This is a genomic window from Novipirellula herctigrandis, assembly GCA_007859835.1.
GTDB lineage: Bacteria > Planctomycetota > Planctomycetia > Pirellulales > Pirellulaceae > Novipirellula_A > Novipirellula_A herctigrandis.
The window spans coordinates 2,967,593-3,025,263 of the sequence record SJPJ01000001.1 but is presented as its reverse complement, the minus strand read 5'-3'; the positions used below and the strand labels follow the sequence as shown (position 1 = coordinate 3,025,263).

53 protein-coding genes (2 of these 53 running past the window's edge) are annotated in these 57,671 nt (G+C 52.8%); 21 read left to right on the top strand and 32 right to left on the bottom strand.

Annotated elements, in window-relative coordinates; genetic code table 11:
* Positions 1–172 carry the final stretch of an SseB family protein gene (locus tag CA13_RS11205; protein ID WP_146396451.1) on the top strand. 221 nt of this gene lie to the left of the window's left edge, so the window shows 172 of its 393 coding nt (coding positions 222–393); its start codon lies beyond the left edge, outside the window; it ends in the stop codon at positions 170–172.
* A gap of 125 nt (positions 173–297) precedes the next feature.
* Here the strand turns inward: CA13_RS11205 and CA13_RS11200 are convergent, their stop codons facing one another.
* Positions 298–672 carry a hypothetical protein gene (locus CA13_RS11200; RefSeq protein WP_419194194.1) on the bottom strand — a complete coding sequence of 125 codons (375 nt, stop codon included), beginning with the start codon at positions 670–672 and terminating at the stop codon, positions 298–300.
* A 59-nt stretch (positions 673–731) separates the two neighbouring features.
* Positions 732–1,181 (bottom strand): pyridoxamine 5'-phosphate oxidase family protein, encoded by a 450-nt coding sequence (locus CA13_RS11195; protein WP_146396449.1) that lies wholly within the window; start codon positions 1,179–1,181, stop codon positions 732–734.
* A gap of 240 nt (positions 1,182–1,421) precedes the next feature.
* Here CA13_RS11195 and CA13_RS11190 point away from each other — a divergent pair, with 240 nt between their 5' ends.
* Both CA13_RS11190 and CA13_RS11185 read left to right on the top strand, forming a co-directional pair.
* The gene (locus tag CA13_RS11190) at positions 1,422–1,874 is read left to right on the top strand and encodes a YHS domain-containing protein (RefSeq protein ID WP_146396447.1); all 453 of its coding nucleotides are present in this window, start codon (positions 1,422–1,424) and stop codon (positions 1,872–1,874) included.
* Positions 1,875–2,105: 231 nt separating this feature from the next.
* A complete protein-coding gene (locus CA13_RS11185) occupies positions 2,106–2,609 on the top strand; it encodes a hemerythrin domain-containing protein (RefSeq protein WP_419194193.1) in 504 nt (167 codons plus the stop codon).
* A gap of 5 nt (positions 2,610–2,614) precedes the next feature.
* Here CA13_RS11185 and CA13_RS11180 read toward each other — a convergent pair whose 3' ends face one another.
* The 3 genes from CA13_RS11180 to CA13_RS11170 all read right to left on the bottom strand — a co-directional run bounded on the left by CA13_RS11180 (position 2,615) and on the right by CA13_RS11170 (position 6,167).
* Positions 2,615–3,358, bottom strand: a complete 744-nt coding sequence (locus CA13_RS11180) for a hypothetical protein (protein WP_146396444.1) — start codon at positions 3,356–3,358, stop codon at positions 2,615–2,617.
* Between the two features lie 349 nt (positions 3,359–3,707).
* On the bottom strand, positions 3,708–4,496 hold the full coding sequence (locus tag CA13_RS11175) for a 3-keto-disaccharide hydrolase (RefSeq protein WP_146396443.1): 789 nt from the start codon (positions 4,494–4,496) through the stop codon (positions 3,708–3,710).
* Between the two features lie 159 nt (positions 4,497–4,655).
* Entirely contained in the window at positions 4,656–6,167 is a 1,512-nt protein-coding gene (locus CA13_RS11170) for a hypothetical protein (protein ID WP_146396442.1), read from the bottom strand.
* Between CA13_RS11170 and CA13_RS11165 the strand changes: the two genes are divergently transcribed.
* The gene (locus CA13_RS11165; protein ID WP_419194192.1) at positions 6,166–8,520 is read left to right on the top strand and encodes an efflux RND transporter permease subunit; all 2,355 of its coding nucleotides are present in this window, start codon (positions 6,166–6,168) and stop codon (positions 8,518–8,520) included. The genes CA13_RS11170 and CA13_RS11165 overlap by 2 nt on opposite strands.
* On the opposite strand, the gene CA13_RS11160 is transcribed toward CA13_RS11165, so the two are convergent.
* The gene (locus tag CA13_RS11160; protein WP_419194191.1) at positions 8,517–9,497 is read right to left on the bottom strand and encodes an MJ0042-type zinc finger domain-containing protein; all 981 of its coding nucleotides are present in this window, start codon (positions 9,495–9,497) and stop codon (positions 8,517–8,519) included. The two genes, CA13_RS11165 and CA13_RS11160, sit on opposite strands and share 4 nt — an antisense overlap.
* Positions 9,498–9,835: 338 nt before the next feature.
* Between CA13_RS11160 and pepF the strand changes: the two genes are divergently transcribed.
* On the top strand, positions 9,836–11,635 hold the full coding sequence (gene pepF, locus CA13_RS11155) for an oligoendopeptidase F (RefSeq protein ID WP_419194190.1): 1,800 nt from the start codon (positions 9,836–9,838) through the stop codon (positions 11,633–11,635).
* Between the two features lie 140 nt (positions 11,636–11,775).
* On the opposite strand, the gene CA13_RS11150 is transcribed toward pepF, so the two are convergent.
* A complete protein-coding gene (locus CA13_RS11150; protein ID WP_146396435.1) occupies positions 11,776–12,684 on the bottom strand; it encodes a cation diffusion facilitator family transporter in 909 nt (302 codons plus the stop codon).
* A gap of 331 nt (positions 12,685–13,015) precedes the next feature.
* On the opposite strand from CA13_RS11150, the gene CA13_RS11145 reads away from it, so the two are divergent.
* The 4 genes from CA13_RS11145 to CA13_RS11130 are packed head-to-tail and all read left to right on the top strand — an operon-like array spanning position 13,016 to position 15,422.
* Positions 13,016–13,474, top strand: a complete 459-nt coding sequence (locus CA13_RS11145; RefSeq protein ID WP_146396422.1) for a hypothetical protein — start codon at positions 13,016–13,018, stop codon at positions 13,472–13,474.
* Positions 13,475–13,482: 8 nt separating this feature from the next.
* Positions 13,483–13,926, top strand: coding sequence for a TadE/TadG family type IV pilus assembly protein (locus CA13_RS11140; RefSeq protein ID WP_146396420.1), 444 nt, complete (start codon positions 13,483–13,485; stop codon positions 13,924–13,926).
* Positions 13,923–14,963, top strand: coding sequence for a vWA domain-containing protein (locus tag CA13_RS11135; protein ID WP_419194189.1), 1,041 nt, complete (start codon positions 13,923–13,925; stop codon positions 14,961–14,963). The genes CA13_RS11140 and CA13_RS11135 overlap by 4 nt, the downstream gene beginning before the upstream one ends.
* A 21-nt stretch (positions 14,964–14,984) precedes the next feature.
* Complete coding sequence (locus CA13_RS11130) at positions 14,985–15,422, top strand: TadE/TadG family type IV pilus assembly protein (RefSeq protein WP_146396419.1); 438 nt, start codon at positions 14,985–14,987, stop codon at positions 15,420–15,422.
* A 90-nt stretch (positions 15,423–15,512) separates the two neighbouring features.
* Here the strand turns inward: CA13_RS11130 and CA13_RS11125 are convergent, their stop codons facing one another.
* Positions 15,513–18,578, bottom strand: a complete 3,066-nt coding sequence (locus CA13_RS11125; protein WP_419195106.1) for a type II secretion system protein GspD — start codon at positions 18,576–18,578, stop codon at positions 15,513–15,515.
* Between the two features lie 658 nt (positions 18,579–19,236).
* Complete coding sequence (locus CA13_RS11120) at positions 19,237–19,521, bottom strand: hypothetical protein (RefSeq protein ID WP_146396417.1); 285 nt, start codon at positions 19,519–19,521, stop codon at positions 19,237–19,239.
* A 4-nt stretch (positions 19,522–19,525) separates the two neighbouring features.
* On the opposite strand from CA13_RS11120, the gene CA13_RS11115 reads away from it, so the two are divergent.
* The 6 genes from CA13_RS11115 (at position 19,526) to CA13_RS11090 (ending at position 26,215) form a co-directional block, all read left to right on the top strand.
* Positions 19,526–20,809 carry a Gfo/Idh/MocA family protein gene (locus CA13_RS11115; protein ID WP_146396413.1) on the top strand — a complete coding sequence of 428 codons (1,284 nt, stop codon included), beginning with the start codon at positions 19,526–19,528 and terminating at the stop codon, positions 20,807–20,809.
* A gap of 368 nt (positions 20,810–21,177) precedes the next feature.
* Positions 21,178–22,470 carry a DUF4013 domain-containing protein gene (locus tag CA13_RS11110; RefSeq protein ID WP_419194188.1) on the top strand — a complete coding sequence of 431 codons (1,293 nt, stop codon included), beginning with the start codon at positions 21,178–21,180 and terminating at the stop codon, positions 22,468–22,470.
* A gap of 100 nt (positions 22,471–22,570) precedes the next feature.
* A complete protein-coding gene (locus tag CA13_RS11105; protein ID WP_473087456.1) occupies positions 22,571–23,128 on the top strand; it encodes a methionine-R-sulfoxide reductase in 558 nt (185 codons plus the stop codon).
* Between the two features lie 132 nt (positions 23,129–23,260).
* Entirely contained in the window at positions 23,261–23,842 is a 582-nt protein-coding gene (locus tag CA13_RS11100; protein WP_146396408.1) for a pyroglutamyl-peptidase I, read from the top strand.
* A gap of 28 nt (positions 23,843–23,870) precedes the next feature.
* Positions 23,871–24,584 (top strand): 5'/3'-nucleotidase SurE, encoded by a 714-nt coding sequence (surE, locus tag CA13_RS11095; protein ID WP_146396403.1) that lies wholly within the window; start codon positions 23,871–23,873, stop codon positions 24,582–24,584.
* Positions 24,585–24,652: 68 nt separating this feature from the next.
* Positions 24,653–26,215 carry a sulfatase gene (locus tag CA13_RS11090; RefSeq protein WP_146396401.1) on the top strand — a complete coding sequence of 521 codons (1,563 nt, stop codon included), beginning with the start codon at positions 24,653–24,655 and terminating at the stop codon, positions 26,213–26,215.
* A 34-nt stretch (positions 26,216–26,249) separates the two neighbouring features.
* On the opposite strand, the gene CA13_RS11085 is transcribed toward CA13_RS11090, so the two are convergent.
* The 13 genes from CA13_RS11085 to CA13_RS11025 form a co-directional block, all read right to left on the bottom strand.
* Positions 26,250–26,645 (bottom strand): cytochrome C oxidase subunit IV family protein, encoded by a 396-nt coding sequence (locus tag CA13_RS11085; RefSeq protein WP_146396397.1) that lies wholly within the window; start codon positions 26,643–26,645, stop codon positions 26,250–26,252.
* 59 nt (positions 26,646–26,704) lie between these two features.
* Positions 26,705–27,883, bottom strand: coding sequence for a cytochrome c oxidase subunit 3 (locus CA13_RS11080; RefSeq protein WP_146396394.1), 1,179 nt, complete (start codon positions 27,881–27,883; stop codon positions 26,705–26,707).
* Between the two features lie 80 nt (positions 27,884–27,963).
* Positions 27,964–29,700 (bottom strand): cytochrome c oxidase subunit I, encoded by a 1,737-nt coding sequence (gene ctaD / locus CA13_RS11075; protein ID WP_146396391.1) that lies wholly within the window; start codon positions 29,698–29,700, stop codon positions 27,964–27,966.
* Between the two features lie 111 nt (positions 29,701–29,811).
* On the bottom strand, positions 29,812–30,900 hold the full coding sequence (locus tag CA13_RS11070) for a cytochrome c oxidase subunit II (RefSeq protein WP_146396388.1): 1,089 nt from the start codon (positions 30,898–30,900) through the stop codon (positions 29,812–29,814).
* A 43-nt stretch (positions 30,901–30,943) separates the two neighbouring features.
* On the bottom strand, positions 30,944–31,924 hold the full coding sequence (locus CA13_RS11065) for an SCO family protein (RefSeq protein ID WP_146396385.1): 981 nt from the start codon (positions 31,922–31,924) through the stop codon (positions 30,944–30,946).
* Positions 31,911–32,243 carry a hypothetical protein gene (locus tag CA13_RS11060; RefSeq protein WP_419194187.1) on the bottom strand — a complete coding sequence of 111 codons (333 nt, stop codon included), beginning with the start codon at positions 32,241–32,243 and terminating at the stop codon, positions 31,911–31,913. The genes CA13_RS11065 and CA13_RS11060 overlap by 14 nt, the downstream gene beginning before the upstream one ends.
* A 12-nt stretch (positions 32,244–32,255) precedes the next feature.
* Positions 32,256–33,524 carry a hypothetical protein gene (locus CA13_RS11055; RefSeq protein WP_146396382.1) on the bottom strand — a complete coding sequence of 423 codons (1,269 nt, stop codon included), beginning with the start codon at positions 33,522–33,524 and terminating at the stop codon, positions 32,256–32,258.
* Positions 33,525–33,664: 140 nt separating this feature from the next.
* Positions 33,665–35,113 carry a quinol:electron acceptor oxidoreductase subunit ActD gene (locus CA13_RS11050; RefSeq protein ID WP_146396379.1) on the bottom strand — a complete coding sequence of 483 codons (1,449 nt, stop codon included), beginning with the start codon at positions 35,111–35,113 and terminating at the stop codon, positions 33,665–33,667.
* Between the two features lie 2 nt (positions 35,114–35,115).
* Positions 35,116–36,522 carry an NrfD/PsrC family molybdoenzyme membrane anchor subunit gene (gene nrfD / locus CA13_RS11045; protein WP_146396376.1) on the bottom strand — a complete coding sequence of 469 codons (1,407 nt, stop codon included), beginning with the start codon at positions 36,520–36,522 and terminating at the stop codon, positions 35,116–35,118.
* Positions 36,523–36,585: 63 nt separating this feature from the next.
* The gene (locus CA13_RS11040) at positions 36,586–39,951 is read right to left on the bottom strand and encodes a TAT-variant-translocated molybdopterin oxidoreductase (RefSeq protein WP_146396373.1); all 3,366 of its coding nucleotides are present in this window, start codon (positions 39,949–39,951) and stop codon (positions 36,586–36,588) included.
* 72 nt (positions 39,952–40,023) lie between these two features.
* Complete coding sequence (locus CA13_RS11035; RefSeq protein ID WP_146396370.1) at positions 40,024–40,713, bottom strand: cytochrome c3 family protein; 690 nt, start codon at positions 40,711–40,713, stop codon at positions 40,024–40,026.
* A gap of 258 nt (positions 40,714–40,971) precedes the next feature.
* A complete protein-coding gene (folK, locus tag CA13_RS11030) occupies positions 40,972–41,853 on the bottom strand; it encodes a 2-amino-4-hydroxy-6-hydroxymethyldihydropteridine diphosphokinase (RefSeq protein WP_146396367.1) in 882 nt (293 codons plus the stop codon).
* Entirely contained in the window at positions 41,846–42,181 is a 336-nt protein-coding gene (locus tag CA13_RS11025; RefSeq protein ID WP_146396365.1) for an ArsR/SmtB family transcription factor, read from the bottom strand. The genes folK and CA13_RS11025 overlap by 8 nt, the downstream gene beginning before the upstream one ends.
* A 113-nt stretch (positions 42,182–42,294) precedes the next feature.
* Between CA13_RS11025 and CA13_RS11020 the strand changes: the two genes are divergently transcribed.
* Both CA13_RS11020 and nth read left to right on the top strand, forming a co-directional pair.
* Entirely contained in the window at positions 42,295–42,939 is a 645-nt protein-coding gene (locus CA13_RS11020) for a CPBP family intramembrane glutamic endopeptidase (protein WP_146396362.1), read from the top strand.
* A 283-nt stretch (positions 42,940–43,222) separates the two neighbouring features.
* Complete coding sequence (gene nth / locus CA13_RS11015; RefSeq protein ID WP_146396359.1) at positions 43,223–43,876, top strand: endonuclease III; 654 nt, start codon at positions 43,223–43,225, stop codon at positions 43,874–43,876.
* Here the strand turns inward: nth and CA13_RS11010 are convergent.
* The 4 genes from CA13_RS11010 to CA13_RS10995 all read right to left on the bottom strand — a co-directional run bounded on the left by CA13_RS11010 (position 43,873) and on the right by CA13_RS10995 (position 48,776).
* A complete protein-coding gene (locus CA13_RS11010) occupies positions 43,873–45,810 on the bottom strand; it encodes a M48 family metallopeptidase (protein ID WP_146396356.1) in 1,938 nt (645 codons plus the stop codon). The two genes, nth and CA13_RS11010, sit on opposite strands and share 4 nt — an antisense overlap.
* A 30-nt stretch (positions 45,811–45,840) precedes the next feature.
* Positions 45,841–46,446 (bottom strand): LemA family protein, encoded by a 606-nt coding sequence (locus CA13_RS11005; protein WP_146396353.1) that lies wholly within the window; start codon positions 46,444–46,446, stop codon positions 45,841–45,843.
* 164 nt (positions 46,447–46,610) lie between these two features.
* Complete coding sequence (locus tag CA13_RS11000; protein WP_146396350.1) at positions 46,611–47,642, bottom strand: alpha/beta hydrolase; 1,032 nt, start codon at positions 47,640–47,642, stop codon at positions 46,611–46,613.
* Between the two features lie 81 nt (positions 47,643–47,723).
* Positions 47,724–48,776 carry an exonuclease domain-containing protein gene (locus CA13_RS10995; protein ID WP_146396348.1) on the bottom strand — a complete coding sequence of 351 codons (1,053 nt, stop codon included), beginning with the start codon at positions 48,774–48,776 and terminating at the stop codon, positions 47,724–47,726.
* Positions 48,777–49,007: 231 nt separating this feature from the next.
* Between CA13_RS10995 and CA13_RS10990 the strand changes: the two genes are divergently transcribed.
* From CA13_RS10990 to trpC, 4 genes are all read left to right on the top strand, one after another.
* Complete coding sequence (locus CA13_RS10990) at positions 49,008–49,910, top strand: fructosamine kinase family protein (protein ID WP_419194186.1); 903 nt, start codon at positions 49,008–49,010, stop codon at positions 49,908–49,910.
* Between the two features lie 36 nt (positions 49,911–49,946).
* Positions 49,947–50,723 (top strand): imidazole glycerol phosphate synthase subunit HisF, encoded by a 777-nt coding sequence (gene hisF / locus CA13_RS10985; RefSeq protein WP_146396342.1) that lies wholly within the window; start codon positions 49,947–49,949, stop codon positions 50,721–50,723.
* Positions 50,724–50,813: 90 nt separating this feature from the next.
* Positions 50,814–52,385, top strand: coding sequence for a bifunctional phosphoribosylaminoimidazolecarboxamide formyltransferase/IMP cyclohydrolase (gene purH, locus CA13_RS10980; protein ID WP_146396339.1), 1,572 nt, complete (start codon positions 50,814–50,816; stop codon positions 52,383–52,385).
* Complete coding sequence (gene trpC / locus CA13_RS10975) at positions 52,385–53,170, top strand: indole-3-glycerol phosphate synthase TrpC (RefSeq protein ID WP_146396337.1); 786 nt, start codon at positions 52,385–52,387, stop codon at positions 53,168–53,170. Before purH ends, trpC begins: the two co-directional genes overlap by 1 nt.
* A 183-nt stretch (positions 53,171–53,353) precedes the next feature.
* Here trpC and infA read toward each other — a convergent pair whose 3' ends face one another.
* The 6 genes from infA to msrB all read right to left on the bottom strand — a co-directional run.
* Positions 53,354–53,575 (bottom strand): translation initiation factor IF-1, encoded by a 222-nt coding sequence (gene infA / locus CA13_RS10970; RefSeq protein WP_146396334.1) that lies wholly within the window; start codon positions 53,573–53,575, stop codon positions 53,354–53,356.
* A gap of 347 nt (positions 53,576–53,922) precedes the next feature.
* Positions 53,923–54,336 (bottom strand): 30S ribosomal protein S9, encoded by a 414-nt coding sequence (rpsI, locus tag CA13_RS10965; RefSeq protein ID WP_146396331.1) that lies wholly within the window; start codon positions 54,334–54,336, stop codon positions 53,923–53,925.
* A gap of 56 nt (positions 54,337–54,392) precedes the next feature.
* Entirely contained in the window at positions 54,393–54,836 is a 444-nt protein-coding gene (rplM, locus tag CA13_RS10960) for a 50S ribosomal protein L13 (protein ID WP_146403598.1), read from the bottom strand.
* Positions 54,837–55,104: 268 nt separating this feature from the next.
* Positions 55,105–55,644, bottom strand: a complete 540-nt coding sequence (locus CA13_RS10955) for a DUF6580 family putative transport protein (protein WP_146396328.1) — start codon at positions 55,642–55,644, stop codon at positions 55,105–55,107.
* Between the two features lie 284 nt (positions 55,645–55,928).
* The gene (locus tag CA13_RS10950; protein WP_146396325.1) at positions 55,929–56,921 is read right to left on the bottom strand and encodes a hypothetical protein; all 993 of its coding nucleotides are present in this window, start codon (positions 56,919–56,921) and stop codon (positions 55,929–55,931) included.
* A gap of 267 nt (positions 56,922–57,188) precedes the next feature.
* Positions 57,189–57,671: the 3' portion of a peptide-methionine (R)-S-oxide reductase MsrB gene (gene msrB, locus CA13_RS10945; RefSeq protein WP_146396323.1), read on the bottom strand. 87 nt of this gene lie beyond the right edge of the window; 483 of the gene's 570 nt are visible here — the last part of the coding sequence; the start codon falls outside the window, past its right edge; it ends in the stop codon at positions 57,189–57,191.

The window sequence follows — 57,671 nt, the reverse complement described above, 5'->3', positions numbered from 1 at the left end:
GATGGGGGATTTGTTTACTGAACTCGACGAGGTACAAGGTTTCATCGTCGACGGTGAAACGCTGCTCGACTATTTGCCTGAAGAATTCGGTTTGCTGCTGAATCCTGAAACCGATGAAAAGCAAATCATCGATGGTGGGCTTGTCAGCGAGATTATCAAGTTGGGTGAATAGCTAGATTGCTCATTGAATGGTGCGTTTCGCTAAGCGAATCGCATCGGCAATACGTACCTCGGCAATACGCATTTCGGCAATACGTACCTCGGCAATACGGATCGTATGGGTGCGAGTAGTATCCGCTATTGCTTCGGCTTGACCAAGCAATGAAAACCAACACACGGTTCTTCTTCCTCACGTTCTTCCGTTGCCGCGTTAAGAATCTCTTGGACCTGTTCCAACCGCTTGGGTTCGAGTGCTGCAGAGATGACTCGTTGTTGACCATCGGGGCCGATTGCAACGGTTGTGATTACCGCGACGGTATTGTCGTGCTGTAGCGCGGCGATGATGTGTTCGCCAACTTGTTGTTCAGCGTTCTTGATGGTTGTAACAAACTGAGCGATTTGTTTGGCATCTGATTTTAAGGGAACTGTCGCCGGACCAGCGAGTTCCTTTTCGGTCGTCGTTGCTTCTTGCTCGGGTGCGTCATCGGCTTCTGGTTGGGGCTCATTCGTCATCGTTTGGCTTCCTCGTATTTGCGATCGGCAAAGCGGTATTAAGTCCGAGCTATATCTTATCAGGTCAAAAGTTCGCTCGCGGCGAGCGTTTGGATTCTGCCGAACCCAGCAACCAAATGAGCTTGTTTGATCCGCAATTCAAAGAAGCCAAAATCACCAAAATCTGCATACATCGATGCATCGGGGTGCGTGCTCAAAAAAATCGCCCGCGCATCAGCGTCTTCCCCTCGTTTGATCCGTGCCATGTTTCCAGTCATTGTCACGCGAACCCCCGCGAGTGGATGCGCGGATTCGCTCGCCGATTCAGCAAGTAACAGAGAGCACTTTGAACAATAAGTCAGGTTTTGAGTATGTTTGGCAAGACTACTCAAAAGCAAAATCAAGGATTGGGGCTCCATCGATGCCACCGTCACTAGACTCACGAAGGGAACGTTGTCGTCGCCGACCGTACCGAGACTGCCGGTTTTGGCTGTCTTGAGAATGGATTGGATAGTGTCGCGGTTATTCACGGTTTATTCCTGAGAAGCTTGCGTCCCGAAATGATGTGATTTGCACCCGTTCATAGTGACACTTCACGCCGCATTTTGCAAATTTTCTGCGAACAGAACGCAGGAACTCCACGGGCGAGCCAGGTGGTCACCACCCAAATGGCTTGACTTGCCTCCGTCGTGCCACCTAAGATGGATCCAACTTTTCCAATTGGGACTTCTAGCCCCATCAAGACACAATCCAAAGCGGAGATATGAACGATGCAAATGAAAAAAATGATGGGTGGTCTTGCGATCGCTCTGATTGCAGGCGTGACGGTTTATGCAGCTGAAGTGAAACTCGACGACATCAAGTGTGTCGTGGCTCCAAAACCAGCCAAGGCAACTAAATCCGCTGACTACAAAGACGCGAAGGTCTATTTTTGTTGCGACGGATGTGCCGGAAAGTTTAGCAAAGCTCCCGAAAAGTTTGCCACAAAAGCAAACCATCAATTGGTTGCCACCAAGCAATTCAAACAAGAGGCTTGCCCGATGAGTGGCAATCCACTGAACGCAGAAACGGAAACCAAAGTCGCTGGGGTCGCCGTCCAATTTTGTTGTAATGGTTGTAAAGGCAAAGTCGATTCCGCCGAAGGCGATGAAAAAATCGCCTTGGTGTTCGCGGACAAACCGTTTGAAAAGGGCTTCAAAAAATTGGAGCAAGAGAAAGAGTAAGTCTCGCAAAAAGCGGGCTTAATGGTGTCGTTTGTGCCGGCCGCTGAAGCGTTGTCTTTGGCGGCCGGCTTTTGTTTGCGCGACACTTCGTCACAGATCGATTGGCGATTCGATTATGCATGTGCGATAGCGCCCCGGTGCTCCGATAGGATCACCACGGGAACGCGGGGTTTACCGGATCCTTTGATTGGACGGTTCCTTTGGTCCCGATGTTGCACACAAATTGATGGGATGCACGTCTCTTTTCTTTTTTTGCGTTCCGCACCTGCGGAGGTCGTGATGGGCAAACTTGATACGACAGACATTCGCTCGCTGTTTTCGAAATGGAAAGTGGAGCATCGTGACTTAAACGACCAAGTGGATCGTTTTCGCGACTGGGCCGACGCGGTTGCTCAATCCGGCGTTCCGAAATTCGGTGAAGCCGCTCGTCAGTTAAGCCGTCTGCGCGAGCGTTTGCTTTATCACTTTGCGCGTGAAAAAGAGATGGGGCATCAGTTAGCCGAAGCTTATCCCGAAGGTTCTAATGAAGTCGCCCAAAGTTGCAAGAAAGCCGAACAAGACCACAACCAATTGATGAAAGAACTAGAAGGTCTTATCGACAGGCTTTCGCAGCTTGATCCGCCATTTGATTCATGGGAAGCTGCGATTTCCGAAGTTGGCTTGTTTGCTCAGCGCTTGGACGAACATGAAGCGTATGAGTGCGAGCACATCGAATGGTTAGGGCCACTGATGTAGGCTCGCTAAAGGACGGCTTCTGCGACCAATTTTTTCATGTCTTGGCGACATTGTTCCACTAACCATTGCCCGTTTCCATCCGGGTCGATGTCGTATTTGAGCAAAACAATGATTTTTTTGGCTTCGGGATTATTGGAATCCTTTAAAAGGACCTCTGCTTTGTAGTTTCCGTAGTTGTAATAGACGCGAGTGGGTTTAGCGGGTACCCAGGCATCTACGTTGTCGGGGCCTCCGATTCCCAAATTAGCCGAATCGCCTCGCAGATCATCTAGGGCGTTTCTGCCCATTTCGTTTGACTCCATGTGCTGTTTAAGCGGCATATGGGTCGGTGCACGGTTGACATAGTCCTTTCGCAGTTCGGCGGCGATTGGGATTTGGTCGTTTGCGAGCAGTTCGATGTATTGTTTCGCAAAATATTCCGCCTGCGAGCCCAGCGTACGAGAACGCATTTGGTGCATCCAAGCTGCGCACGACCCGAAACCTAAGGCCAATACGAGCCCTATTTTTGCCAGGGCCACTCCCGATGGGCGAGGGCCATCCCACTTTCGGAGCGCAAAAAGGCCCAACGCGATCGCAATTAGAGGAAACGCGATCATGACGTAGGCAATCAGCGAGAAAATGCTCAAAACGCCGAATAACAGGCAAAACAAGCCGCTAATACGAAACGGAGCAATCTCCTCATCGGGAGCAAAGCCTCCTTCGGCTCCCATCATCGGAACGAGTGGTTTTGGGTCCGTGTCAGTTGCCATATTTCACAGAATACTTGATGTTTGCGGAAAGAAATGGCCGTCTTAGCCTTCGTCCCTATACGATCAAATAGGCTTGGCGGTTTGCTAGATTCAGCGAAAAAGTTGCGTTTATCGATTCGAATCTTCGCGACATGTGTTGAGCCAATACATGTGTTGAGCCAATGCGTGTCCGGAAAGAAATGCTTAACGAGCTACCGGTACTCACATGCCATCGGCTGACAACGACTACCGGAAGACTTGATTCAAGCGGGCCGGTCTTGACACGACCGCGTTTCCGGAACTGCCGGCCGTGCCGAAACGGTACCCAGGGCGTCAGCGTCTGGATACCAATTCTAGCGAAGAGTGCCGGTCACTTGATTGGTGTTTCTTTATTGCCATTGCGAATGAAGGGTTCGCGAACTTGCTTCCCTTTGACTGGCGTGAACTCGCGAATCCAAATGTTTCGGAACCGGACCGCGTTGCCATGCTCGAATAGCGTAAGCGGTGCTTTGGGTGGATGCGCTTTGTATTGTGGTGGACGACTATAGGGAGTGTCGCCGAGCAGTTCGAACTGGTTCTGAATCAGCACGCCGTTATGCAGCACCGTCACGTAGGCGGCAGATTCCAAGTTGCCTTGATCATCGAATCGCGGTGCGGTGAAGAAAATGTCGTACGTGTTCCATTGGCCTGGTGGGCGCATCGCATTGACCGCCGGAGGTTGCTGTTTGTAAATTGCCCCCGCTTGGCCGTCAAAGTAGGTTTTGTTTTCGTAGGAATCGAGAATTTGAACCTCGTACCGATCCATGATTAACACACCGTTGTTTCCGCGGCCCTGTCCTTCCCCGGTCGCGGGAGTAGGAGCTGCCCATTCGATATGAAGTTGGCAATCCCCAAAGGATTCTTTGGTTTGAATCCTGCCTTTTCCGGTAGTAGCCACGCCATCTTTGACGATCCAGTTTTCGCCATTGTTCCACAAGGATAAATCCTTGCCATCAAACAAGACGACCGCATCCGAGGGTGCGTCCGAATCGGTCTTTCCAGGCGTCACGACGGCCGGTTCTTGCCACTCGATACCGTTCAGGTATTCTGCCGCATTGACGGCACCGACTAGCGAGAGAGCGGCCACGGCCGATACCGAAAGGCATAATCGCTTCAACATGTTTGTATCCTTCAAGAGTCTTTTCTTTATTGGGGGAGGGGAATTTAGGAGGGGAGGAATGACTTATGGTCGTTCCGCATCGTGATTTCCAAACATCTTAGCTGAACGGAACTTGTTTTGCATCCGTTGGCAGAAATGGCAGATTTTTCCTTGTCCGACTTATTTCCCGCTGTCCTTGTCTGACTTATTCCCAGCGCGACGGACGATGGAACTCGCAGCGAGGACCGCTAATCCAATCGACGCGGGAGCACGCATGCGAAGGTTGCTCCAGTAAACCGCGTGAACAGCGGACAAAGTGACCACCAAGGCTAGAATCGCCCACCAATGTGGTTTGAATATTTCACGTCCTAGACGCAGAACGCCCACCAGTAGTGCGAGGTAGATGAGTGTGTAATAGGTGGTCACCGCCACCAGTGGCACGCGTGATCGTCCGGGTGTCAAATGAGGCATCGGGCTCCAAAGACGTCCAACGCGAACGAAACACGACCAAACGAACATCGCCGGATTTCGCCGAATCGTGGCTCTGGCTGCTTCGTAGGCCAATTGATCGTCATCCATCGAAACCTCGGTTTCTTGGCCCCCGATTTCAGTGAGCTCTGGGATTTCAGTGAGCTCTGGGATTTCAGCCTCGTTGGATATCTGGTGGGTGGTCTCGCTAGGTTGTGACCAATCTCGATGCCAGAATTTTGACGTGGTCGGATCGCCATCACGGCGATGGGAATAGGCGAGCAGGAAGGGTTCGGCGTCCCAAACTTCGCCAACCGATCGGTTTCGCAAGTAATCGTAGAATGAAGGATTGTTTGCCAACAGAAGCGTGTATCCGCCATGCGTTGTCGCCCAGATTGGATTGCCGATCGCACGGACATTTCGTGCCATCCAAAGCCCCATCGTACAAATGACGATCATCGTAGCGGCAGTGAAACAGGAGAGTCGTTTTGTCCACTTTCCGTCGATTCCTGCCAAAGTTGCCAATAGCATCAACACTGCCCAGACCAAAAATGTTGGGCGACACAGATACGCCAGGGAAAGTAAGCCGCCAAAGACCATTGCATTGACGAAGCTTGGCCGATGCGTCAACTTGCACGCCCAAAACCATACCACGATGCTGGCTAAGGCCGTGGCTAAGGTTTCGGTCATCACAAGACTGGATTGTTGAAGCAGGATCGGATCAAAGATCACCAATGCCGCAGCCAACAATGTGGCTGGGCCGATTTTCCCCCGGTCGATCAATCTTTGACTGACCGATAGAGTGCATAACACCGTGACCACACTGAGCAGCAAATGCAGCAGACCCACCAAATGCGGGGAAACCACGCCATCCACCGTCAGGAAAGACAAAACGTAAGGGTATAACGGAGGGCGAAACGCCGTCGCCTTTGCTGGTCGAATTCCTTCGGGGTTGTTACCATCCCGCAAACCAAACACGCCGGTTGCGGATAAGGTTTCAGCGATGGCCCGGTAGGCATCAGGGTCTTGATTGAATTGGTCGAGATGAGTTGCCAAGAAAGCACCTCGCACCAGGACCGTCACGAAAATGACGATCGCGATCGATGTTCTTGGCGACCATTTTGAATTCAGCAATTTTTGACAACCGCTAACGCGAATCGAAAAAAAGACGACGCAAGCATTAAAGGTTAACCTCGCAACGACTTCGATGCGAGTGAGCATCATGAACTCCCCCGACTCTTCCGCTTCTGCGTCTTCCTTTGGCCGTTGGACACGTCGTACTGCGTCGTTTTGGGTTCGTCATCGGATCGTGATGGCTGTGTTGGGATTGATGGTGTTTGCGGTGTCGTTCCCCGTTGCGCGTCATTTGTCGCTCGACCGCAGAATCGCCAGTATGTTTGCGCCGGACGATCCGACTCTTTTGGATTACCAATTACTTCAAGATTTGTTTGGTGGCAATGCCGTCGCGATGCTAGTTTATCGCGACGACAATCTAATGAGTCGCGAAGGGATTGACCGAAGCGAGGCGATTTCGCAACAGGTGCGGGTGATTCCAGGCGTCAGTGGTGTATTGTCGACGTCGGTTCTCGACGCAGCAGTGCAGCGAATCCGACCAGCCAATTTTTTTTCCCGCTCTTCCAAAAATCCACCGCTGACTCACCGCGATGACATTGTCGCTCGCGGAATCGATTTGATCTTTTCTGGCTACACCCATTCTCGCGACCACTCGCTGGCCGCCGTGGTGGCGACGTTGGACCCCAAACATCCTCCTGAAACGATCCGATCGCTACAGCAAGTCGCGGACGCCTTGCCGGATCAATTTGATGGAAAGATCGGAGCCGGTTTTTTGGTGGGTGAACCCGTTTTGATCAATGATGGTTTCGACTTGGTCGAAAGGGATGGTCGAAAACTTGCCACCGTGACCCTGGTGCTACTAAGCATTGTCGTGCTGATCACGTTGATGGATTTTCGATTTGTATTCTTAACGGCATTGGTTGTTGTTTGGTCCGTTGTCGTGACCGAAGCGTTCACCGTGTTGTTTGGCATACATCGATCGTTGGTTTCGACCATTATGACGGCGATCGTTACGGTGATTTCTGTAGCCGCAGTTTTGCATCTCGGTGTTAAGTTTCAGAACGCTCGCGCAAGGGGCCTTAGTCAAGTAGAAGCATCTGAGCGTGCGATTTCAACGTTGATCGTTCCCATCTTTTGGACCTGTGTGACCGATGCGGCAGGATTCGCTGCGCTTGGTTGGTCTCGGATTCTTCCGGTTCGTCAATTTGGCATCATGATCGCAATCGCTTCGATTGCCGTGTTTGTTTCGATCGCATTTTTTGCTGCGGTGACGATGATGATGCCCGATTTGCGATTCTTTGGATCACTTCATCGAGCCCAACGCAGGGCGACCATTCGTATTAGCCGTTACTGTATTGGATTAGCCGATTGGTCGGTCGGACATCGGAAATCGCTCATCGCAGTTTCGATTGTTGTGATGTTCGCATCGGTCTATCAAACGTGGCAAGCGACACCGGAAACGAGTTTTTTGAACAACTTTCGAAGCGATAGTCCGGTCGTGGTCGCCTACAATTCCGTCGAGCACGAATTTGGAGGCGCGGGCGTTTGGGATGTGATTTTGCCGGGGCCAAAGAAGTGGTCCAATGGCTATTTTCGGCAAGTAATTGAGCTGCAGAAAAAACTACGTGATGTCGATGCCGATGGTGCTAAATTGACAAAAGTACTTAGCATGGCCGACGTCAATTATGTGGTAAGTTTGGCACCGCTATTGCGAATGGCGCCGCCGTCGGTCCGGCTATCAGGAATGCGAATCACAATGCCAAGTTTCTTCGCTGCGTTGCTTGCCGGTAATGACGCATCCGATGAATCGTCGCAGGTTTCCTCACCGAAAATGCTGCGAATTATGTTGCGCAGCGAAGAGCAATTACCGGCGGAACAAAAGATCGCGTTGATTCGAGAAGTGGAACGAGTCGTCGCTGAGCACACGTCGGCTCAAGCATGGCGAGACACGATCGATTTACCGAATCAAATCAAGCCCAAAGTGACCGGTTATTACGTGATGATGTCACGTTTGGTGGCGCAGTTGGTTGGTGACCAATGGCGCTGTCTTGCGGTGGCCGGGATTTTGGTATGGCTACTGCTTTGGATAGCAACCGGTTCAATTCGGTTGTCACTGGCATCCTTGTTGCCCACCATTCTGCCTGCTTTTGTTGTGCTGGCGGTCGCAGGTTGGCTCGGCGGCAAAATCAACATGGGTGCGACGATGATCGCAGCGGTTTCGATTGGATTGACGATTGATGGTGCCGTGCATTTGCTTTTGGGCTACGGACGTTATCGAAACCGCGGCCATTCGATCCGCCGATCGGTTTCGCATGCGGCGGGCAACGTCGGAGTGCCAATTCTGCTGGCAACCGGTGCTTTGGTGGTCGGGTTTAGTGTGCTTTCGACAAGCGAATTCATACCGACGGCGACCTTCGGCATCTTAGTCGCAGCGACGTTGCTGCTTGGGACGCTCGTCAATTTGACGCTTCTACCAGCCTGCGTGGCCGCCCAACGTCATTAGAACCATCCGCCACCTGAATTCGAACCGATGGTGAACGAGTCGTAAAAGACTTCCTGTTCGGCTGCCTCGGCCCCACGGTCGATTGACATTTGTGTTTCGACGTCCGCGCCCATGCTGGCCGGTACACATCCAATGATCACGAATCGTCCATCGACATTGAAAACCTCGACTGGCATATTCATGCCCGAAAAATAGAAACTGGTTGCGAGCGTTCCCTTGATTCCCTTGTATCCGTTACGTGTCGTTTCAGACACACCCAACAAGTCACCTACGAGTTCCCGTTTGGTTCGATTGGTTAACTGCTTCACATCCAATTCCGCTTTACTGCCGGTGCTGGCCTTGAAAAAGTACATCGACCCTGTGGTCGAGCTTTGGACGATCACCGATTTTCCAACTCGCAATTGGGGGTCCGACTCGGAGCCATTGGGCATCGCAACAGCGACGCCTTCCATGTCCACGACATAAAAACCGGGTTTTAATTTTGCCGTCACAGCGGCAACCGCATCGACTTTCGATTCACCCGCGGAACCGCCTCCCTTTTTCGAAAGCATCATGCCGACGACGGCAAATACGGCCAACAAGCCGATCACGCCAATCGCGATTCCCCCGATGAGGAGAGGTGATTTTTTTGTTCTTTTTTTATCGCCACTGACTGCATCGTTTGCTGCGGCAACGGATTGCTCTTCGGCTGTGGCATCCGCTAAAGGATCCCCAGGGATTGGTCCCGCATAAACCGTGACGTCGTTCTTGACGGGAAATTGTGAGACCGTGGGGGCCGGCCCCGCACTGGGGAAATTAATCTGGGCAAAATCGAAACCTTCGTCATTCGGGTTCAAAGCAGCACTTGGACGTGACGATGGTTGAGAGCGACCGAGGCTAATCACCTTGGCGCAGCGAGGGCATTTGATCTTTCCGCCCGCAGGCATTTTTTGAACATTGATTTTCGCTTGGCAATGAGGGCAAGTGATCGCTGGCATTGAAAAAATTGTCTCGGTAAGCGAGCGGCGGATAAAACGCGGCGGATAAAGCATCTTAGCTACCGTTGCCCGACGGTGGAGCTAACGGCGGAAAACCACGCCCCGGGCGACCGTAGCGACAACGGCAGGTCGTTTCGTTCTGCCGCTCAACTTGTGGGCCCCGTTGGGTCAGGAAGCATTTTGCATTTTTCATAGTCTAGCCACTGTTGGGCCAATGTTGAAATCGGCTTGGGGCGTTTCTTTTTCAATTCGTTCGTTACAATGTTCGCGAAAATCGGATTTTTTGTGAAAACCGCTCGCACGCAAGTCTCTTCCCCCTAATTTGAATAGTCATTCCTATGTCGACCGCTACCCTGCTGACCCGCGAAGAAGTCAATCCTGACCATTGTTGGGACCTCTCAAGTCTTTGTGAAAGCGACCTGACGTGGGAGGCAGAGTTCAAGAAACTTGACGAACAGATTTCCACTTTTGAGACTTTTCGGGGGCGTTTGAGCCAATCCGCCGAGACGCTTGCCGAAGCATTGGCATTCGACAGCCAATTCGATCGATTGGCCGAACGTGTCGGTACTTACGCTTTTTTGCGGACAACGGAAGATCAAGGGGACAGTGCTAGCCAAGCAATGAAGATGCGATTTCAGAATTTGGCAGTCCGGGCGGGCCAAGCGGCTTCGTTCATTCGTCCCGAATTGCTAGCGATCCCCGAAGATCATATGACTGATTTGATGGCGGACGAGCTAATCGCCCCCTACCGTTTGCAATTGCAGCGACTGGTCCGCTATCGACCTCACACGCTAAGTGACAATGAAGAACGGTTGTTGGCGATGCAGGGCGAAATGGCTTCGGCAGCCGGCAATGCGTTTCGGCAATTAAATGACGCCGACTTGCGTTTTGGTGAAATCGAGGATCACACCGGTCGCAAAATCGAGTTGTCGCACGCAACGTTTGGCCAATTTTTGATCAGCCCCGATCGCGATGTCCGGGGAAAGGCATTCCACCAATACTACGAGCAATTTTCGCAACATGAAAACACGTTGGCAGCAACCCTCGGCGGCAGTATTCAACGCGATGTCTATTACGCTCGAGCCCGAAACTACAAAAGCAGTCTCGAGGCTTCGTTGTTTCCCGATAACGTGCCAACGGAAGTCTACGACAATCTAATCACCGCTGTCCGTGACTCGTTGCCCAACGTCCATCACTACCTTGATGTCCGGCGACGCAAAATGGGCATCGAAAAAATCCATCATTACGATACCTATGTCCCAATCCTTAGCGATGTCAAAAAGCAACATACGTGGGACCAAGCGGTCGCAGTGATCCTGAAATCACTCGCTCCGCTCGGCGATGAATACCTCGGCGTTTTAGAAGCGGGCCTTCGCGGTCGGTGGTCCGATCGCTATCCAAATCGAGGTAAACAGAGTGGTGCGTTTTCATGTGGCACGTTCGACGCCGATCCGTACATCTTGATGAATTTTAAAGAAGAAGTCCTCAATGATGTCTTCACGCTCACGCACGAAGCAGGGCATTCGATGCACAGTTGGCATTCGGCACGAGACCAACCGTTTGAGTACTACAACTACACGATTTTCGTTGCCGAAGTCGCCAGCACGTTCAATGAGCAATTGCTGACCGACTATTTACTGAAAAACGCTGGCGACGATAACGAACGCGCGTACCTGATCAACAACGAACTTGACGGGATTCGCGCCACCGTCGTGCGGCAAACGATGTTTGCGGAGTTCGAAAAGGTGACCCACGAGATGGCCGAGGCGGGCGAACCGTTAACCGTCAAAGCATTTCGTGAGGTGTATCGCAAATTGCTCAATGACTACTTCGGTCCCGACTTTGTCGTGGATCAGGAATTAGAGCTTGAGTGTTTCCGAATCCCGCATTTTTACCGTGCGTTCTATGTTTATAAGTACGCGACCGGGTTAAGCGCCGCAGTGGCCTTGTCTCGCCGCGTGCTCGAAGGAGGCAAGCAAGAACTCGATGATTACTTGCGGTTCCTTTCCAGCGGTTGCGGCAAAGACCCCCTCGATTTGCTCCGCGATGCAGGCGTTGACATGACTCAGCCCGAGCCGGTTGCCAAAACACTTGCTCGCTTCAAAACACTTACCGACGAGCTTGATTCGTTGATCTAAGTTCAGCAGTGAATGGAGACTTACCGTAGCAGCAGTCGATCCGCTGAAAAGCCATGTCGTGGCGTGAGCTGGTGGTGGCGTCGCTCGGTTGGATGCGTCGCTCGGTTAGATGCGTCGGCGCCGAGTGGGCGTTGACGAAACTAAAGCGTTCCCTCGTCGGCTTGATGGCAATTGGCCGCTTGCACAGATCGCTCAATTTGGATGGTTGTGTGGCCAATGTTGAAGTCGTGATGCAGGTCCTCGGCCAATTGGCTTAGCAATTCGTCGTCGTTAGCGAGTTCGGGCTTAACCAGGTGTGCGGTCAATGCAATTTCAGTCGTGCTCATCGCCCAAACGTGCAAATCATGGACTTCGGAAACGCCGGGCAATTCCACAAGGTATGTGGTCAGTTCGGTCATGTCGATTTCGGGTGGCACCGCCTGAAGGACTAAGTCAACCGATTCACGCAGTAGTCCGATGGTGGCAACGAAGATGACGGCGGCAATCACGAGGCTAGTGACGGGATCGATCCAATTCCACTGAGTCCATAGTATCAAGCCACCGGCGACTGCTACCCCTAGCGATAGCAGCGCGTCGGCAGCCATGTGCAGGTACGCGCCGCGAATGTTCAAATCGCCGTGGCGACCACGCATGAACAATAAAGCCGTGAGGGTATTAATGGCGACACCGATCAAGGCCACGATGATGATCGTTGGCGCGGCGACCATTGACGGTTCGCGAAGACGTTCGATTGCTTCCCAAGTGATGCCGCCGATCGCTACTAAAAGTAGCAACGCATTAAACAACGCTGCCAGGATCGTGGTGCTTCGCCATCCATAAGTCCGAGTACTGCTGGGGCGGACTTTCGAAAGGGCGAATCCGCCCCATGCCATCAGCAACCCGAGTACGTCGCTGAGGTTGTGCCCCGCATCGGCAAGCAGTGCGAGAGAATCCGTCCAAAACCCAAAGCCAGCTTCGATCAACACGAACGCAACATTTAATCCGACGCCAATCGCGAACGCGGGGCCGTAGTTTTGGACATCGTGATGGTGATGAGCACATTGATGCATCGAGCCATATCCAAAAGTCAGTCCGCTTGAAAACAAAGCGGTGGAAACGAACGCATACCTAAACGCTAGTGACGCGTAACGGGGCAAGCAAGGGCGGACAATTCACAAACTCAACTCGGCAAGCATAATACACGATTCCCGTGTATTTGGTATCACCCTTACAACCCGACAACTTCGCGTCATACGCTATGAAGTTCGGTTATTTAAGCGTGTCCTTTTGGCAGGTCTGTCTCTCCGCGCACTAGGCTCCATGTGAGATTCAGGTGGAGTCTCGATTGTTGAGAAACAATTCAAAAGTCGCTCGATCACCATCGTTATAGAACCCAATCACATGTCTGAAAGCAACACTCGCCGCAATCGTAAACTTGTCGACCGCGAAGTCCAAGGTGGATTGCTTCGAAAGATTACCCTTCACTGGATTGTCTTTTTCGTCTGCAATGCGATTGCCCTGACCATTTGGATCCGTTTGTTTGAACAACCTGATGCCAATTGGGAAACTACTTTTGGTGACACGATGCGACGGTTCTTTCCGTTCTTTATTGTCACTCTTGCTCTGATTCCTGCGTTTGTTTGGGACACCATCAAGTTGACCAATCGATTCGCAGGGCCGATTCTGCGACTTCGAGGGGCACTTGCCTCAGTAAGCCAAGGCCGCGAAGTGGCTCCTTTGTCTTTCCGGAACAACGACTTTTGGCAACAAATGGCGCGCGATTTTAATAGCGTCGTTGATCGCTGCGAGGGTTTAACAAAGACTCCACCGGAAACCACTGAAACGAAGCCGGAGGCATAGGCACCGTCATGATTCATCGTCTTTTTTTCAATATCACAGCCAAGACGCAAACCCACTCGATTGGTCGAAAGCGATCCCGACGTGGTGTCGCTGCGGTCGAATTCGCTGTTTGTTTGCCTGTTTTGGTGATTTTGGTGTTCGGATCGATCGAAGCAAGTAGCTTCATCTTTTTGAAACAATCCCTGGCGGTCGCGGCCTATGAAGGTGCACGCGAAGCGGCGCTGAGCGATTCGACACCGGATACGGCGAGAGACCGTGCTGTCAATATTCTCAACGCTCGTAATGTCGTTGATTTCGCAGTGAGTTTTCCAGAAAACTTGCCGGACAACGCAGTTCGGGGGGAGTTGGTGGCAGTGGAAGTTTCCGCGCCAACACAAACGAACAGCCCACTGGCGGGCCAGTTTATCGCTAATCGAAACCTTGTCGCTCGCGTAACCATGGTTAAAGAATGAAACCGATCTACACTTTTGAACGGCCAGCCAAAGCCAACAATCGCCGTGGTGCGATGTTGGTGTTAATCGTCTTTATGATGATCGGCTTTATGATCGCCGTGACGTTCTCGGTCGACATTGCACAAATGCACCTTTCGCGTACGGAACTACGAAGTGCCACCGATGCCGCGTCCAAAGCGGCGGCGCTCGAGCTTTCGATTACGCAAGATCGAGATTTGGCGGTTGTGCGTGGGCAAGAAATCGCGTTGATGAATACGGTCAACAGCGAGCCATTGATCATCGAGGCAGGTGAATTTGAATTCGGACGCAGCGAGGAATCGAGCTCAGGAAAGTTCGAGTTCGTTTCCAACCAAGTTCCGATGAATAGCGTCAAAGTGAATGGCAAACGGACAACGGATTCCAACGCCGGTGCGGTTCCCTTGTTCTTTGGCAACTTCGTCGGCGTCGAGTATTTTGAGCCGCAGACGCAAGCGACGGCAACCTACATAGAACGGGATATCGTGTTGGTGGTTGACCGTAGTGGTTCGATGGCTGGTTACAAAATCGGTGAATTGAGGGCTGCGATCGACATTTTCATCGCTACGTTGAACGACACTTCGGTTGAAGAGAAAGTGGGGCTTGCTTCCTACAATGACCAAGCCTCCGAAGACGTTCAATTGACCGATGATCTTGCTCAGGTTTCCTCCGCAATGTCAGCGATGGCAGTTGGCGGTTGGACAAGTATTTCACGCGGCATGGACGCAGGGCATGCGATCATGAGCAACAGTCGTGATTCACAATTCGTCGAGCGAACGATGATTGTGATGACCGATGGCCAACACAACCGCGGCCCCGAGCCAAGCACTTCGGCAGTCCGACTAGCGGCCGATGGAGTGACGATACATACGATTACGTTTGGAACTGGAGCCGACATCGCTCGAATGGGCGAGGTCGCGACGATTGGCGGCGGAAAACATTACCACGCCGCTAGCGGTGAGGAATTGCGAAGAATCTACCGTGAGATTGCTTTGACTTTGTCCACGATGTTGACTCAGTAGTTACGGAAAAAGGGATCTTCGATGATCAAGCCAACCAAACAACCGAATCGAATCAAACTTCAAGAGCGAAGCAGACCTCAGCGACGAAGGGGGGCGGCCATGGTGGAATTCGCCATCACGGTACCGATCCTGTTTTTGTTCTTCTTTGCATCGTTCGAGTTTTGCCGTGCCGCAATGATCCGGCACACTGTTGATAACGCGGTCTACGAAGCAACGCGAACCGCCATGATTCCTGGGGCGACTGCCGATGAAGCGGAAAATATCGCCGAATCAATCATGGCTTCGCTAGGCGTAACCAACGTCTCGGTGATCGTGACCCCTGGTACGATTGAGCGTGACACGGCTGAAGTCACTGTACGTGTTTCGGTACCAATGAGTGGAAACAGTTACCTGCCGGTTCAATATTTTCACGGTGATATTGTTCGCGAATTGACCATGCGGCGAGAAGGTGCGAGCTAGGCAAAACGTTCGCGCATTCAGTGACTCAAAACAAAAAAACGCCCCGCTTTCGCGGGGCGTTTGTCTTTTTCAACAGCTCGCTAATCCGAACTATCGTGTTGGATCGTAACCGGTTTGAGCGATTTCTTCTTCCTCTTGAATGATGATTCGTGGTGTGACCATCAACATCAAGCTTCGAGCGTCACGACCGGTTGCCACGTTGCGGAACAATCGGCTGACATAAGGGATCTTGCTCAGGAACGGGACGCCCCGTTCAACACGGCCTTCGGCAAGCCGCTTGATTCCGCCTAGCAGAATCGTGCCTCCGTCGGGAACACTAACGGTCGTGCTGACCGAAGTACTCGCCAATGTTGGCAATTGGACTGTCGTGCCCTCGGTGAAGTCTTCGGTTTCGTCAACCGCATCGTCTTCGTCGACGACTCCGTCACCGTTGGTGTCTTCCTCGCTTCGGCTACTCGTTGAACGGCGGCCTTCGAAGGTGAAGGTGTCGACGTCGCCGATTTGGCTGAAGTAAGGAACCAATGTCAAGCGTACGAATCGTTTGTCATCACTGACAATTCCCTGTACGTTCAACTGTGTGCCTTCGTTGAGCACCACGATCACAGGTTGTTGGGCAACCGCGAAGTCACCGACAACAGGTGTGATACTGGTCACGAACGGCCGCTGTGTGATGTCCGAGATCGTTGCGAATTGGCCATCAAAGAGCGTTACCTTCGGTGCTTGCATGACGTTGTTTCGGTTGTCACCTTGAGCGGCTTGCAAGAAGAAGTACGCTTCGATGTCACTTAGAATCGCAAATCCAATCGTGGAGATCGCACCAGGGTCAGGAGCACTGAATGGAGGCGTTGCACCGAAACTGTTGTTATTGAACGTGATGTCCAAGTCGGGTGTCGGCAATCCACTGATTCCGTTGAAACCAATCGTCACGGACTCGCCGGAGTCATCGTTCGGCAATTGTGGCGTGTTGTCATCGAATTGGACATCGAAGTCGACACCGATTTGCTCGAAGAATGTATCCGACAATGTGATGAAGCGAACTTCGATCGTGATTTGAAGGTTTTGAAGTCGACGGAGCGTCGCCAGCAATTCTTCGATTTCATCGTGAACTTCACTCGTTGTTCGAACCACAAGACTTAGGTTTTGTGGGTACGGAGCCATCGTGCTTGCACCACCGAGTGCTTCCCACATTTCGGGGGCAACCGTGGTTTGAATCAATTGCATCAGGGAATCAAAGTCCGCCATCGAACCGCCCCCTTGGCCACCAGCATTGGACATGCCCCCGGCACCCGCGAAACCGTTACCCATGCCCATCGGCGAATATTGGCCGAGGACGTCAGGGTTGGCATTGCCCGGTGACATGCTGCGTGCCATGCCAGTTCGCAAGTCGGTTGGCGAAACGGGAACCAATTGAACATCCGTTTGCGGATTGGTCATTTGATACGCGTTGCGAAGAGCACCGGCGAGACCATCGTCGGCACTGCTGGTAAAGTTCGGGATCGGCGTTACCAAGTCGGTTACACGATAGGTTCGAGCGTAGACCTTGGACCGAGTGGCTTCGACACTGGTGATGTTCAGAACATCGTTTTCGATCAAGTGGGTTAGCTCAAGCTCACCGAGAATAATGCTCAGTGCACTTTTGAGTGGGATGCTCTTTTGCAAGTCCAAGGTGACCGGCGTATCGGGAGTGACACGAACGGCCGACAACGATCGGTTATCCATCACGATTGGAATTCCTGTCACGTTGGACAAGTCTTCGAGTACTTCGCGAATCGGGCGATTCTTGTACTTGACGTTGACATCCGTCGATAGCAATCGCTTGATTTCTTGTTCGCGAACGGTCAACTTGTCGTCGATCGACGAACCCCTCATGCGGCGATTCGAAAGGTCTTCCCAGACCTTCGCATCGGGCATTTCGTAGTTCTTTTCAGGGTTAATCCCGATCGCAGCACGTTCGACGTCTAACATGTTTGTTAAGAAACTGTTTTCTTTTGCATCACGGATTTCTTGATCCATCAACCCGCGGACTTGCATCCGAGCGTTGTGGAACATCGTGATCGCAATGGGCGATTCCGGTTTTAATTCCATGACCTGTTTCGCAACCACTTCCGCTTCGTTGTAGCGTCGCTCGTCGATCAGTTCGTTAAAGTTTTGGACCAGCGATGCAATCTCATCATCGATCCTCGCTTCTAGCTGGGCCTCGGTGGCCAAGTCGGTTCGAACCGATTCGTTTTGCAAATCCAAATTAATTTGAGCGCGGTTGGCTTCGACGTATTGCTTTTGACCGCTGAGTGCACTGGTCACCATCGATGTCAGTGATCGTTTCGCTGCATCATCAACGTCGGATCCTTCCACACGGCGACGCAACTTCTCGAGTTGGTCGAGTGCGTCCAAAGGTGCAGATTCCTTCAGGCTGCTGGCGTTCGCTAATTCTGCTGTCACTTCGCGATACAAACGGCGAGTCTTCTCTTGGTTTTCCAGTGCCGCTTTGTCAATTGGCGTCATCGCTTGGTTAGCAGTCGTACCGGTCGCGGATCCCAAACGATTGGGTTGCAGCAAGGTGAGCTTGTCCTTGAGTTGTCGACGCGTGTCCAAATCCAAAGTCGATTCATACTTCCATGCTTCCAAGAACTTTTCGCGTGCAAGTGTTTGATCGCCACTGGTCAACGCATCGAGGCCTTCTTTGTAAACACTGGCCGCGTAGCTGGTGGAGCCGTTGGAGGCTGGCAGTGGAGCAAGAGCTTGATTTTGAACTTGTTGAATGGTGTTGGCGGCGTTTCCTGGGTTGAATACCGTTTGTACAACGCCGTTTGGTTCGTTCTCGCCGAACATTCCATTGGCGAGTTCAACGCCTCCGGATGATTCGGTACCACTGGTTAGTGCGATGCCGCTTCGACGTGCTGCTGATTCGGCATCAAGCAGGAGTTGCCACACGCGAGGTTCGCCAGAAGCGAATTCCTTCTCCGGGACATTGAGTGATTTTGCTTGCCTCGCAAGTGTTAGGGCCGTCGATGCGTCGCCGCGATCGAGTGCCGCTCGGCCAATCGCTACCAAACGTAATGCTTCACGTTTTCGGTTGGCGATTTCGGCTGGTCCACCGCTTGGCGTGGTACCCGAAGCGACTTGTTTTGCCCCCGCAACCGAAGGTAGACGCTGCATCCCAGTACTAGGCGATTTACCCGTTAATGGGGTGCCCGCAGTGAGTTTGCTTAGCGGAACACTTGGTGGCAGTGCCAGTAAGGTTCGGTCGAGTCCCGCCGTGATTAGCTCACCGCGAAGATTGTCGATCATCGTTGCTGTTTGAGGAGATTTTGCTCCCAACACAGCTGCGTGTCGAAATAATTCGACTGAGGTAGCGTAGTCTTGTCGACTCATCGCCGATCGGACTAACGGAATCAGTTGCTCAGCCGACGGGATGCCCTGGTTCGCAGGAGCATTGGTGCCGGGAGGCAGGGGAAGTTGAGCAGAGACGCTTGTCGTCAGTGCGATCAACGTCACAAAAGTGAGACGCTTCACAAGGGTGAGTCGGGTCACAATTGCAGGATCGGTTGCACGAGTTGCAAAATCTGCACACGGTTCGTTTGCGGTTAAGAGGCGGTTCAACGCGACTCTCCTTCTTCGCGGTGAGACTTCAATGATAGCGGTCGCTCCGAGAATCAACCCGTAGAGGCGTATCACCATCATCGCAAAAGCCATCATTTTGTTGTGATGCTTTTGCAGTGGCACTTTTTTCAGTGGCACACATCACAATGATGCTTTGCGACGAAGGTCGCACACCTGTACAGGTAAAACCCAGGTTACCGGCTGTGAATAGACTTCACAGAACTTCAAGGCACTGCCAAAAAACCGTATTGCTTTGATCGCTTCCTGCAATCGCCGCCGTCGAGTCTTCGGGTTTGATCTGGAAATAGTCCCTTTTCAAGCTAGGTGTCAACACTAATTTGTCCCTCAATGAAAAACTTTTTTCATTCGGACGAATTGGTGCCGTTTGGCTGAGTCCACCCGCTCGCCACATTCGCCCGGTTGGCTGGACTAGAATAGGCGTTTCCGCATTTAATCGCTCACCGAAATTAAATCCCTCAAACGCTTTGTAGGAGCACATCCAGATGAAGACAACTCGACGTACTCTATTAGCTTCCGCAGTGACCGCGGGTGCGACCGCCGCGATGACGTCCAGGCACGTTTTCGGAGCACAAGACAGCCCCCTGAAGATCGGCGTGATTGGGGTTGGTTGGTACGGGATGGTCGATGCCAAAGCGGCGTTGAAGGTCGGTGGCGTTCAAATCACAGCCATTTGTGATGTTGACTCGGACCACCTGAAGAAATCGGCGGACGAACTCGAAAAGTTGCAGGGAAAACGACCGGCTGAATTCAAACTCTACAAGGACATGCTTGCCAAAGCCGATCTCGACGCAGTGATTATCGGCACACCACCTCATTGGCACGCTTTGCAATTGAAAGCAGCGCTTGGCCGAGGGCTCCACGTCTACTGTGAAAAACCTTTGTCGTATGACGTCCGCGAAGGACGCGCAATGGTGGATGCCGTTGCAAGCAGCGACAAGGTGGTTCAGATCGGTTTTCAACGCCGCCAAAGCAAGGCATTCGAACAAGTCAAACAATATATCGAATCGGGCAAAGCAGGACGAATCGTTCAAGCCGATGTTCAAATTCACTATAACGCTGGTACCAAGGACGCCACGCCGCAAAATCCACCGGCGTCGCTCGATTGGGATTTGTGGTGTGGTCCAGCGCCGAAGATTCCTTACAGTCCCCAGGTAGGTCATAAAAGTTGGCGACTCGAAAGAACGAGCGGCCATGGTCACCTCGTCGATTGGGGGATTCACAACCTTGATGCCACTCGTATGATCCTAGGCCTGTCGATGCCAAAACAAATTAATGCATCAGGAGGGATTTATAAATACAAAGGGATTATCACGACGCCGGACACGATGGCCGTTACCTTTGAGTTTGATGACATGCCAATCGTTTGGCGACACCGGCTTTGGGGGGCGACTGAAATGTATCCCCAAACGAAAAACGGCATTTTTCTATATGGTGAAGACGCGACGATCTTCGCTTCCGACAACGAGTGGACTGTGGTACCCAAGAAAAAATCAGATCAGCAAGAAACCTTCAAAGTGCCCACTGATTTGGGAACGCAGCATATGGCTAATTTCTTAGCTGCGGTCCAAGGTGAAAAACCATTGGCTTGTCCCATAGAAGAAGCCTACAAGTCGACCGCGATGGTCCAATTGGGCATGGTTGCCTACGAAAGCAACTCTGTTGTGAAGTGGGATGAGGGGACCGAACAAATTCGGAACAATGAACCCGCATCGGCGTTACTGAAACGAGAGTACCGCTCGCCATGGAAGCATCCGTTCGAAGCGTAAAGCACTTGGTTGCTCCGCTCGACTGAGTGCTTGCTCGCTCGGCTGGACAGAGTGCTTGCTCGCTCCGCTGGACAGAGTGCTTGGTCGCTCCGCTGGACAGAGTGCTTGCTCGCTCGGCTGGACAGAGTGCTTGCTCGCTCGGCTGGACAGAGTGCTTGCTCGCTCGGCTGGACTGAGTGCTTGCTCGCTCGGCTGGACAGAGCATGGTGATTCGGTGACCTGCAAAGCGTGCCGAATGTGGGCGGGGAAGGCCACGATTGGAAATTTTGTCATCTGGTTGTCAAACCGAGCCAAGATTCGATCCAAGTGTGCGAATAGCCCTGTCGGAACGGATTCTACACGCACCACTCCATCCGAGAACTATTCCTGTGGAACCTGTCGATCCAGTGGAACCTGTCGAGACAATCGCTGTCATCCCCTATGCTGCTTTGGCACACTCGTCGGAGTTGGGTGGGGATGACGTGATCGAGCGAGAGCCGATTGAGGCGAAGTTAGTCCAAGAGAGCCAGACGATCGCAAAATCACCCGAAAAATCTCGCAAGGATCGCTGGCCTAAGCGAGTGTTTTTATTCGTGATTTGGGCTACGGGCGGTACGTTCTGTATCGCTTCGCTGGTGGTGATTTTGGCTGTGCTTACGGCCATTCCCGTTTTGCAATTGATTGCGTTTGGATACTTGCTTGACGTTGCAGGGCGGTTGGTGAACGGCGCGACGTTCTCCGATTCATTGTTGCATTTGCCGCAAGCGGGTAAGATCGGTTTGGCTGCGACAGCCGTGTTTATCGCATCGCTTCCCACGCAATTGCTGGTTCACTGGGAATCTGTTTCGCAGTTGATTAATCCCGGTTCAAGCGAAGCCAGCCAGATGCGTCTATTGGCGATCGTGAGCTGTTTCTTTGCACTTGGCTATTTGGCGTGGGCATGGATTCGTGGTGGGGATTTGAAGCACTATTTGTGGCCCCAGCCAATTCGCTTTGTGAAAGAAAGTTGGCGATGGAGGACTTGGAAAGAGGCCCCGGATCGATTGTGGGAGTTCACGGCGTCACTTGAAATTCCTCGTTTGTTTTGGCTAGGACTCCGAGGCTTCGTGGGGACGTTGGTTTGGCTAATTCCAGCGGTCTTGTTGATTACCGTGAATCGCAATGGCGAGACCGGAGCGGCCGGATTGGTCGGCGTTGTGTGCGTGGGTATCCTCGGCGTGGCGCTGCTCTATCTTCCGATGCTTCAGGCTCACTTTGCAGCAGAAAATCGTTGGTCGGCACTGTTCGAGTTGCGGACGATCCGACGTGATTTTCGCCGAGCACCTTGGGCTTGGTTCTGGGCGATGGTGGTCGGTTTGGTGCTGATGCCCGTTCCACTCTATCTTCTCAAGATTGAAGCGACGCCGCGCGAGGTGATGTGGTTGCCGTGTTTGGTTTTTGTTGCGTTCATTTTGCCAGCCCGGATTGCCGAAGGCTTGGCGCTTCGCCGTGCTCGCCGAGCAAAAGAGCCCGCCGGGGCGTGGCCCGCGATTTCACGCTGGACGGTTCGCTTGCTGATGCCAGTCGTGGTGGCGACCTACTTGGTGTTTGTCCAAGTATCGCAGTACACCAGTTGGGATGGGCTACAAACGTGGATACAACAACACGCAATTCTGATCCCGGTCCCGTTCGTTGGCGTTTAGTCTGCTCGGATCTTTCCGATCTGCTATGATGGTACGAGAAGGTTCTTGCCGCGAGAATCGCTAGAAAAACGTGCCCGGTGTGACTCGGAGGATCAATCGATTGCGATTTGCCACCCCTTATTTAATCCTGATCTCAGTCTGCTGCTTTGGTTGTGAAGAAGCCCAGCCGACGAGTCCTTTGCAAGTCGAAGCGACACCGACCGAAGCGGTTTCCGTGCCCCAAACCGATGTGAAAAACACAACAAAGCCAAACGTGATGCCAAAGTTCAACCCACTTACTCCTGAAGAAGCCCTCGTCATTCTGGACAAGGGAACCGAGCGGCCCGGTGTCGGCGAATACACGACCAAGAAAGACCCTGGGACTTACATTTGCCGTCAATGTAACGCACCGCTTTATCACTCCGAGAGCAAATTCGAGAGTCATTGTGGATGGCCCAGTTTTGACGACAAAATCGCTGGAGCGGTTGACCGGCACACGGACGCCGATGGGCGGCGGATCGAAATTGTATGCCACAATTGCGGCGGTCATCTTGGGCACGTTTTCGAAGGCGAGCAATTTACGCCGAAAAACACCCGTCACTGCGTCAATTCAATTTCGATGCGATTTGTTCCCCAAGGCGAGGAATTGCCGCCAATGATCCAGGCTGAGAGTGATTGAGTCGGAATGCGCGGCTGGACGGAGGGATCGCCCCACAAACAACGCTCGAAAACGCCAACAAACGCCATTTCTTGGACTATGATTTGAGGGATGCTTTTTTTTGACCAGCCGATTTTTTTGTGGGATTGATTTGTGACTCGCGTACTTTTGACTGCGTTTGAGCCGTACGACCGATGGCCTGACAACAGCAGTTGGCTGGCGTTAGTGGATTTGACGCGTTGGTACGATGGGGCGGTTGAAATTGTCACGCGCCGCTATCCGGTCGAATTGACTCGAATGAGCGAGCAATTGCGAAAGGATCTGCAGGACGACTACGACTTGGCGATCCATTTAGGTCAATCGCCCGGTTCCCCGCTGATCAAGCTTGAGTCGATCGGGTTGAATGTCCGCAGCGATGGCACCGAGTTGCTCCAAGATTCTCCTGCTGCCTACCGTTCGCCTTTGTCGCTGGATCGGTGCAATAAGGTGCTCCTGAATGCGGGGATTCCTTGCGAAGTGTCCCATCATGCCGGGACTTACCTCTGTAATGCGGCTCTCTACCTGAGCCAGCACTATTCCTATTCGTTTGGTATGAAAACCAAAAGTGCCTTCGTCCACTTGCCCCTTTCGCCCGCGCAAGTGGCTCGCGACTTTGACCGTTTGCCCAGCATGAGCACACCGATGGTTAGTGCAGCGTTGGCGATGATAATCGAAGAGCTGAAAGGCAACACTTAATACAAATACTTCACGGACGGATCACGCGATGAGAATTCTACTAACCAACGATGACGGAATTGAAGCACCTGGTTTGAAGGCGTTAGTGGATTCCGTTGAGTATGCATTTGGTGGGTCTGCTGATTGGATTGTGGTGGCTCCTGATCGATGCCGTAGTGAGTGTAGTCACAGCGTTACCAACGATCGGCCGTTAAGTTTGAAAGAGGTTCGCCCTAATTGGTTTTCAATCGATGGCACGCCGGTGGATTGTGTGCGAGCCGGGCTCGGTGTGCTTGCCTGCGACGCCGATTTGGTCCTCTCAGGCGTTAACGCGGGCGCGAATGTGGGTATTGACTTACTCATTAGCGGGACCTTTGCCGCAGCGCGCGAAGCGGTGGTTTCGGGCGTGCCCGCATTGGCGATGTCTCACTACCGTCGCCCTGAAATCCCGCGGACTTGGGATCATGTTCCACGGTGGTCAAAGATCACATTACTCGAATTCGTTGAGGCGGTCGTCGACCGAAAGAGCGACACGTGTTTGTGGAACGTGAATCTACCGGCGATCGATCCGTCGGGTGCCCTGCCACCACGAGTGCGATGTTCGGTTGATTCGACCGCGCTAACTCGATCGACGTTGCGAGAAGCGTCGGTGATTCGATTCGAACGTGATTTTCATGGTCGAGAACGAATACCAGATCATGATGTCGATTGTTGTTTTGGCGGTAAGATGACGATTTCGGAATTGCCCGTCCCCACGTTGTAGCGTGTCAACATTCGCTGGACTAAAATCGATTCGATTCGATTCGATTTTTTTCACCATCGAAGGTTGCCATGTCCCGCCTACTCATTGCTTTTTTTAGCGTTTTTGCTGTTACATCCTTCGTTGTGGCTGCGGAAACCAAACATCCTAACGTGTTGTTCATTTTGGTTGATGACCTCGGAGTGAATGACCTTTCGATTGAAGGAAGTTCGTTCTACCACACACCACGGATTGATCAACTCGCGCGAGGCGGCATGCGGTTCACGCAAGGCTATGCGAATTGCCGCGTGTGTAGTCCTTCGCGTGCGAGCATTCAAACGGGCAAGTTTACCGCACGACATGGCATCACGGATTGGATTGGTGCAGCATCCGGAACGGATTGGAAGCGTGACGATCGCTTGCTCCCGGCAGAGTATCTTCATCGTCTGCCCGATTCCGATACAACGATCGCTGAAGCGATGCGAGACGCGGGGTACCGAACCTTCTTTGCTGGAAAATGGCATCTCGGCGGGGACGGTTCGCTTCCCACCGATCACGGTTACGAGATTAACGTTGGCGGCTACAGCAGTGGTGGTCCCAAAGGTGGTTACTTTTCTCCCTACAACAACCCGAAATTGACCGATGGCCCCAAAGGTGAATCGCTGCCGCTTCGGCTCGCTGATGAAACCGCAAAGTTTATCTCCGCCAACCAAGATCAGCCCTTCTTTGCGATGTTGTCGTTCTATAGTGTTCACTCGCCCGTGCAAACGTCGAAGGAACTTTGGAAAAAGTACCGCGATGCAGCTGCCGAATTGCCAAAACGTCAAACGCGTTTCAAAATTGATCGCACCATGCCGGTTCGACAAGTCCAAGATCACCCCGTTTACGCTGGCATGATGGAATCGCTCGACAACGCTGTTGGTCATGTCTTGGAAGCGTTAGACGAAGCCGACCTGAGTGATTCAACGATCGTTGTCTTTACCGGTGACAACGGCGGTGTTTCATCGGGCGACGCCTACTCGACTAGCAATTTACCACTGCGTGGTGGGAAAGGACGGCAATGGGAAGGAGGCGTTCGTGAACCGTACTACATCCGGTATCCAAGTGTGATTCCTCGTGAATCGAGCAGCGATACACCCGTCACGGGCGCGGACTTTTATCCGACGATTCTAGATCTTTGTGGTATCGATCCTTTGCCGACCCAGCACATCGATGGAAAGAGTCTCGTGCCTTTGCTTCAGGGCGAATCGATCGATCCGCGTCCACTTTATTGGCACTATCCGCACTACGGAAACCAAGGTGGTGAACCGAGTTCCGTTATTCGCTATGCAGAGTGGAAGCTGATTCACTACTATGAAGATGGCCGCGATGAACTCTACAACTTGGGCATGGATCCCTCGGAAACAAATGATTTGTCGCTGACGCATCCGGCAACCACTCAGCGATTGGCGAGCCAATTGGATGAGTGGCTAAAGAGTGTCGGGGCGCAGCTTCCCCAACCGGATCCACGCTATGACCCGGTAAAATCCGAGGCCAAATTCACTCGCTTGCAGACGATTGGCAAAGCCAAATTAGAACGCGATCATGCCGCGATGCTCCGTCCCGATTGGAAACCCAACGCTGATTGGTGGGATAGCATGGTTAGCAAAGACTAGTCAGTGCAGATCGGCAAATGGAGATCAGCGAGGCCTATTCGGCAGTTGATGTGATCACTGCGTCATCGACTGGAATGAAATCTTTTGATGTCAGCCGACTATCGCTGACGGTTAAGATGACGAACAAACCAACAAACACGAACGATGATAAGAAAATCGCTAAGTTGAACGGTTTGTCGTACAACAAGTGCATGAAAAACAGGCCCACCAAGATTGCTTTGACCGTTGCAATGGCCATCACAATCGCCACGTCATAGCTGCCAAAATCGAAGCTGGCTTGCATTACGGTGGTGATGGTCAGGGCAATCAAGATTGCAAATACCGTGAACAACATTGGCAAGGGCATCGGGTGAGCGAAGTCGTAGCCATCGCCTTCGTGATGGTCGCCGGACACAGCATGATCGTTTGCAGCAGAATCGTGAGCAGACATAGCGAAAAATCAAAATAAGGGTGTTCAGGTCTAACAGGCAACGGTAGGCCAAATCGGCACTAGCGAATCAAGTAAAGTAGTGGGAATAGGTAAATCCAAATCAAGTCGACCAAGTGCCAATACAGACCGACGTAATCGACGGGGCCAAAGTATTGTCGGTTGAAATCTTGTCGAACCGACCGTACCAACAGCCAAACCAAAACGCCAATTCCGGCGAGAATGTGGATCGCGTGAATCCCCGTCATGCAGTAGTAAATGCTAAAGAAAACACCCGCTCGGCTAGGTGTCAGGAAATCCCGCGGTGCCCGTTTGATCGTTGCATCGACATCGGTGGAATGATCTAAGACAACGGTTCCGGTTGCCAATTCCGACTGAGCATCGAGGGCCTTTAATTCATTCTTCAGCCCGCTATTGGTTGCGTCGACGGCCAATCGTTCCATCACACCATACTCGGTATGTCCCCCCTGCGACGACTCCGGTGAGTGACCTACCGAAGCTATTTCAGAAGAATGATCAGCGGATTCAATATGCTCTGTTGAATCTGACGCTGTTGAATGTGATTCCCCTTTGTTTCCACTTTCGAGTATCGTTCCCAAGCCGATGCCGATAAAGAAACTGAACGCGACTATCGTCAGCGGTTTCAAGCATGCCGTTTGAAATTTGTTCCCCTTCACAATTGACGATATCAACCAAATCAATGTGCCAAGGAAAATCAACGCAAACGGCAAGCAAATCCAAAGCAAATAATTCGGTGCGTCAGCATGATGTGGATGAGCGGGGTCGTACGAGAACATCCCTGCGGGCAAAAGTCCCATTTCCCATTTGTGTGAATACTCGATCGCTTTGACGCCTAAGAAGATCATTGCACAGGAAAGAGTGGTTGCGATCAATGTCGTCAACTTCTTGTACTCTTCGGTTTGGGCACAACGAACGGCCCAAGCCATCGTCAGCGAACTGAACAGCAAAACTCCGGTATTGATTGCACCAAGGGTCGTATTCAAGAATTGGCTACAACCTTCGAAAACTTCAGGGCGAAGCATGCGAAAGATTGCATAGGCACAGAACATGCCGCTGAAAAACAGTACTTCGGTGACAAGGAACACCCACATTCCCAGCTTGCCGCTATCGTACTGCTGTTCGGGCGTGTCGAAATGGTGCGCCAAGAACGCCGGATGTTCGTGGTCGTGACCGTGGTCTCCATGGGGATCGGTCGCGGTATCAGCATCGTTAGTGGACATGAAATTGGAAACGCTATAGAGATAGAAGTGATTTCAACGGTGATTCGCTCCCGAAGAGCGATGATTATCGTAATGAGCTGCTAGTGCTTCTTATCAGCATGTGCAGGCTCTGTGGTCGGTTCCTCTTCCGGCGCGATCTTTCGCTCCGGATCGACGGTAACATACCGTTCGTTCTCTTCGTCCCACTCGATTGAATGGAAGTCGTACGGGTCGCCGACTGCTGGGGCACGTTCAAAGTTATAGAACGGCGGTGGACTCGTGCAGTTCCATTCGAGAGTCGCACCACCCCAAGGATTTGCCGACGCTTTCTTGCCTCGAACGAGTGACATGAGCAAAACGATCAACGCAACCAACAAACCGATGCCAAGGATAAGTGCCCCGTGAGTACTCGCTGTATGCAGTGTTGCGAATTCTGGGTCGTAAGTCGCATAACGACGAGGCATACCACGGCTGCCCAGAATGAATTGCGGCAAGAACGTCAGATTAAACCCGAGGAAGACCAAGAACGCTGAAAAGCGTCCGCCATTTTCGTTGTACATTCGGCCAAACATTTTTGGCCACCAGTGGAACAAGCCACCGAGGAACGCCACTAAGGTTCCACCGACCATCACGTAGTGGAAGTGGGCAACGACAAAGTAAGTGTCGTGCAAATGTTGGTCGGTTGCCAGCGTACCGAGGTGAAGGCCTGTCAAACCTCCGATCGTGAACAAGAATATGAACGAGATCGCATAGCACATTGGCGTCGTCAAGCTGATCGAGCCTTTGTACATGGTTGCGAGCCAATTGAACACTTTGATCGCCGACGGAACGGAAACCGTAAACGTCAGAGCACTAAAGATGATCGTCGTCATATCACTCATTCCGGCCGTGAACATGTGGTGTCCCCAAACCAAAAAGCCGAGCAGTGCGATCGCGATTGACGAGTAAGCGATAAAGCGGTAGCCGAAGATATGTTTGTGGCTATGAACGCTGATAATTTCGCTGATGATCCCGAACGCAGGCAGAATCATGATGTAAACCGCAGGATGGCTGTAGAACCAGAAAAAGTGCTGGTACGTGACTGGGTCGCCGTTGTATTCAGGATCAAAAATCCCAATGTGCATTGTCCGTTCGGCGACAAGAAGCAACAGGGTGATGCCGAGAACCGGCGTTGCCAAGACTTGGATGATGCTGGTCGCGTAGGTTGCCCACAAGAACAACGGCATGCGGAACCATGTCATCCCCGGTGGACGCATTGTGTTGATCGTGACGATGAAGTTCAAACCGGTGAAGATCGAACTAAAGCCGAGGATAAACGCACCTAGCGTCGCCATGATCACCGACGTGTCGGTGGTCGTGCTATAGGGCGTGTAGAAGGTCCATCCGGTATCGAGGCCGCTGGCACACAATGCCATGACAAAGAAAATCGCACCGAAGATCCACAAGTAGAAACTACTTAGATTCAGTCTCGGGAACGCGACATCCTTCGCCCCGAGCATGATCGGCACAAGAAAGTTGCCAAGTGCAGCAGGGATACTAGGAATGATGAACAAGAACACCATAATCGCGCCGTGAAGCGTGAAGACTTGGTTGTAAATGTTGTTGGTGAAAAGAGTTCCATCGGGGTCAAGCAAGTGCCAACGCAAGGCAAGCGCCAACAATCCACCGAGTGCGAACGCCATCGTTACACCGATCAAGTACATCACGCCGATGCGTTTGTGATCGAGTGTAAATAGCCAACTGAGAACACCTTTGGAGTTCGTTAGATAGTTTTCTCGCTCGGTTGGAAAACCAGGGTCCCGGACGGTGCCGCCCGGGATATTAAGTCCTGCAGACATTTCTCTTTTCCTCGTTAAAACGCGACGGATGCGTTCTTGCTTTATTGTTCTAGGTAGCACGGCGATCTCTTACCGCCGTCACGTCGGTCACTGGACCGTGCTTAAGTTGTTCTATTGTGCGTTTGCTGAGAGCGACTTGATGTATGCAATCAACGAATCGATATCGTCGTCGCTCAGTTGGCCTTTGTAACTTGGCATCACCGGTTGGTATCCCGCCGCAATCTTTTCTTTCGGATATAGAATTGATTCACGAAGGTAGTTTTCATCCGCGATCACATTTGCACCATTGGTGAGTGCCCGCTGAGCACCAAACAAATTTTTGTAAGTAGGGCCTGTCATCTGTTTCCCATCGGCACTGTGACACCCCGAGCAACCACGCCGCGCGTATAGCTTTTCGCCGTACGATTCGAGCGATTCGGTTTCACTACGACTACTGTATTTTTTGATCCAAGCATCAAGGTCTTCGCGTGTCTTGTGAACGACCACCACGGTTTGCATTTGCGAATGGTTCTCACCGCAGTATTCGGCACAGTACAAATCGTAGAAGCGATAGCCATCGGGCGTAAATTGATACTTGTCGAAATCCCATTCGGAACCGTTCTCTTCGGTCTCTTTCGTCGCTGCGGCGAGTTCTTCGTCGCTGACTTTTTCCGTCGCGAGAGTAGGTTGGAACCACATGTAGTTGTAGCGACCTGGGACCACGTCTTTTTTTGCACGAAACGCAGGAACGTAAAGACTGTGAATCACGTCGCTGCTTCGCATCGTTAACTTGGTCGGTTCATTGACCAACAAGTGAAGTTCAGGGTGATAGGTGCCGCGTCCGTAGTCCATCGTCCAACCCCATTTAAAGGCTTGGACGCCTACTTCGTACGAACCCTCGGGAACCGAACGCATGTCTAAGTAAACCTTCGCACCAAAGATAAACATGCCGACTAAGAAGATCGACGGAATCACCGACCACGCCAATTCAAGCTTCGTGTTGTGGGAAACTTGGCTTTCCGCTTTCATGCCCTTTGCTTTCCGGTACTTCACGGCAAAACCGAACAACGCAACGATCACAATCACGAAAAAGAAGACAGCGATTCCTGTAATCCAATAATAGAGCGAATCGACTTCCTCTGAAAACGTCGATGCGGAATCCGGGAACCACGCATAGTCTTCGGTATAATCGGCTAGCAGCGAAAATGCGGCAGGTAACATAGTCAGTTAGTCAGTTGTCAGTGGTGGTTAAGGTTTTGATTTTTCATCGATCAGTCGGATTGGACTGATCAGCCTGGTCAGAGGCATCGGTTTGGATTGGCGAGTCGGTCGGATCTATTTGTTCCAGTTGCTTCGGCTGACGCTTTCGCCCGAACCAATAAGGTGCCAAACACGCCAACATCAATCCGATCGTTACCGCACCGCCGAGACGCATCAGTTTCCATGCCTGCGGTGTGTAGCTATTGCTGTCGGAATCGTAGCTGTAGCACCACAAAATAAATTGGTCGACAGGCGAACCGACCGTTCCTTCGCCCGCTTCAACAAGTGCCAACTTCAATTGTTCAGGCGGGAACTCAATGCTGAGCGAATAGCGTGAAATCACGCCCTCGGGCGAAACGAACGCCAACATTGCTGGATGGTTGTATTGTTTGTTGACCGCATCGTAGCGGTAGCGGAAACCGAGTATATCAGCCAATCGCGTGATCACCCCTTGGTCAGCCGTGCAGAATTCCCACCCGTCTTCCGCACCCGGTTGGGCAGTCAGTTGCCCGACATAATTGTTCTTCGTATTGCGGATTTTTTCAGTCGGCTCGGTCGGATCGATACTGACGGTCAAGATACGAAAGTCTTCTCCGATTTGCAGCTCAAGCTCGTTCAACGATTTGGTCAAAGCATTGAGTTGGACATTGCAAAGCATCGGACAATCGCTGTAGTTGAGCGTCACGATGACTGGTTTTTTTCCATCCAGGAAATCGCCGGTGGTGACTTTGTGCCCCAACGCGTCCGTCAACGGTAAGTCGAGCGGGATAATTCCGCCAAGCTTTTGCTCAACCGTGATCCCCACCGCTTCGGGAGGCAGAGAATTGTTAAGTTGAATATCTGCGCCCGTTCTCAGTTGATCCTGAGCGATTGCGCATCGGGTCGACGCATGGAGGCACACTGTCGTCAAAACCACCGTGAGCAGCCATGAAATCGAAACTTGCTTTGCGGCATCCAAGCCGATGGAGAACCTAGGCTTCATCATTCTCGTCGCCTTCGGAAGTGGATGTTTCAGTATCTTTGAGTGTACTCTTATCGGCGACCGTCAATTCGATCGCTTTTTCAATTGGAATGGTGATGTTACCGGTCGTTTCATCGACGCCATAAGCCGAAATTTGAGCCGACTGAGACTCCAGGAACTCGTTTTGGCGACTGTAGTGGCCTTCGGCTCTGGTCGCTGCTTGCGATTGGGCCATCGCAAAATACAGGACCTGTACCGCAAGGGCGGTCATTACCGTCACGAGCACTGAAATCGCACCAACGGTGAAGATCCGTTTCGTATTGAGGTCATCGTAGTGGGCCATGGTGAATATTCCTTAAATGTTCTCGAAGGCGAGCGACTCGCCAAATCGTGGGTCTCTCGAAGCGGCCACTCGTGTTTGACCTGCAATCCTCAAAATCAATCCGATCATGAGTGCTGCCATGCCCACGGCACATAAAATACTGGCGACGATACCAATTCCGCCGCCAACCGCCGCGAGCGTCCCTCCCGAGCCCTCATAGACTTCTGGCATCACGCACCAATAGACATCGATAAAGTGCAAGATCAGGATGTAAACGCTCCAACCAAACATCAACGTTGGTTGTCGGCGCACATGACGGCTCATCGTGCCAATGAACGGCAAAATCCAATGTAGAAAAACAAGCACCAGCGATAGGGCACCCCAAACGCCAAGTTGGCGATGCCAATACCAAATGGTTTCTTCAGGGATGTTGCCGTACCAAATCAATAAATACTGGCTGAACCCAATGTAGATCCAGAAAAACACGAAGCCGAAAATGTACTTGCCTAAATCATGATAGTGCTCAACCGTCACTTCGTCACGCATCGCACCGTTCTTTTGCAGCAAATAGGTTCCGGCAGCGACAGCACAATGAGCCGCTAGGATCCCCCCCGAAAACATGTAGACACCGAACATCGTCGAGAACCACATCGGGGCCAGCGTCATCACCCAATCGAACATCGCAAACGACATGCTGAGGGCCAAAATGATCAACGCGGGAGCACTCCACTTCTGCATTCGCTCGGTAATCTTCTTCTCGCCCGTTTCGTCTTGGGTGACGCTACCGCGGAAAAAATAAACCGCTAACGCGATCCAGATGGCAAAGTAAATCACCGCGCGAGCGGCAAAGAATTTTGATTCGAGATAGATCGTTTTGTTCGCCCAGACTTCCGCTGGGATGTGGTGATGTTCGGCATAGCCAGGATCATCCCATTTGTAGATTGTTCCTTCGCCCGTCCAAAGTGTTACGACGATAGGAAGAAATAGAACCGCCATGGGGACGACCATCACCATCATCAATTCCGCGACCCGGCGAACAACGATGCTCCATCCCGCCCGCGAAATATGCTGGATCAGAACGAAAAACATCGCTCCGAGGGCAATTGTCAGGCAGTAGATGAATGCGGTTAAGTAGGCTGACATACCGAATTGGACATCGACTCCGAACGATCCCAACGCCCACCCACCGACGAGTGCGAGAAGTCCTCCTGCACACAGTGGGATACTGAGTGCCGACAACGTTGCGGGCAATGTGAAGGCTGGGTCATCAGCCGGTTTGATGGCCGGTGCGTGATTGGACATCTTCGTGAACAGTTCTCAGGTAGTGGTTGATAATTTGTATGTCAGCCTGTGAAGGCTGTTTCAAATGCATGACATTTGTTAATTGCTTCGTGACACCCTCACGGGCGAACTACAACGTTAGGCTCGAAAGCCTGAGGTATCTATTCTTTTTCCGCAGCCTTGGCTGCTCGTTCTTCTTCTTTCTTGCGTTCTGCTTCGGCTTGCTCGGCAAGTGCCTTTTCCACATCAGCTTTCTTTGCCTTTAGCTCCGCTTGCTGATCCTTGGGGACGTCGTCCAGCGATGCATTTTGACTTTGCTGAAGGGCTCGCACATATGCCACGATCGACCAGCGATCTTTTGACTTGATTTGCCCCGCATAACCGGGCATTTTGCGGATTCCGTTGCTGATGGTGTTGAACAATTTGCCGTCGGGGTATTGTTCCGCGTACAAGCTTTCTTGGTGCATCGATGACGGTGGAATCCACGACGATGCCATGATTTGTTGAGCACGTTGATTCACCAAGCCGTTACCACGACCGTCTCGGCCGTGACAGGTTGCACAATAAATGTTGAATTGTTCCTGGCCCTTTAATACAACGTCTTTGGTAATTTCCACCGGGTTGTTTTTCAGCCAAGGAGTCGTATCCATCACGCTCTTTTCTTCTGCCGGTGCATCGGTTTTTGGCGTGGCGTCCGAATTCTCAGGTTCGCCGTTCTCGGCTTGAGCATAGGTTCGCACCAATTGTTTAGCGCGATCCGCATCGAGCCGTGTCAGCGATTCCATATCAATGCCGGTCAGGTAATCGAGATCTTCTTCCAATTCACCTCGAGCAACCGTTCCCGGGACATCGGGACGCATCGCCCGGTTGTCGGCGAACAACGATGTCGTTTGTTGTGCATCGCGAGCGGGCGAAAAGTCCATGTCCGGGAAGATATGGAATCGCGGCTGGCTGCTAGTTGTCACTCGCATTCGAGCGACAACCAATAGTGGGATGAACGACAACGCAATCACTGTAATCAGTGTCGTGATCAAGAATTTTGGAATCACCGTCGAGGTATCGTCGTCGACCACTGTGTTGATGTATTCGGTTTCAGTGTCTCTGAGCAACTTTTCTGCACCGGCCTGATTGAAACTCTTGTCCTTTGCGTCGATGTACAAGAAGAACCGGTCGTCGGTTACGCGATCAAATCGTGGGTCGGTAAAGATCGGGTTGCTAAACCGAGGCAAACCGTTCAGTGCCCACATTCCAAAGAACGCGCCAAACGAGGCAAACAGAACCGTAAGTTCGAATGCAACCGGCATGAATGCAGGAAGCGAGATGTACGGTTTGCCTGAAATGATGTAGGGGTAATTGATCCCGTTCATCCAAATTTGCATCGCAAGCGCTGTTGCGAGCCCCGCCAGACCACCACCGAGTACGATCCACGGCAACACCGTCGGTTTGATGCCGAGAGCTTTATCGATGCCGTGCACCGCGAATGGCGTGTAAGCGTCGGTCTTGGTGTAGCCCGCATCACGGACTCGCCGGCATGCATCCAAAAGCGTATCGACCGAAGTGTATTCGGCGACGATTCCGTGGACTTTCTTTTCGTTCTTATCGTCTGACATGCTTAGTGTTCGTCGTTATGTTTCATGTGAAGTTGTTTTGCCAACGTGCTCTTGGTTTCCGCCATGTTGATCACAGGCATCAACTTGCAGAACAACAAAAACAGCGTGAAGAACAAGCCGAATGACCCGATCAACATGGACCAATCGACCCAAGTTGGATGGAAGTAGGACCATGCACTGGGCAAGTAATCTCGCGACAAACTCGTGACAACAATCACGAATCGTTCGAACCACATTCCAATGTTTACAAAGATGCAAACCAAGACGATCAACCAAGGTGTGGTTCGGAATTTTCTGAACCAAAACAGTTGGGGGCTCAGTACATTGCACGACACCATCGTCAAATAGGCCCACCAATAGGGACCAAGGGCTCGGTTCAAGAACGCGAATTGTTCTTCGGGGACTTGCCCGTACCAGGCGATGAAGAATTCGGTTCCATAGGCCAAACCGACGATCGAGCCGGTTGCCAAGATGATCTTGCACATGTTTTCCAAGTGCCGAATGGTGATCAATTTTTCCAGACCTAGCATTGTTCGAGCAGGCACCATCAATGTCAGCACCATCGCAAATCCACTAAAGATTGCACCGGCGACAAAGTAAGGTGGGAAAATCGTTGTATGCCATCCTGGGACTTGCGAGACCGCGAAGTCAAAGGAAACGATCGTATGGACCGACAAAACCAGCGGCGCAGCGAGGGCGGCGAGCAGAGCGTATGCCTTTTCGTATCGCATCCAGTGCCGTGACGACCCGGTCCAACCGAGTGCCAATATCCCGTACGCCATTCGTCGCCATTTGTTTTTGGATCGATCACGGAAAGTTGCCAAGTCGGGCACCATCCCCATGTACCAAAACAGCAGCGAAACGGTTCCGTAGGTGCTGACCGCGAAAACATCCCAAAGCAGAGGACTGCGGAATTGAGGCCACATCCAAAGATTCAAACTTGGATAAGGGGCCAACCAAAATGCCAACCAAGCTCGGCCGACGTGAATGCCGGGGAAGGTTCCTGCACACGCAACCGCGAAAATGGTCATCGCTTCGGCAGCGCGGTTGATACTGGTTCGCCACTCTTGACGAAACAGGAACAAAATTGCACTGATCAGCGTTCCTGCGTGACCGATACCGACCCAAAAAACGAAGTTGACGATCGGCCAACCCCAGAACACCGGTGCTTGGTTACCCCAGACGCCGACGCCGGTATAGATCAGGTAGGCAATGCAAATGCCAAGCCAGTTCAACAGTGCAAACGCGACCAAGAATCCGAAAATCCAGCCGCGACCCGGCGGACGTTCGGCGACTTGGCATACCGCTTCGGTGATGTCGTGATAGGTCGTATCGCCAAGCACCAACGGGGCTCGCTCGCCCGGGCGTTCGACGGTATTGTCCAATCCGTTCGGGATGGCAAGAGACATGGGGAAGTTTGAAGTTTGAAGGATGAAATTTGAATAAAGCTGTCCACTGATAGTCGTTAGCTATCAGCTTGTATGTTCCGTGCTGTGCGTTTCTTCGCTGTCGGAATCGTCATGATTGTGGGCATCAGCGTGGCCGTGTTCACTATCAGCCGGTTCGTGTGAGTCATGACCATCATCGCTATGACCATCATCGCTATGACCATGATGAGGAGCTTTCAATGTCGCCAAGTCATCGAGTTGTGCCCGGGTCATCAAGCGTCTGTCCGGATTGCGGACGCGAGCCAAGTACTGCGTTCGTGGCTTGACGTTCAATTGAGACAGCATGCCGTAGCTGCGAACATCCGCATGTTTCTTGGAGACGACGGAATCGGGGTCAGCCACGTTACCGAAGTCGATCGCATTGGTTGGGCAAGCCGATTGGCAAGCCGTAATGATGTCGCCATCGGCGACCGGTCGTCCGCCATCTTTGCGAGCTTCGATCTTTGCCTTCTCAATTCGTTGGACACAGTAGGTGCATTTTTCCATGACACCACGGCCACGAACGGTTACTTCGGGATTCATCACCAAGGCTTGTAGTTGACGGTTCGCTGCCTCGATCGAACTTGGGTAAGCGTCGATGCCATAGCCAACACCCACCTCTTTGTTGTAATTGAAGTAGTTGAATCGGCGGACTTTGAACGGACAGTTGTTCGCACAATAACGAGTGCCAATGCAACGGTTGTAAGCCATCGCGTTGAGCCCTTCGTCCGTGTGGACCGTCGCTGCGACCGGACAAACTTGCTCGCAAGGAGCCGTTTCACAGTGCATACAAGCGACGGGTTGATGGACCACTTCCGCGTTTTCTTCATCGCCTTGGAAGTACCGGTCGATTCGCAACCAATGCATTTCGCGGCTGTTGCCGACTTGTTCTTTGCCAACGATCGGCACGTTGTTTTCGCTTTGACAAGCGATCACGCACGCATTGCAACCAATGCACTTGGACAAGTCGATCGCCATACCCCACTGAGGCAAATTGGGGCGTTCCTCTTCGATCATGGTGATCGGTTCATGCCACAGCGAACCCGTCTGCTTGGGATCAGGCCCAACCACGGGGACGTGAGGGCCTTTCGATTCGGCAAACTCGGGTACTTTTTTCAGTAACTCAACGGTTCCTTCGCGAACGAGCGAGAAGCTACGTCGTTCTGCTTCATCACGTCCTCGTTCGTCGATTGCCCAGTGGTCTTGGGTGGTCGCCAAGGTGTATTCGCGGAATCGTGGTCGAGCCTCGACATTGGTGACAAGCATCATCTCGTCACTTTTCCGGAGCGGCGACACATCGGTTCCAGCGACGGGAACGTCGTCTTCGGTGTACCCACCAACCATGCCTGCTCGAGGACGTCCGTAACCAATCGCGGTTGTCACAACACCCGGGGCACAGCCGGGAAGTTCGTAGATGGGCAATTCCAGTAAGGAATCACCTTTGCGAAGTGCGATCACTTGGCCATGACGAATTCCTAGCTTCTTCGCGGTCGACGGGCTAAGTATTGCGGCATTATCCCATGTCAATTTTGTCAAAGCTTGTGGCAATTCCTGCAGCCATCCGTTGTTCGCAAAGCGGCCATCATAAATACCGTCGGCCGGAACAAAGATGACTTCAAAGTTATCCTTGTCGAGCTCGTCAGGCGAAATTGCAACGGGTGCGTTGTCGCTGAGCGATTCGAATTCAACGTTTGCCGCCAGTTTGTCGTTGCCGAACATGACATCGGGGGAGTAGCCGTCATGAAGCAGTTTCCGCCATTGGCGATCACTCAGTGAGGAGCCCGCAATCGCGTCTGCGGTACGGCGAACGATCGCGTCTGGCTTGGTTTCTTTTTCACCAAGCATCGACGCAAGTACTTCGATCGTAGCTCGTCCACCTAGCAGCGGTAGGATTTGAGGTTGGCATACGCCGTACGCGCCATGATCGTTGACACAATCGCCCCATGATTCGAGCGGATGAGCGAGTGGCAGGGACCACTTACATACCAATCCGGTCTCGTCGTCGTATTCACCGAGATAGACTGAGTTTTCAAGCTTGGCGATAGCAGCCGCCAAATCAATGTCCCCAGGAGCGGTTGCAACGGGATTACCACCGAGGATGATCAGCGAATCAATGTCGCCCTTGTTGATCTTTGCAGCGAACTGGTCGATCGATGTGAATTCGCCGAGATCGCCATCCACAAGCGGAGAAAACGTTTGGATCGTACCGAGCGAGCCAATTTGCTTATTCATCGCGATGCCGGCCGCAATCGCATCGGCACCTAGGTGCTCGCCAACGACGACCACCGCATCCGAACCGGCCCCGGCAATGTCGTGCGCGAGTACATCAAGGTAACGCTCGAGTCGCTCGGCATGCGTTGGTAGTTCGTCGAACGCCTTGGAGTTTTCGGTGTCAGTTTCGGAATCGTTGCCGGAGAGCTTTTCAACACGGCGAGCCAATTCGCTGAGGAAAGCTGGCATTTCACTTGGTCGCAACGCCAATCGTGAATCCGCCATCGCACCGGTCGATGTAAAGCCACCTTCGACAACATACAAACGGCTCATTTCGTCGGTTGTCGGATCACGTCGCTCGGCAAACGTGCGAGCGTTATTCAGCATGCCCGAATCGGTGCCAAGAATATCGGATTGGAGTGTCAGGATGATCTTGGCCTTGCTCAAATCGAGCACTTGTTGAGCGGGTTTACCAAAAACTTTCGTTGTCGCCACACGCATTGCCTGGCCATGCGCGGCGTCGAAATTTGCGATCGTCGCTGCCGGACATTTTTCTTTCAGGGTCGACAACATTCGCACGATCGATGGCGAAGCGGTCGGCGGCATGAGGACCGCAAGCTTCGAACCCTTACTGGTTTGAGCTTCGGTTTGGATCAACGCTTGGGCGAAGGGAACGAAATCGTCCCAAGTCGCTTGCTCGCGTCGTTTTTCCCCTTTGCGAATCAAAAAGCCTTCGTCGCCACGAGCACGGTCGGGGTCATAGAGGTCCAATAGGCTGGCTTGAGCGTATACGTCAGTGCCGCTTCCAGTCGGATGATCCGTGTTCGGTTCAACCTTTTGTGGGCGGCCATCGACGCAGCTAATAAGAAGGTTGTAAACGCGGCCGGCGAGTTCAACGTTGGTCGCACGCGTATACGATTCGCCTGGGACTCGGCCTTCGGGGCGAATCACAAACGGCGCAATCGTCTCTTCTGGGTAACGACAACCGCTCGCACCGGCTACTGCTAAAGACGCCCCCATGATTTGCATCCAACGACGTCGCGAAACGCCTTCGGGGAACTCGGACGCCGCGACCGGGAATTCGCGATCGATGTAGTTTTGGAAATCTTCGCGATTTTGAAGCTCCGAAAGACTACGCCAATAGCGTACTCGTGGGGTTTCGATGTTCTGCGATGCAGACGAAGGATCGGTGGATGTCATTACAAAGATGCGTAAGGGTGAAGGCGTTGACAGTGGTGCAATAAATGCAAGTGGTGCAATAAATGCAAACGACTAGCGATGGCAAACCGCACAATGCACTTGTGGGTTGATGTTTTGTTCTTCGCGAGCTTGGGCCGCAAAAGCTTCTTGGTCCCAATCCTCGGCTGGCTGCCAATCCAAATTGGTGACCTGATCTTTCGGCCGCAAATGCGGATTTGGATTGCGATGGCATTCGATACACCAAGCCATCGACAATGTTTCCGCTTGGTGAACGACTTCCATTTGATCGATCCGCCCATGACAACTCTTGCAGCTAACGCCTGAATTGACGTGAGCAGCGTGATTGAAGTAGACGAATTCGGGCAGGTTGTGGATTCGTTTCCATGCCACACTCTTGCCCGTTTCCCAGCTGGCGTGAATTGGATCAAGTTTTTCACTGTCCGCACGAACCGCCGACAATGCCGTGATCCCCTGAGCGTCGGCGGGACTGTGGCAATTGATACATGTCGCCGTCGGCGGAACCGCTGCGTGAGCAGCTTCGAACACGGTGTCGTGGCAATAGCGACAATCCATCTTCAATTGGCCGGCATGCAGTGCATGGCTAAACGGGACAGGCTGTTCAGGCTGATAACCAGTGTTGAGGGTCACAGGGTCGGTCACGATGCCACCCATCAGAGTGGCGTATCCGCCACCTCCGACTGCAGCGGCACCGAGTACCATAAGGAATCGGTTGACCCAGCGAGGAAAAAGAAACCGTTGCATAATGGATGTTGGCCGCGTTTGGAGAGCACGTAGCACTGATGTGGAACAGGAAATTCACCGAAAAGGAATCGTTCGAGGTAACCGATGGTGGAAAAATTGTCGCACGCATTGGTCAGCAGACGAAGGCGACAGTATTGTGTGCGATGGAGCACTCTTGCAAGGGCTTAGCAGAGGCCCGCGACATTTTGTCGCAGGTCATTCGGCGTCCCCCATGGTTATCTGTGATATCTGGTTGGTTTGCGTTGAAAATGAGTGCTTTCACTTCGAAAACCAGCGACCATCCTCGGTCACTGGCCGCACCGGGCAGCGCATTGAGTCGAGTGCGGAGGCAATTTCGCTGACTGCCCAGTCCAGATCGTCGATTTCCAGCCGATATTCTGGCCACCGAGTGCGTGAGGTCCAGATTAAGTGGGGGGCTGGCCAACGAGTTTTGGGCGTTGTCCAGCCGATTCGAGTGATGAGACGCGGCAAATTCGGCAGGGCTGTTGTCGCGGGCGTCCGGTCCAATGGTAAATCTGGGACGCATTCCGAAACCCAGGGTTGGCTAGGATCAGCGGTTATCGGTGTCCCCGCGGTGAAGGTTTGAATCCCATGTTCCGCAGTCAGCCGATTACAGATTTCTCGTCGCGTTGCTGCGTCGGACCCAATCAAAGCCATCGAGGCACTTCCGGCAGACAAGTGGCCAGCCAGTTGTCCAAGCGTCCACCCAAAACGGGGGTCGCGGAAATGCGATGCCACGTCACAGGCGGGGGTGAGCACAAATTGGCGTGCGGTGTAGCGGGGGTGAGGGACGATCAGAGCGGTCGCGGACCCGACCAATTGGCCATGCAAAACGACATCCAGGTCGATCGAACGCGCGTCCCAGCGTCGGCGCCGAGTTCGACCAAGATCGTCTTCAATCGACTGCAATAGATGAAGGATTTCGCGAGCCGAAGAGGACGTTTCGAACGCGGCGACCGCGTTGAGGAACGGTTCTTGGCCGCCGGGTCCGCCAATCGGTGGCGTTTCGAACAGCCGGCTTGTGGCCAGCGAGTCGACCATCGTCGACGCGTCCAAGCGGGCAGCTGCTTCGGCCAAGACCGTATCGCGGTTGCCGAGATTGCTGCCGAAGCTGATCAAACATTGGGCTTTGTCAGTCATCGGACGCTGGTTCGTCAGCGGAGCATTTCGGGGGTGCGATCAACATTTCTGACAAAATTCGCGTGTAGGCGGCACAAATTTCGCGGCGGCACGACAAAATGACAAGTTGGCCCTGACGGCGAGATCGAATCAGATCCGCAGCGACTAATTCCTTCAAATGGTGGGAAATGGTCGCTTGCGTGATGGGGAATTCTTCGACCAGCGATTTGCAGGCGATTTCGGTTTCGCGAGCAATGCAGGCCAAAATCGCAAACCGTTGCGGGTCTGCGATCGCTTTGGCAATGCGATGCATTTGCTCGTCATTCAAATTCGCCCTCGTTTTTTCCATACCCTTAATCTATAAGCCCGATCGCCAAGAAACCAGTGCTGCAAAACGCGTGCTCGGTAGGAACTCGACATCGGGGGGCTGTCATTGGGCTAGCATCCGCGTACCTTTTAGGGATGGACCAAGATGAAGAGGAATCCCTCGAGCAAACCGCCGATGACCTGTTTTTAACAGCCGTGCTATTTGAGTCGGCTTTAGGGCTATTGGCGCTGTTGTTGGGGTGGCTACTTGGCCCAGACACGCGAGCGATGGTGCCCGAGCCGGATGCGGCTGGTGCGGGGGCGGTCGCTTCGGGGTTGGCCTATGGCTGTGCTGCTGCGATCCCGATAGTGATTCTGATTGAGTTGGTGCGCCGGATTCCCTGGGAACCGGTTCGTGAATTAGAGCGACTCAGCAAAGATGGCGTGATCCAAACACTGCTCAGCCTCAGCGGTGCAGAGCTGATCGTGATTAGTCTTTGTGCCGGTGTGGGCGAAGAGCTGCTGTTTCGTGGTTGGCTATTGCCGTGGTTAGCCACCGGTGGCGAAGTGGCCACCGAAGTCACACAGGTTGAATGGGCATTCGCTCTAGTCGCATCTTCGATCGCCTTTGGCTTGGTTCATCCGTTCACGAAGCTTTACTTTTTCTTAGCAGCGCTAATGGGATTGTACTTTGGTGTGCTGTTACTATGGACCGACAATTTGTTGATCCCGATCGCCGCGCATGCCACCTATGACGCAGCCCAATTGCTGATGACCAAATTCACGAAAGACGACGGTTAATCATTCGTCGTTTTGTTGTATGAGTCGAAAGCGGGGCCGGATGCGTTGCGGCTGGCGTCCGAAAACTTCTCGGCGTGTTTTAGATCGTTGCGCTCATTGAGTTGTGGATGGGTGAGGTCCGCTCGGCAAGAATCGCAAACACGCCGCATTGTAATCAATGCGGCCAAAGGCAAGAAAGATGCTCTGTCTTGCATAGCAAAAAGTGTCGCTTTCGGTAATAAATGGTAAGCGATCAACGAGAATGCTCGATCGCTTATTTCGCGGTAACAGAGAGATTCGAACATTGAAAAAACAGGAACGTGCCAATTTGGTTCGGCGGCGACTTGGGGAACTTTATCCCGCTCCGCCAATTCCGCTGGATCATCAAGACGAATTCACGTTGTTGGTGGCGGTGCTGCTCAGTGCTCAGTGTACCGACAAGAAAGTCAACGAAGTTACTCCCGAGTTGTTCGAGGTTGCTGGCACGCCCGAAAAGATGCTTTCGTTGGGCGAGCAGGGGATTTTGCGAATCATTCGCCCGATTGGTCTCTCAAATTCGAAATCAAAAAACCTGTACCGGCTCGCGAATCGCCTTGTTGAGGAACATGGCTGCATCGTTCCAAGAACCTTCGATGAGCTCGAAGCGTTGGCGGGTGTTGGGCATAAAACCGCCAGCGTCGTGATGGCACAGGCTTTCGGAGAGCCAGCGTTTCCGGTCGATACCCATATTCATCGTTTGGCTCAGCGCTGGGGGCTTTCCAGTGGCAAGAGTGTGGTCGAGACCGAAGCCGGATTGAAGAAACTATTCCCGAAAGAGTCTTGGAACGAATTGCATTTGCAGATCATTTACTATGGTCGCGAACACTGTACCGCCCGCGGTTGCGATGGAACGAAGTGCGGTATTTGTCGCGAACTCTATCCGAACCGAAAGACACCGGTCGTTTGGCGAAAGGCTTAACCCGCTTTTTCAATAAGCGGAGGTACCGGGCAATCGAGCAAGTCCGCGATTCCGCGTAGCAGTTCCGCTTCACGAACACGAACGGTGCCATCGGCGCACACGCAAGCAGCGCATCCATCGACCACTTGGGCTCGGAGGCGAACCGCGACGTTTGGAAATACTTTTAACGATTCATCGAGTTCCTTCAGCGTACATTCAGACTCCGGCAGTAATTCAAGTGGCACTTTGATCCGTTTGGTTCCGGCGGCAAATGCCATTTGAATTTGGTCTTCGGCTCCATGCCCTACGCGTGCAAGTGTCGAGAGCAGGACGGAGGTTTGCCGAGTTAGTTTCTGCAGGCCGTAGTAATAGACAACGGGACTTCGTACCGGTTCAAAATGGGGCCTCAGATTTCGGATCAAGACTTGCGCAAGCGTCCATTCAAAAATGGATATCCGAGTGTCGGCCTTGGCTAAATCCGAGAAAGCTCTCATGAAAGCTTTGAACTGAGGCTTCGACATCGCTGCTAATGCCGGCAGCGCCAAATCGACCAGCGGTAAACGAGCCTTGTCGGAAAGCTTCACGCAAAAAGGCACGTACTTTCGCGTCAATTCGACCAACGACTTTTCAACTCGATGGGATAACGCATCGAATTGAGCCTTGCGAATCGTCCCATTGGGGTCCAGTAGTAGAGCAAACACGACCGCGCGAGCGGAATAGGCGTCTCTCGCAGCCTCTAGCAGAGCCGGGTCCAGTTGTTCAATCAAACCCGCTGCGTAAAAACGATGGTAGGTTTCGGGTGTTCCAATTTGTTCCGCCGCTTGTTCAACCACATGCAGCGGAGCATCGCCATTGTTGTTTGATGCAAAACCCGCGACGCGCGCATCGCTCGAGAGGCCTGATTGCAATTCCGTTTTGACCTTGGGGAATTTACCATTCCAGCTAGGGTCGATTGCGGCAATTCGTTTTTCGATTGGCGGATGCGTTGCCATCAATCCAGTGAGTCCTTCGTACACTCCTTGTGCAAAGTACATGTGGCTGGCAATGGCCGCATTGGGATGATTTAACCTTCCGTGGCTCGACAACCCGCCTATTTGCTTCAGCGCCCCAGCGATTCCACCGGGATTCCGCGTGAATTGGACCGCCGAAGCATCCGCCAAGTATTCACGTTGCCTCGATACGGCTGCTTTGATCAGGCCTCCAAAAAACGATCCCAGCGAACCGAGTACGACCAATGCCAAGGCGAGGGGAAGCAGGTAGATCCCCCCCGTGTCGCGACTTGATCGTCGATTGCCGCTGAAGGCAAAGCTGCGGAAGAGCAATTTGCCGAGCAACGCAAGGAGCAAAATGCCGTGCAGAATGCCGATCAACCGGATGCTCATTCGCATGTCGCCATTGAGGATATGGCTGAATTCGTGAGCGATGACACCCTGTAATTGTTCACGGTTGAGGGCTTCCATCGCACCGCGAGTCACGCCGATCACTGCATCGCTTGGCGAATATCCCGCCGCGAACGCGTTGATCCCTGGTTCTTCGAGCACGAATACGGGCGGGACCGGAACTCCCGATGCGATCGCCATTTCTTCGACGATATTCAACAATCGTCGCTCGGCTAAATCGTTTGAACTTGGAAAAGCACGACGGCCACCGACACTTTCGGCGACACCGCTGCCACCGCCCGTACGAAGCATGACCACTTTGTAGATCGTGCCGAACAGAATCAACAAGGCGGCACCCGTCGCGACGGTCGAGCCGATTCTTATCGCGCGGGGGTTTTGGATGTCAACCAAAGCGAGTTCACCCGATTGCCTTCTCCGCGGCATTAGGCTCGCTGCGGCCGTGACGGCAAAGAAAGTTCCCACGACGATGGCAATGGTTGCGATGATGAACATCGCGATGAGCCAAATCGTATTTCTGCGAGCCTTCGACTGTCGATCGAAAAAGTCAGTGTTCATCGGGCGGATCCTTTCAGCCTTCCGATACAATTAGCTGAAAGATACTTTGGGGGCTTCCGCTAATTTCTCGTCGTCGAACTTCAACAATTCGCGGTCGTGAGTGTGTCCGAATGCAGTGGCAAACAGCACCGGTGGAAAGGTTTGCCGGTAGGTGTTGTACTCGGTCACCGAATCGTTGTAAGCCTGGCGTGAAAAGCTAATCTTGTTTTCGGTCGTCGTAATCTCTTCAGTCAATTGGGCCATGTTTTGGTTGGCTTTTAGATCAGGATACGCTTCGGCTAAAGCAAACAGACGCCCCAATGCACCGGAGAGCCCTTTTTCAGCACCGGCCAGCATCGCTAATGCTTCAGGGTCCGACGGATCTGCGGCCGCCTTGGAAAGACCGCCGACCGCTTGATTGCGAGCGTTGATGACGGCTTCGAGCGTTTCGCGTTCGTGAGCCATGTAACCTTTGACGGTTTCCACCAAATTCGGAATCAAGTCATGACGCCGTTTTAGTTGCACCTCAATTTGCGAGAACGCATTGTCAATGCGGTTCCGGAGCGTGACCAAACGATTAAAGATTTGGACGCCGTATAGTAGCAGGAATAGAACAATCCCACCGAAAAACAAGACAAAACCGATCAGCACGGCCATTCTAGGAGGCTCCCAATGCGAGTACACAAGTCGAAGACGAAGCGTATTGTAGCGGAAATTTCAGAATAGAATGCGTGTCGCCATGCAATGCGTGTCGCCATTCAATGCGTGTCGCCATTCAATGCGTGTCGCCATTCAAGGTGCAGAGGCTACGGTGTGAATCGCTAACGATCTTTGTCCTTGTCCTTCGGTGATTGGTGGGAAGCCAGGAAATCGATGGTGAATTTGCGTGCCTCGTCGTTGCTCATCAGAAAGCTATGTAGTGCCGGAACCGTTTTGAAAACTTCGGCTCCTTCAAGTTTTGCTTCCTCGATACTCACCACGAAATCGCTCGCTCCGTCGACCAGTGGGTTTTGCACCGAATTTTCGGAAACATCGCCAGCAAGAATCGCAAACGGAAACGGCGGAGTCGCCAATCGTTTCTCGAACGCGTCCCACTCGGGGCCGAGTTCAAGGCCTCCTTTTCCGGTAACCCATCCATACAGTGTGTTGGTTGACAAACGACGGGCGATCGCGGCACCTTGATTGGGAGGGCCGAGCATGACCATCGCTTCGCAACGAGAGAGAATTTGTTTGGGGTCGCCTTCGTTTTGAAGATCGCCGATCAGATGACGAACAACGATGTTCCCCATGCTGTGACCGACGAAACTAATGCGGGTCTCGATGGGCAATCCTTCGAGCACATCCCGTAGTGCCGCCGCATGCTCGCTGATGGATTCGCGTGAGCTGGCGTAGGCGAAACGGATCACGGCTGTGTCACTTTGTGTCGCCAACTCTTGCTCGAGTGATTTCATCGAATGATGGGTCCGCATTAAACCGTGCAGCAGAACCACGGCGCGTGCCTTGTCCTTGCCATTCATGTTTTGTTTTGCCAGTTCGGTATCACACTCTTTCCGTGTTCCCCATGTCAAACGCGTGTCGGATGGGTTGAGCAGACGCCAATGTTCGGTGAGTGCATTTTGTTGAATTCGATATCCGTTTTTCCAAACGTGATCGGTCCACCACTGGGTCCCGCCAGCGGTTTTGTTAAACAAGTTCATGGCAGAATCTTCCGTAGCAGTGTCTTTGGTGTCGGATTCCGTTTGCTCGGCTCGGTTTCCAAGCGGAATTTCGATGGGCAATTGTGGCCAAAATGCTTGCGATTTAGGCAGGATGATTAGAAGAACAAAAATAGCGGCAAGGTAGGTCGAACGCATGTTTATCAGTCTTCTCGGGTAGATCGAGTGGTGTGGGATGTATCAACCGCCACGCGGCTAGCTCCTAGGAGCCCGTTTCGATCACTGCGCTTCGTTGGAGGTGGAAATGATTAGCCCCAGGAATTCATCCTCACTGAGAATCCGTATCGGTTGTCCCGAAGCTTGGTACTTTTTCGCGGTTTCTTCGTGGACGCTAGTCGCGTCGGCACTGTGGTCTGCGTTGGCACTGTGGTCTGCGTCGCCGACGATCAACAAATCGGTCGCTGTGCTGAGCGTGTCGCTACAGTTCCCTCCGAGCCGGACTGCCAACAATTCTGCTTCTCGGCGAGTCAGGCCTTTCATCTGGCCGGTGAATACGACCGTTTTTCCCGATAGCGGACGAATGAATTCGGCTCGAATCATTAGCCGCTGCAAATCGAACCACTTGGAGGGTTCGCTCGCATTTCCGATCGCATCCTTTTTTTTCTCCTTGGGTGCCGCACTCGATCGCGGACGGGCGTTTGATTTTTTCGGTCCTTTTTTGCCCCACGGCCCAGCGGTACCACGCGAGAGTCGAAGTTTTTTCTCGAGGTCATCGATCGACGTGGCTTGGCGTTGGATGCCGGCGGCCAGCAGGATCTTGGCGCAGGCGACGGAATCTTCGAGTGCGTCGTGGTGACGAAAGGTATGACCAAGCCAATCGGAAAGTGGCTTTAATCCAAACCGAGGTCGTCTCGGCCACGTTTGGCGGGCAATGGACCGAGTGCAGGTGTACCCGAATTCGGGAATCTGCAAGTGATGGGTTTTCAGACATGCGGTGAGTACGCCAACATCAAACGCCGCATTGTGAGCGACCAAGCACATTTGTTCCTCTTGGCGAGCCCCCATTTTTTGGCGAGGCCCAATCGTCAGGAATGATGCGATGTCGTCCCAGTGCTCGGCAAAGTTCGGCTGCTCGCTCACTTGGTCGGGCGAAATGCCATGAATGTCAATGTTGAATGGGCTGAAGTAGAATGGTTCGGGGCGAATCATCCACATCTTTGACTCGGCGATCTCGCCGTCGCGAACCACCACGGCCGCCAATTGGCAAGCACTGTCGCTGCGGCGATTGGCCGTTTCGAAGTCGATAGCGATAAAGTTCGCCGCGAAGCTCATCCGGTTCCTAATAGTCGATGGATAGGTTGTCGCTAGTCTCGCCAAAGCTTGGGGATTCTCGCTAGGCTACGCTGCTGGCGATAACCTTCTGTTGGTGCCCCTCTGGTGCTGGTTAGCTGCGAAAGGTGCTGGTTCGCTGCGAAAAATGTTCGCTGCGAAAAATGATCTGGCTCGTAACTCGCTAAGCTATTCTAGAAACATATTGGCTTCGCGAAAATGCAGGTATTGACGATGAACCAAACGGCTGCCGAAACAATGCTGCAAACAATGGTGGATCCGGGGATCCGTGTTGCTCGCGTTGATTCGGTTGGTGGCGGTTGTATCAGCGATTCGTTGCGAGTCGATTTGGTCCCCGAGTCGTTTATCGCACGAACGTTGTTTGTCAAAACCAACGATCTTTCGTTTGCGGACAACTTTTCATGCGAGTTTGAAGGTTTGGAAGCGCTCGCCAAGACCGAAACGATTCGGATTCCTCGCCCGTTCGTGACCGGTAACGCCAACGGTGCTTCGTGGTTGGTGATCGAGTGGATGGAACCGTCGACGCGATCGGAGGCTTTTTTCCCCAAGTTTGGGAGAGAGTTGGCGAAATTGCACCAAGCGACGGCGGCAGAGAGGATCGGGTGGCCGCGAGACAACTATCTAGGTGCTGCGAAGCAGAAGAACGGACGTGACGCAGAGTCGTGGAGCGATTTTGTTGCCGAAAATCGAATCGGTTTTCAAATTCGATGGGCCGTTGATCAAGGTTTGGCCGATGCGGGGCTGCGGCGTGATTGCCAACAGATCCTCGATGCGATGTCGGATTTGCTCGAAGGTCGCCGGGCAGAAACCTCGCTGCTACATGGCGATTTATGGAGCGGCAATTACCTTTGCGGATCCGAGGGCCAACCGGCGTTAGTCGATCCTGCGGTTTCGTACGGTTGTCACGAAGCGGAATTCGGTATGATTCGGCTGTTCGGATCGTGTCCAGATTCGTTTTACGACGCCTATCAGCAGACTTGGCCGATGCGGGATGGTTGGCAACGGCGAAGCAACGTCTATGTTCTATATCACTTGCTCAATCATTTGAACCTTTTCGGTAGCGGCTACTTGGGCCAATGCCGGTCGGTGGCAGCTGAAATACTGCGGGCATCTTAACAAACTTCTATTCCAATTCTCTGAGAGATTTCCACTATGCTCGCAGCGCGAGTGATTCCCTGTTTAGACGTCCACGGCGGTCGTGTCGTGAAAGGGACGAATTTTGTGAACCTTCGCGATGCAGGCGATCCGGTCGAAGTGGCGCGTCGCTACGAGGCCGAGGGTGCGGACGAGTTGGTGTTCTTGGATATCACGGCCAGCCACGAGGATCGCGACATCATTTTGGATGTTGTCCGGCGAACGGCCGAGCAAATTTTCATGCCGCTCACGGTGGGTGGTGGTATCCGCACGATCGAGGATGTTCGTGCATTATTGTCTGCCGGTTGTGATAAGGTTTCGATCAATTCAACGGCCTGTAAAGACCCCGATTTTGTCCGCCGTGCGGCCGACCGATTCGGTAGCCAATGCATCGTCGTGAACATCGACCCCAAGCGGGTTGATCGTGATGGCGAAGAGTTTTGGGAAGTCCATATCAATGGCGGACGGACGCCAACCGGATTGCAGGCTGTCGAGTGGGCCAAGGAAGTCGAACAACTTGGGGCAGGCGAAATCGTCCTGACCAGTATGGACGCCGATGGGACGTGCGATGGCTTTGACTTGCCGATCACATCGGCAGTGAGTTCCGCGGTGAATATTCCGGTGGTGGCCAGTGGCGGGGCGGGATGTCCGCAGCATTTAGCAGACGCGATCAAGATCGGCAAAGCGGACGCAGCGTTGGCGGCCAGCATATTTCATTTCGGCCAATTCACCATTGCCGAAACCAAACAAGTCATGCGAGACAATGGGATTCCGGTGCGTTTAGATCCTCGTTGACTGCTGACCGGGTTGACCAAAATCATCGCCGATGGGAAGTTTGTAGGCACGATCTGAACGCCTTATTCCTTCAACCATGGCCGAGTCACTGTGTCCGACGTTGTTCCTGTAAAAAATGCTCTTATTAGTGTTAGTGATAAGCTTGGCTTGGCCGATTTCGCGATCGGGCTCGTTGAGTGTGGCGTCACAATCTACAGCACTGGCGGCACGCGAAAACATCTGGAAGAATCCGGTGTCCAAGTCCGTGACGTAGCTGATTACACCGGCTTCCCCGAAATGATGGACGGTCGCGTTAAGACATTGCACCCCAAAATCTTCGGTGGAATTCTCGGGATCCGTGATCGCGATGATCACGTCGCCAGTATGAGCGAGCACGGGATGGTTCCGTTCGATTTGGTGGTTGTTAATTTGTACCCCTTCGAAGCGACGGCGGCTAAGGTCGGTGCGACTCGCGAAGAATGTGTTGAGCAAATCGATATCGGCGGGCCAAGCTTGGTGCGGGCCGCTGCGAAAAATCACAACGATGTCGCCGTCGCTACCAGCCCCGACCAATATGGCGACATCCTCGAACAGCTAGAGTCGCTCGGTGGAACGGATTTGGCCATGCGTCAGACCTTGACTGCGGAGGCGTTCGAGCACACTGCGTGCTACGACCGAGCGATTGCCGATTACATGCGTGGCGATTCATTGAAGGGCGAATTTCCTTCGACGATGTACATGTCGCTTCGCCGCAAGGCCCAATTGCGTTACGGCGAAAACCCTCATCAACGGGCGGCTCTGTACAGCGATCCGTCGGTGAAATCGGCCAACCTCGTTTCCGCTCGGCAAATTAGTGGCAAAGAGCTTTCGTACAACAACCTACTTGATCTCGACGCGGCCTTGGAAATCGTTCGCGGTTTCGCACAGCCTGCGGTATCGGTGATGAAGCACAACAATCCCTGTGGTGCCGCAACAGCCGAGCGAATCGCTTCGGCATGCAGCAAAGCACTGGCCGGTGATCCACTGAGTGCCTTTGGTTCGGTCCTCGGATTCAATCGCACGATTGACGTGGAAACTGCGGAATTGCTGTGCGAACCCGGTTTGTTTATCGAAGCGATTGTTGCGCCCGATTTCGAAGCCAGTGCGGTTGGCTTGCTCACAACACGGCCCAAATGGAAAGATAACGTCCGGCTGATGCAAGTTGGCCGTTTGGACGACACTGGACCGGCGATTCAGCGACGGTTCATCAGTGGCGGCATGCTTGTCCAAGACGCCGACCGGATGACCAGTGCACCGTTGCAGTGGAAGACGGTCACCGATGTCCAAGTGGACGATGAGCTTTGGGATGACATCTCATTTGCTTGGGAAATGGTTCGTCACGTCAAGAGTAACGCGATTGTATTGGCCAAAGACACTGCGTTAATCGGTGTTGGCGCAGGGCAAATGAGCCGTGTCGACAGTGTCGAAATTTCAATCGACAAAGCAGGCGACCGGGCGAGTGGTTCGGTGTTGGCTTCGGACGCGTTCTTTCCGTTTCCCGATTCGATCGAAGCGGCAGCCGAAGCGGGCGTGGTTGCTGTGGTTCAACCTGGTGGTTCGCGGCGGGATTCCGAAGTCATTGCAGCGTGTAACCAGCATGGTATTCCTCTCGTCTTAACCGGCCGCCGGCACTTCAAACATTGATGACCATTCTAGACAAAATCATTGTTGAGACTCGCAAAACAATCGCTCATGATAAGGCGAATCGGCCCGAATCGGATTTGGAATCTGCGATTGCGGGGTTGCCGCCATGTCGAGACTTTCACGCAGCATTGGCCTGTGGCGGATTAGTGCAATTGATCGCTGAAGTGAAGCGAGCGAGCCCGTCGGCAGGGTTGATTCGCGATGATTTCAATCCGGTTCAAATCGCCGAGCAATACGTCACTGCGGGTGCCGCCTGCATCAGCGTACTAACAGACGAGCCCTTTTTTAAAGGGTCGCTTGACTATTTGCGTGATGTTCGCCGCGCGGTTGACGTGCCGTTGCTGAGGAAGGATTTCATTGTCGATCGTTACCAGTTGCTGCAAGCTCGCGAGGCTGGTGCGGATTGTGCCTTGTTGATTGCCGAATGCTTATCGGCGGACGAGCTTGTCAAGCTCCACGACGAGGCGGTCGCAATGGGGCTTCAGACTCTGATCGAGTTGTTCGAGCCGTCGAATTTGGATGCCGTGCTCGCAACTGGCACTCCGCTGGTGGGAATCAATAATCGCGACTTAAAGACATTTCACACCGATATTGAACACACGATTCGAATGCGGGAATTGATTCCAGGTGACCGGTTGGTGGTTGGCGAAAGTGGGATCCGTACGCACGACGATTTGATCCGGCTGGGTAAGGCTGGTGTGAAGGCTGTCTTGGTCGGCGAGTCGCTGATGCGAAAGCCCGACATTGAACAGGCGACCCGAGAGTTGTTGGGTGATAACCGATAAGCTTTCGGTTCTAATGCGGCGCACTCTCTCTTTGGGGTGCTACGGCGTTCGCAGCAGGTCTTGTGGCTCTGGGCAGCAGGTCTTGTGGCTCTGGGCAGCAGGCACGGTTGCCGAAGCTAGCGGACGCTGTGAACTGAATCAGCCAAAGGCAGGGTTCCCGTTGGCATTGTGTCAGTAAACTCGCTACCGTTCTCGGAAGACGATTCGACCTTTTGTCAAATCATAAGGCGATAGTTCGACCCGGACCTTATCGCCAGGAACGATACGGATAAAGTGCTTGCGCATTCGTCCTGCGACGTGCGCCATAACCTCGCTACCCGTTTCCAATTGGACGCGGAAACGTGTGTTTGCGAGTGCTTGTGTGACGGTACCTTCGACTTCGAAGGCTTCTTCTTTTTTTCCCAAGTTTCAGACCTATGTGTTTAAGTTCGTGTGGCCGGAATTAGACCAAGCTGGCAGCGAAAAATCTAGGGCATGGTGTCCATCGCAGCCAGGGATACCCCTGAATTCACGATAAAATCGGTTCGTGCTGCGTCAATTTGAAGCGCAGGAAATCCTGTTTTTCACTTGCCAAATAGGCATTTAGGCGGCTTTCGCATGTGGGATAATGCACATTTCATGCCTTAAACGGCAACAAGGCAGGACATCGGTCCTGCCTTGTTGTTGTATATCGATCAACTGCGGCAACATTCACTAATCTGTTGCGTTCGTCTTGGTGGGCCACCATTGGATGGTGATCGCAATCCAGCTTCTTAACGCTTGCTGAACTGGACGCCTCGACGAGCACCGCGAAGGCCTGGTTTCTTTCGTTCCTTCATGCGTGAATCTCGCGTCAAATAGCTTCCATCGCGAAGTGGTTCGTGTAGCGTTTCATCATAGCTAACCAATGCCCGGGCTAAGCCCATTCGAACGGCACCGCTTTGTCCCGTCATTCCACCACCGCCGACGCGAGCAATCACATCAACTTTGCTGCCGAATTCGACTGCTTCGAGCGTTTGGGTGATCGCAGCTTGGTCTTGTACGTTCGCAAAATACTCGCTCAACGGTTTTGAGTTGATTGTGATGTTGCCGCTTCCAGCGCGGACACGCACGCGAGCAACACTACTTTTGCGACGGCCGGTGCCGAGCGCGTCACCGTTGATTTTGTCCTTCTTTACAGCGACCATAGATTCTGAGTTTCGGGTTGAAATGTTGAATTGAGTTGGGGAGGATCGAGTTGGGACTAGCCGTTTGAGGGAGTCGTCTTCTTGCCGGTTCGAACGAACTCGGTCGGGCACTGGGCCGCATGTGGGTGCTCAGGGCCTGCGTAGATCTTCAGTTTCGACAGCATTTGCGTGGCCAACTTGTTCTTTGGCAACATGCGGCGAACCGCGTGAAGAATCAAGTCTTCAGGTTTTCGTTGTTGGCGGTCCCCGTAGCTCTCGAGGCGAAGGCCCGTGTAGCCGGTGTACCATGTGTAGTGTCGGGCGTCCATTTTACGGCCTGTCATCGCAACTTTTTCCGCGTTGACCACGATGACAAAGTCACCGCAATCGACGTGAGGCGTGTATTCAGGGCGATGTTTTCCCATCAAAACGGTTGCGATGTCGCTGGCCAATCGGCCGAGTACTTCGTCGCTGGCATCGACAACATGCCACTTTTTTGCGACTTGGTCGGGCTTTGCCATGAATGTTCGTTGAGCGACCACGGGTATTTCTTCGATTATTTAGAGCTGATGGATGTTCGATTTAGATTTTCCCCAGATATTGCTGGCCAGGGAATCGAGGAATTTATCGGGCAATTCGCTTGCCGGCAAGGCCTTTCACATGGAAAAGGGCCTGATTTGTTTCCATTTCAGGAAAACAGAGCGTTGGAATCCGCCCGGCGGGAAGAGAAACCACCGGCGAGCCAAAATTCTTGACGTTTGAGGGCCAAACGCCTAGCGGGCCAAATGCCTAGCGGGCCAAATGACCTTGCAGCACGGACGAGTGGTTCCAGCGGCGTGACAGTTCCCAGGTGCCGAATAGGGCAACCGTGAAGAACAAATCGCCTGCGGCCGACAATCCGTAGAACGGAATCGCGTTGACGTAACAAGCGGTCAAACCGCCAGTCGTCAGCGGATACCAGCCAGCCAACCAGACGCCGAAGTTGCTGATCACGAAAAACAGGGACGTCGCCACAACCGATGCTGCTGGATAGTGCCAAAGCGTGCTTTTGCTATTGGAGTTAGCCAACATTCGTCCGACGGGTACCGAAGCGAGAAGCCCCACATATACCAATGCGAATGCGATCGGGCTGTAGAATCCAAGTCCTGGGATGCCAAGCAAGTGACCGGCTAGATCGCTGCACAACATCACGGCCATCGGTACGAGGTAAGCTCGGCGGCCCTGCAAATAACAGCCCGCAAAAAGTCCCAAAGCGGCGACGCAAGCGACGTTAGGGGGATGTGGCAGCAAGCGGCTAACCGCGACAGCGAGAACGAGTAAGTAAAACATTAGGGTGCATCCAACCTTCAATATTGGCAAGCTTTTGAACGGGGCGACCACAAGCCTCTGTGGGTCAAGCCATTTGCAGTTTTAATCCCCAATCGCGTCCGCGTGAAGACCTGCTGGACGTTTTCTTGGTTTTGACAAAATCATCGTCACTGACACCCGTTGCGTATCGCCGCTCCAAACGGAGCATTTCGTACCGTGTGCTTAACGATTACGGTTCCGGCGGCAGTCCTTTGAGGACTTGCTGGGATCGCACGATGGGCAGTCTCTGCGACTTCTTTTGTCGCTTAAGGGATGATCAAAACGCCAGCAGCGATCGCAGTCGCTTCCGCGACCACAGCTTTTCGCTCATATGGTGGTCGTTGCAGGTAAGCGGGGGCACAGTTTCCGGTGCGGAAATAGCCGAGCGTGTACTCGCATTCCGTCGGGTGCTGGACTGTCGCTAGGTAAGGAAGCAGTGGAGCTGTGCCAAAAAACCGCACCCCAGAAGCCAGTGGCGTCCAATGTCCCCAGCGTTCATGGCCATGCCGTTCAAGCATCCGGTCCTCGAAATAACGGGGATTCGAAAACGTATTGGGAGCGGCCCAAGTTCGCATCGTCCAAGTCCATTGGTCGTCGCGTTCGATTCCTGATTCCGGTAACGGTGCGACGGGGGAAACATGGTCCGCACGGAATCCATCGGGCGTTTTGCCGTTGCCGACGTTCGACGTGTTGGTCGTCGCAGCTGCCAAAGCGGGCAATTCAAATCGTCCGTTCAAAACCTCCGGCTGGCGACCCTGGGATTCATCTTGGTCAAGCAAGTTTCGTTTCTTGCGGTTTCGAGTGATTTCGTCTGCATCGACATCGTCCGCGTCTTCTTCGTTAGCGTCTAGCTTTAGATCCTCTTCATCCGCGTTGTCCTGCATGGTGAAGATGAAGGCGGTGTCATGAAAGCGACTGGCGGCTTTGACCGTGGATGATCCTAGCTGGTTCGCGTCGTTAATCCTCAGGACGTCGTTAGTCTTCGGGACTACGATCACTCGATCCTGTCTGTTGCGTGCAATGCGAGGTGCATCGATCGCATAGGGAACCGGGTCCACCAACTCCGCTGCATTGGAAACCTGGCCAGCGATGTGCTGGTTTTCCGCTTGCAGCATGCGAGCGAATTCGGAAGATTCCGCGTGGGTGAGGTTACCTGAAAACGCTGACGCCGCGATGGCGAGCACGCAACTGCTGGCTATGGGGGCGAAGGTTGAAAACAACCTTGTCTTGTCCGTATTCTTTTTGTTCGTCGCATCCATGCCACGCTGCTCCCGGCGATTGAATCGGTAGAATCCGTAATCTTTAACTGAACCGTATTGCCGTCACGTCGGTATTGCTGTCACCTCGGTTTCCATGCAATGAATGCTTGGTCCAATAGACGAGCCTAGGTGTTTGCCAACGGTTCTAGTTGTATGGATTCGACCTTTGAACACGGAAAAACGAGTGGCGTCTACCACTCGCCACATAATCGCTACAGGACGCCAATCGTTACAAGCCGAACAAGCCGGGCGAGAGGAATGCCACGGTCAATCCGCGACCTTCTTGGTGGGCGTTTTGTTGCTCTCGGATTCCGGTTCGAATGCAAGCGAGGCACTGTTCATGCAGTAACGTTTTCCGGTTGGTCGCGGTCCGTCGTTGAAAACGTGCCCCAAATGCGCGCCACATCGCGAACAGTGGACTTCGACCCGAGTGTACACCAGTTTCCAATCGTTACGAAAACCAACGACTTTCTGATCGACGGGTGCAAAAAAACTTGGCCATCCTGTTCCCGATTTGTACTTCGTTTCGCTGGTGAATAGTGGCTGTTCGCAAACGATGCAGTGGTAGCTGCCCTTCTTCTTGTTGTCCCAATAACGGTTGCGAAACGCTGGTTCGGTTGCTTCGTTTTGTGTCACATCGTATTGAATTCGCGATAGCTTCTTTCGAATTTCCACCTTGCTAAGTGGTTTGTATGGTTCCGTCTTTTCGGTATCGGAATCCGCAGCAATGACCTGCGTACCTACCGTCGC

Coding starts and splice junctions, on each gene's coding strand:
- CA13_RS11200 (WP_419194194.1), bottom strand. CDS start 672: ATGACGAATGAGCCCCAACCAGAAGCCGATGACGCACCCGAGCAAGAA.
- CA13_RS11190 (WP_146396447.1), top strand. CDS start 1,422: ATGCAAATGAAAAAAATGATGGGTGGTCTTGCGATCGCTCTGATTGCA.
- CA13_RS11185 (WP_419194193.1), top strand. CDS start 2,106: ATGCACGTCTCTTTTCTTTTTTTGCGTTCCGCACCTGCGGAGGTCGTG.
- CA13_RS11180 (WP_146396444.1), bottom strand. CDS start 3,358: ATGGCAACTGACACGGACCCAAAACCACTCGTTCCGATGATGGGAGCC.
- CA13_RS11175 (WP_146396443.1), bottom strand. CDS start 4,496: ATGTTGAAGCGATTATGCCTTTCGGTATCGGCCGTGGCCGCTCTCTCG.
- CA13_RS11165 (WP_419194192.1), top strand. CDS start 6,166: ATGAACTCCCCCGACTCTTCCGCTTCTGCGTCTTCCTTTGGCCGTTGG.
- CA13_RS11170 (WP_146396442.1), bottom strand. CDS start 6,167: ATGATGCTCACTCGCATCGAAGTCGTTGCGAGGTTAACCTTTAATGCT.
- CA13_RS11160 (WP_419194191.1), bottom strand. CDS start 9,497: ATGCCAGCGATCACTTGCCCTCATTGCCAAGCGAAAATCAATGTTCAA.
- pepF (WP_419194190.1), top strand. CDS start 9,836: ATGTCGACCGCTACCCTGCTGACCCGCGAAGAAGTCAATCCTGACCAT.
- CA13_RS11150 (WP_146396435.1), bottom strand. CDS start 12,684: ATGCATCAATGTGCTCATCACCATCACGATGTCCAAAACTACGGCCCC.
- CA13_RS11145 (WP_146396422.1), top strand. CDS start 13,016: ATGTCTGAAAGCAACACTCGCCGCAATCGTAAACTTGTCGACCGCGAA.
- CA13_RS11140 (WP_146396420.1), top strand. CDS start 13,483: ATGATTCATCGTCTTTTTTTCAATATCACAGCCAAGACGCAAACCCAC.
- CA13_RS11135 (WP_419194189.1), top strand. CDS start 13,923: ATGAAACCGATCTACACTTTTGAACGGCCAGCCAAAGCCAACAATCGC.
- CA13_RS11130 (WP_146396419.1), top strand. CDS start 14,985: ATGATCAAGCCAACCAAACAACCGAATCGAATCAAACTTCAAGAGCGA.
- CA13_RS11125 (WP_419195106.1), bottom strand. CDS start 18,578: ATGCAGCGTCTACCTTCGGTTGCGGGGGCAAAACAAGTCGCTTCGGGT.
- CA13_RS11120 (WP_146396417.1), bottom strand. CDS start 19,521: ATGTGCTCCTACAAAGCGTTTGAGGGATTTAATTTCGGTGAGCGATTA.
- CA13_RS11115 (WP_146396413.1), top strand. CDS start 19,526: ATGAAGACAACTCGACGTACTCTATTAGCTTCCGCAGTGACCGCGGGT.
- surE (WP_146396403.1), top strand. CDS start 23,871: ATGAGAATTCTACTAACCAACGATGACGGAATTGAAGCACCTGGTTTG.
- CA13_RS11090 (WP_146396401.1), top strand. CDS start 24,653: ATGTCCCGCCTACTCATTGCTTTTTTTAGCGTTTTTGCTGTTACATCC.
- CA13_RS11085 (WP_146396397.1), bottom strand. CDS start 26,645: ATGTCTGCTCACGATTCTGCTGCAAACGATCATGCTGTGTCCGGCGAC.
- CA13_RS11080 (WP_146396394.1), bottom strand. CDS start 27,883: ATGTCCACTAACGATGCTGATACCGCGACCGATCCCCATGGAGACCAC.
- ctaD (WP_146396391.1), bottom strand. CDS start 29,700: ATGTCTGCAGGACTTAATATCCCGGGCGGCACCGTCCGGGACCCTGGT.
- CA13_RS11070 (WP_146396388.1), bottom strand. CDS start 30,900: ATGTTACCTGCCGCATTTTCGCTGCTAGCCGATTATACCGAAGACTAT.
- CA13_RS11065 (WP_146396385.1), bottom strand. CDS start 31,924: ATGATGAAGCCTAGGTTCTCCATCGGCTTGGATGCCGCAAAGCAAGTT.
- CA13_RS11060 (WP_419194187.1), bottom strand. CDS start 32,243: ATGGCCCACTACGATGACCTCAATACGAAACGGATCTTCACCGTTGGT.
- CA13_RS11055 (WP_146396382.1), bottom strand. CDS start 33,524: ATGTCCAATCACGCACCGGCCATCAAACCGGCTGATGACCCAGCCTTC.
- CA13_RS11050 (WP_146396379.1), bottom strand. CDS start 35,113: ATGTCAGACGATAAGAACGAAAAGAAAGTCCACGGAATCGTCGCCGAA.
- nrfD (WP_146396376.1), bottom strand. CDS start 36,522: ATGTCTCTTGCCATCCCGAACGGATTGGACAATACCGTCGAACGCCCG.
- CA13_RS11040 (WP_146396373.1), bottom strand. CDS start 39,951: ATGACATCCACCGATCCTTCGTCTGCATCGCAGAACATCGAAACCCCA.
- CA13_RS11035 (WP_146396370.1), bottom strand. CDS start 40,713: ATGCAACGGTTTCTTTTTCCTCGCTGGGTCAACCGATTCCTTATGGTA.
- folK (WP_146396367.1), bottom strand. CDS start 41,853: ATGACTGACAAAGCCCAATGTTTGATCAGCTTCGGCAGCAATCTCGGC.
- CA13_RS11025 (WP_146396365.1), bottom strand. CDS start 42,181: ATGGAAAAAACGAGGGCGAATTTGAATGACGAGCAAATGCATCGCATT.
- CA13_RS11020 (WP_146396362.1), top strand. CDS start 42,295: ATGGACCAAGATGAAGAGGAATCCCTCGAGCAAACCGCCGATGACCTG.
- CA13_RS11010 (WP_146396356.1), bottom strand. CDS start 45,810: ATGAACACTGACTTTTTCGATCGACAGTCGAAGGCTCGCAGAAATACG.
- CA13_RS11005 (WP_146396353.1), bottom strand. CDS start 46,446: ATGGCCGTGCTGATCGGTTTTGTCTTGTTTTTCGGTGGGATTGTTCTA.
- CA13_RS11000 (WP_146396350.1), bottom strand. CDS start 47,642: ATGCGTTCGACCTACCTTGCCGCTATTTTTGTTCTTCTAATCATCCTG.
- CA13_RS10995 (WP_146396348.1), bottom strand. CDS start 48,776: ATGAGCTTCGCGGCGAACTTTATCGCTATCGACTTCGAAACGGCCAAT.
- CA13_RS10990 (WP_419194186.1), top strand. CDS start 49,008: ATGAACCAAACGGCTGCCGAAACAATGCTGCAAACAATGGTGGATCCG.
- hisF (WP_146396342.1), top strand. CDS start 49,947: ATGCTCGCAGCGCGAGTGATTCCCTGTTTAGACGTCCACGGCGGTCGT.
- trpC (WP_146396337.1), top strand. CDS start 52,385: ATGACCATTCTAGACAAAATCATTGTTGAGACTCGCAAAACAATCGCT.
- rpsI (WP_146396331.1), bottom strand. CDS start 54,336: ATGGTCGCTGTAAAGAAGGACAAAATCAACGGTGACGCGCTCGGCACC.
- rplM (WP_146403598.1), bottom strand. CDS start 54,836: ATGGCAAAGCCCGACCAAGTCGCAAAAAAGTGGCATGTTGTCGATGCC.
- CA13_RS10955 (WP_146396328.1), bottom strand. CDS start 55,644: ATGTTTTACTTACTCGTTCTCGCTGTCGCGGTTAGCCGCTTGCTGCCA.
- CA13_RS10950 (WP_146396325.1), bottom strand. CDS start 56,921: ATGGATGCGACGAACAAAAAGAATACGGACAAGACAAGGTTGTTTTCA.